Source organism: Paenibacillus sp. Y568, assembly GCF_059445545.1.
This window is the reverse complement of the sequence record NZ_JCAIUM010000012.1, coordinates 57,672-115,342: the sequence shown is the minus strand read 5'-3', so window position 1 is coordinate 115,342 and position 57,671 is coordinate 57,672. Positions and strand designations below refer to the sequence as shown.

49 protein-coding genes and 1 pseudogene (2 of these 50 cut by a window edge) are annotated in these 57,671 nt (G+C 41.3%); 38 read left to right on the top strand and 12 right to left on the bottom strand.

Translation table 11 applies throughout. From position 1 onward, the window contains the following. Positions 1 to 572, top strand: partial view of a Cof-type HAD-IIB family hydrolase gene (locus tag AC1D7X_RS17510; RefSeq protein WP_495475777.1) — the 3' portion only. Its footprint begins 250 nt before the window's first position; 572 of the gene's 822 nt are visible here — the last part of the coding sequence; its start codon lies beyond the left edge, outside the window; the stop codon is at positions 570 to 572. 134 nt (positions 573 to 706) lie between these two features. Here the strand turns inward: AC1D7X_RS17510 and AC1D7X_RS17505 are convergent, their stop codons facing one another. Both AC1D7X_RS17505 and AC1D7X_RS17500 read right to left on the bottom strand, forming a co-directional pair. Beyond that, positions 707 to 1,465: a class I SAM-dependent methyltransferase gene (locus AC1D7X_RS17505; RefSeq protein WP_495475776.1), complete on the bottom strand. Its 759-nt coding sequence runs from the start codon at positions 1,463 to 1,465 to the stop codon at positions 707 to 709. Between the two features lie 238 nt (positions 1,466 to 1,703). After that, positions 1,704 to 2,270, bottom strand: coding sequence for a dihydrofolate reductase family protein (locus tag AC1D7X_RS17500; protein ID WP_495475775.1), 567 nt, complete (start codon positions 2,268 to 2,270; stop codon positions 1,704 to 1,706). A gap of 83 nt (positions 2,271 to 2,353) precedes the next feature. Here AC1D7X_RS17500 and AC1D7X_RS17495 point away from each other — a divergent pair, with 83 nt between their 5' ends. The 9 genes from AC1D7X_RS17495 (at position 2,354) to AC1D7X_RS17455 (ending at position 13,030) form a co-directional block, all read left to right on the top strand. Next, complete coding sequence (locus tag AC1D7X_RS17495; RefSeq protein WP_495475774.1) at positions 2,354 to 3,307, top strand: helix-turn-helix transcriptional regulator; 954 nt, start codon at positions 2,354 to 2,356, stop codon at positions 3,305 to 3,307. Between the two features lie 30 nt (positions 3,308 to 3,337). Then, positions 3,338 to 4,150 (top strand): amino acid ABC transporter substrate-binding protein, encoded by an 813-nt coding sequence (locus AC1D7X_RS17490; RefSeq protein WP_495475773.1) that lies wholly within the window; start codon positions 3,338 to 3,340, stop codon positions 4,148 to 4,150. A gap of 53 nt (positions 4,151 to 4,203) precedes the next feature. Next, a complete protein-coding gene (locus tag AC1D7X_RS17485; RefSeq protein ID WP_495475772.1) occupies positions 4,204 to 4,872 on the top strand; it encodes an amino acid ABC transporter permease in 669 nt (222 codons plus the stop codon). A 14-nt stretch (positions 4,873 to 4,886) separates the two neighbouring features. Next, positions 4,887 to 5,639: an amino acid ABC transporter ATP-binding protein gene (locus AC1D7X_RS17480; protein WP_495475771.1), complete on the top strand. Its 753-nt coding sequence runs from the start codon at positions 4,887 to 4,889 to the stop codon at positions 5,637 to 5,639. Positions 5,640 to 5,910: 271 nt separating this feature from the next. After that, positions 5,911 to 7,746 carry a glycosyltransferase gene (locus tag AC1D7X_RS17475; RefSeq protein ID WP_495475770.1) on the top strand — a complete coding sequence of 612 codons (1,836 nt, stop codon included), beginning with the start codon at positions 5,911 to 5,913 and terminating at the stop codon, positions 7,744 to 7,746. 25 nt (positions 7,747 to 7,771) lie between these two features. Continuing rightward, the gene (locus AC1D7X_RS17470; protein ID WP_495475769.1) at positions 7,772 to 9,868 is read left to right on the top strand and encodes an exosporium glycoprotein BclB-related protein; all 2,097 of its coding nucleotides are present in this window, start codon (positions 7,772 to 7,774) and stop codon (positions 9,866 to 9,868) included. A 44-nt stretch (positions 9,869 to 9,912) separates the two neighbouring features. Next, positions 9,913 to 11,502 carry an RCC1 domain-containing protein gene (locus AC1D7X_RS17465; protein ID WP_495475768.1) on the top strand — a complete coding sequence of 530 codons (1,590 nt, stop codon included), beginning with the start codon at positions 9,913 to 9,915 and terminating at the stop codon, positions 11,500 to 11,502. Between the two features lie 187 nt (positions 11,503 to 11,689). Next, positions 11,690 to 12,082 carry a hypothetical protein gene (locus AC1D7X_RS17460; RefSeq protein ID WP_495457582.1) on the top strand — a complete coding sequence of 131 codons (393 nt, stop codon included), beginning with the start codon at positions 11,690 to 11,692 and terminating at the stop codon, positions 12,080 to 12,082. 321 nt (positions 12,083 to 12,403) lie between these two features. Continuing rightward, positions 12,404 to 13,030: a hypothetical protein gene (locus tag AC1D7X_RS17455; protein WP_495457583.1), complete on the top strand. Its 627-nt coding sequence runs from the start codon at positions 12,404 to 12,406 to the stop codon at positions 13,028 to 13,030. A gap of 54 nt (positions 13,031 to 13,084) precedes the next feature. Here AC1D7X_RS17455 and AC1D7X_RS17450 read toward each other — a convergent pair whose 3' ends face one another. Together AC1D7X_RS17450 and AC1D7X_RS17445 are read right to left on the bottom strand one after the other, a co-directional pair. Continuing rightward, on the bottom strand, positions 13,085 to 13,750 hold the full coding sequence (locus tag AC1D7X_RS17450) for a hypothetical protein (RefSeq protein WP_495475767.1): 666 nt from the start codon (positions 13,748 to 13,750) through the stop codon (positions 13,085 to 13,087). Between the two features lie 5 nt (positions 13,751 to 13,755). Next, positions 13,756 to 15,138: a cryptochrome/photolyase family protein gene (locus AC1D7X_RS17445; RefSeq protein ID WP_495475766.1), complete on the bottom strand. Its 1,383-nt coding sequence runs from the start codon at positions 15,136 to 15,138 to the stop codon at positions 13,756 to 13,758. A 239-nt stretch (positions 15,139 to 15,377) separates the two neighbouring features. On the opposite strand from AC1D7X_RS17445, the gene AC1D7X_RS17440 reads away from it, so the two are divergent. The 6 genes from AC1D7X_RS17440 to AC1D7X_RS17415 all read left to right on the top strand — a co-directional run bounded on the left by AC1D7X_RS17440 (position 15,378) and on the right by AC1D7X_RS17415 (position 21,838). Next, the gene (locus tag AC1D7X_RS17440; protein WP_495457665.1) at positions 15,378 to 15,977 is read left to right on the top strand and encodes a TetR/AcrR family transcriptional regulator; all 600 of its coding nucleotides are present in this window, start codon (positions 15,378 to 15,380) and stop codon (positions 15,975 to 15,977) included. A 108-nt stretch (positions 15,978 to 16,085) separates the two neighbouring features. Beyond that, positions 16,086 to 17,282 carry an MFS transporter gene (locus AC1D7X_RS17435; RefSeq protein WP_495457586.1) on the top strand — a complete coding sequence of 399 codons (1,197 nt, stop codon included), beginning with the start codon at positions 16,086 to 16,088 and terminating at the stop codon, positions 17,280 to 17,282. 46 nt (positions 17,283 to 17,328) lie between these two features. After that, on the top strand, positions 17,329 to 18,408 hold the full coding sequence (locus AC1D7X_RS17430) for an AI-2E family transporter (RefSeq protein ID WP_495457587.1): 1,080 nt from the start codon (positions 17,329 to 17,331) through the stop codon (positions 18,406 to 18,408). 295 nt (positions 18,409 to 18,703) lie between these two features. After that, positions 18,704 to 18,892, top strand: coding sequence for a hypothetical protein (locus AC1D7X_RS17425; protein WP_495457588.1), 189 nt, complete (start codon positions 18,704 to 18,706; stop codon positions 18,890 to 18,892). A 431-nt stretch (positions 18,893 to 19,323) separates the two neighbouring features. After that, positions 19,324 to 20,478, top strand: a complete 1,155-nt coding sequence (locus tag AC1D7X_RS17420) for a winged helix-turn-helix domain-containing protein (RefSeq protein ID WP_495475765.1) — start codon at positions 19,324 to 19,326, stop codon at positions 20,476 to 20,478. A gap of 76 nt (positions 20,479 to 20,554) precedes the next feature. Continuing rightward, on the top strand, positions 20,555 to 21,838 hold the full coding sequence (locus AC1D7X_RS17415) for an MFS transporter (protein WP_495457590.1): 1,284 nt from the start codon (positions 20,555 to 20,557) through the stop codon (positions 21,836 to 21,838). 79 nt (positions 21,839 to 21,917) lie between these two features. Here AC1D7X_RS17415 and AC1D7X_RS17410 read toward each other — a convergent pair whose 3' ends face one another. Next, a complete protein-coding gene (locus AC1D7X_RS17410) occupies positions 21,918 to 23,033 on the bottom strand; it encodes a copper amine oxidase N-terminal domain-containing protein (RefSeq protein WP_495457591.1) in 1,116 nt (371 codons plus the stop codon). 207 nt (positions 23,034 to 23,240) lie between these two features. Here AC1D7X_RS17410 and AC1D7X_RS17405 point away from each other — a divergent pair, with 207 nt between their 5' ends. Beyond that, positions 23,241 to 23,432, top strand: a complete 192-nt coding sequence (locus tag AC1D7X_RS17405) for a hypothetical protein (RefSeq protein WP_495457592.1) — start codon at positions 23,241 to 23,243, stop codon at positions 23,430 to 23,432. Between the two features lie 348 nt (positions 23,433 to 23,780). Here AC1D7X_RS17405 and AC1D7X_RS17400 read toward each other — a convergent pair whose 3' ends face one another. After that, positions 23,781 to 24,743, bottom strand: coding sequence for an SDR family NAD(P)-dependent oxidoreductase (locus AC1D7X_RS17400; protein WP_495457593.1), 963 nt, complete (start codon positions 24,741 to 24,743; stop codon positions 23,781 to 23,783). A 164-nt stretch (positions 24,744 to 24,907) separates the two neighbouring features. Between AC1D7X_RS17400 and AC1D7X_RS17395 the strand changes: the two genes are divergently transcribed. The 3 genes from AC1D7X_RS17395 to hemG all read left to right on the top strand — a co-directional run bounded on the left by AC1D7X_RS17395 (position 24,908) and on the right by hemG (position 28,642). Then, positions 24,908 to 25,477, top strand: a complete 570-nt coding sequence (locus AC1D7X_RS17395) for a TetR/AcrR family transcriptional regulator (RefSeq protein WP_495457594.1) — start codon at positions 24,908 to 24,910, stop codon at positions 25,475 to 25,477. Between the two features lie 361 nt (positions 25,478 to 25,838). After that, on the top strand, positions 25,839 to 26,981 hold the full coding sequence (locus tag AC1D7X_RS17390) for a TIGR04053 family radical SAM/SPASM domain-containing protein (protein WP_495475764.1): 1,143 nt from the start codon (positions 25,839 to 25,841) through the stop codon (positions 26,979 to 26,981). Positions 26,982 to 27,202: 221 nt separating this feature from the next. Then, on the top strand, positions 27,203 to 28,642 hold the full coding sequence (gene hemG / locus AC1D7X_RS17385) for a protoporphyrinogen oxidase (protein ID WP_495475763.1): 1,440 nt from the start codon (positions 27,203 to 27,205) through the stop codon (positions 28,640 to 28,642). Positions 28,643 to 29,433: 791 nt separating this feature from the next. On the opposite strand, the gene AC1D7X_RS17380 is transcribed toward hemG, so the two are convergent. Further along, a complete protein-coding gene (locus AC1D7X_RS17380) occupies positions 29,434 to 29,847 on the bottom strand; it encodes a VOC family protein (RefSeq protein WP_495457597.1) in 414 nt (137 codons plus the stop codon). Positions 29,848 to 30,334: 487 nt separating this feature from the next. Beyond that, positions 30,335 to 32,815: an S-layer homology domain-containing protein gene (locus tag AC1D7X_RS17375; RefSeq protein WP_495475762.1), complete on the bottom strand. Its 2,481-nt coding sequence runs from the start codon at positions 32,813 to 32,815 to the stop codon at positions 30,335 to 30,337. 996 nt (positions 32,816 to 33,811) lie between these two features. Here AC1D7X_RS17375 and AC1D7X_RS17370 point away from each other — a divergent pair. The 6 genes from AC1D7X_RS17370 to AC1D7X_RS17345 all read left to right on the top strand — a co-directional run bounded on the left by AC1D7X_RS17370 (position 33,812) and on the right by AC1D7X_RS17345 (position 40,384). Then, on the top strand, positions 33,812 to 33,997 hold the full coding sequence (locus AC1D7X_RS17370; RefSeq protein ID WP_495457599.1) for a hypothetical protein: 186 nt from the start codon (positions 33,812 to 33,814) through the stop codon (positions 33,995 to 33,997). Between the two features lie 365 nt (positions 33,998 to 34,362). Further along, positions 34,363 to 35,046 (top strand): hypothetical protein, encoded by a 684-nt coding sequence (locus AC1D7X_RS17365; protein ID WP_495457600.1) that lies wholly within the window; start codon positions 34,363 to 34,365, stop codon positions 35,044 to 35,046. Between the two features lie 946 nt (positions 35,047 to 35,992). Beyond that, positions 35,993 to 36,943, top strand: a complete 951-nt coding sequence (locus tag AC1D7X_RS17360) for an iron-hydroxamate ABC transporter substrate-binding protein (protein ID WP_495457601.1) — start codon at positions 35,993 to 35,995, stop codon at positions 36,941 to 36,943. A gap of 98 nt (positions 36,944 to 37,041) precedes the next feature. Continuing rightward, positions 37,042 to 38,070 (top strand): FecCD family ABC transporter permease, encoded by a 1,029-nt coding sequence (locus tag AC1D7X_RS17355; RefSeq protein WP_495475761.1) that lies wholly within the window; start codon positions 37,042 to 37,044, stop codon positions 38,068 to 38,070. Then, positions 38,070 to 39,080, top strand: coding sequence for a FecCD family ABC transporter permease (locus tag AC1D7X_RS17350; RefSeq protein ID WP_495457666.1), 1,011 nt, complete (start codon positions 38,070 to 38,072; stop codon positions 39,078 to 39,080). The genes AC1D7X_RS17355 and AC1D7X_RS17350 overlap by 1 nt, the downstream gene beginning before the upstream one ends. Before the next feature lie 167 nt (positions 39,081 to 39,247). After that, positions 39,248 to 40,384, top strand: coding sequence for a serine hydrolase domain-containing protein (locus tag AC1D7X_RS17345; protein ID WP_495457603.1), 1,137 nt, complete (start codon positions 39,248 to 39,250; stop codon positions 40,382 to 40,384). Between the two features lie 668 nt (positions 40,385 to 41,052). Here the strand turns inward: AC1D7X_RS17345 and AC1D7X_RS17340 are convergent. Together AC1D7X_RS17340 and AC1D7X_RS17335 are read right to left on the bottom strand one after the other, a co-directional pair. Then, entirely contained in the window at positions 41,053 to 41,808 is a 756-nt protein-coding gene (locus tag AC1D7X_RS17340) for a DUF975 family protein (protein ID WP_495457604.1), read from the bottom strand. 688 nt (positions 41,809 to 42,496) lie between these two features. Then, on the bottom strand, positions 42,497 to 43,339 hold the full coding sequence (locus AC1D7X_RS17335; RefSeq protein WP_495475760.1) for a sulfurtransferase: 843 nt from the start codon (positions 43,337 to 43,339) through the stop codon (positions 42,497 to 42,499). A gap of 293 nt (positions 43,340 to 43,632) precedes the next feature. On the opposite strand from AC1D7X_RS17335, the gene pgoN reads away from it, so the two are divergent. From pgoN to AC1D7X_RS17320, 3 genes and pseudogenes are all read left to right on the top strand, one after another. Next, positions 43,633 to 44,475, top strand: coding sequence for a glyoxal/methylglyoxal reductase (pgoN, locus tag AC1D7X_RS17330; protein WP_495457667.1), 843 nt, complete (start codon positions 43,633 to 43,635; stop codon positions 44,473 to 44,475). Positions 44,476 to 44,699: 224 nt separating this feature from the next. Further along, positions 44,700 to 45,530: a DUF2785 domain-containing protein gene (locus tag AC1D7X_RS17325; RefSeq protein WP_495475759.1), complete on the top strand. Its 831-nt coding sequence runs from the start codon at positions 44,700 to 44,702 to the stop codon at positions 45,528 to 45,530. Positions 45,531 to 45,574: 44 nt separating this feature from the next. After that, positions 45,575 to 45,703 (top strand): annotated as a pseudogene (locus AC1D7X_RS17320) (DinB family protein); the annotation flags it as partial. A gap of 2 nt (positions 45,704 to 45,705) precedes the next feature. Here the strand turns inward: AC1D7X_RS17320 and AC1D7X_RS17315 are convergent. Next, positions 45,706 to 46,524, bottom strand: a complete 819-nt coding sequence (locus AC1D7X_RS17315) for an AraC family transcriptional regulator (protein WP_495457610.1) — start codon at positions 46,522 to 46,524, stop codon at positions 45,706 to 45,708. Positions 46,525 to 46,701: 177 nt separating this feature from the next. On the opposite strand from AC1D7X_RS17315, the gene AC1D7X_RS17310 reads away from it, so the two are divergent. The 8 genes from AC1D7X_RS17310 (at position 46,702) to AC1D7X_RS17275 (ending at position 55,926) form a co-directional block, all read left to right on the top strand. Beyond that, complete coding sequence (locus AC1D7X_RS17310) at positions 46,702 to 48,858, top strand: alpha-galactosidase (RefSeq protein ID WP_495475758.1); 2,157 nt, start codon at positions 46,702 to 46,704, stop codon at positions 48,856 to 48,858. Between the two features lie 185 nt (positions 48,859 to 49,043). Continuing rightward, a complete protein-coding gene (locus tag AC1D7X_RS17305) occupies positions 49,044 to 49,613 on the top strand; it encodes a TetR/AcrR family transcriptional regulator (RefSeq protein WP_495457612.1) in 570 nt (189 codons plus the stop codon). 39 nt (positions 49,614 to 49,652) lie between these two features. Continuing rightward, positions 49,653 to 51,092 (top strand): DHA2 family efflux MFS transporter permease subunit, encoded by a 1,440-nt coding sequence (locus tag AC1D7X_RS17300; RefSeq protein WP_495457668.1) that lies wholly within the window; start codon positions 49,653 to 49,655, stop codon positions 51,090 to 51,092. A gap of 160 nt (positions 51,093 to 51,252) precedes the next feature. Then, the gene (locus tag AC1D7X_RS17295) at positions 51,253 to 52,017 is read left to right on the top strand and encodes an aminoglycoside adenylyltransferase domain-containing protein (protein WP_495457613.1); all 765 of its coding nucleotides are present in this window, start codon (positions 51,253 to 51,255) and stop codon (positions 52,015 to 52,017) included. Between the two features lie 166 nt (positions 52,018 to 52,183). Beyond that, positions 52,184 to 52,510: a PadR family transcriptional regulator gene (locus AC1D7X_RS17290; protein ID WP_495475757.1), complete on the top strand. Its 327-nt coding sequence runs from the start codon at positions 52,184 to 52,186 to the stop codon at positions 52,508 to 52,510. Between the two features lie 6 nt (positions 52,511 to 52,516). Continuing rightward, positions 52,517 to 53,485, top strand: coding sequence for a permease prefix domain 1-containing protein (locus AC1D7X_RS17285; RefSeq protein ID WP_495475756.1), 969 nt, complete (start codon positions 52,517 to 52,519; stop codon positions 53,483 to 53,485). Between the two features lie 390 nt (positions 53,486 to 53,875). Next, positions 53,876 to 54,544, top strand: a complete 669-nt coding sequence (gene fsa / locus AC1D7X_RS17280) for a fructose-6-phosphate aldolase (protein ID WP_495457616.1) — start codon at positions 53,876 to 53,878, stop codon at positions 54,542 to 54,544. Positions 54,545 to 54,789: 245 nt separating this feature from the next. Then, a complete protein-coding gene (locus AC1D7X_RS17275; protein WP_495475799.1) occupies positions 54,790 to 55,926 on the top strand; it encodes a rhamnogalacturonan acetylesterase in 1,137 nt (378 codons plus the stop codon). A 136-nt stretch (positions 55,927 to 56,062) separates the two neighbouring features. Here AC1D7X_RS17275 and AC1D7X_RS17270 read toward each other — a convergent pair whose 3' ends face one another. After that, positions 56,063 to 56,233 (bottom strand): hypothetical protein, encoded by a 171-nt coding sequence (locus AC1D7X_RS17270; protein WP_495457617.1) that lies wholly within the window; start codon positions 56,231 to 56,233, stop codon positions 56,063 to 56,065. A 329-nt stretch (positions 56,234 to 56,562) separates the two neighbouring features. Between AC1D7X_RS17270 and AC1D7X_RS17265 the strand changes: the two genes are divergently transcribed. Next, a protein-coding gene (locus AC1D7X_RS17265; RefSeq protein ID WP_495475798.1) for a chitinase N-terminal domain-containing protein crosses the window boundary here: on the top strand, positions 56,563 to 57,671 show its start. Its footprint extends 2,125 nt past the window's final position; 1,109 of the gene's 3,234 nt are visible here — the first part of the coding sequence; it begins with the start codon at positions 56,563 to 56,565; its stop codon lies beyond the right edge, outside the window.

Below are 57,671 nucleotides of genomic sequence, written 5' to 3'. Positions count from 1 at the left end.
TCAGTAGCACATTAACACCTGAAACGGTGCATGAGCTATACCATATTAGTAAAAAAGAAGAGGTTGGGATTCACACCTATATTGGGGACGATATCGTGACACCAGCAAACAATGAGTATACGGATATTGAAGGCCAAATCACAGGTATGCACATTATAGAAGCAGAAAATTTCATCGATGCCATTCAAGAACCTGTTGTAAAGGTGTTAATGGTAGGAGCACCAGAAAGATTGGTTAACTTGGAAAAGAAAATGCAACAACAACTCGAAGGTAAGTTGAATGTCGTACGTTCAAAACCCTATTTCTTAGAGTTCACCGAAGCGGGTGTAGATAAAGGAACAAGTTTGCATCATCTGATCAAGAAGCTAGATATTCAACAAGCAGAGGTTATTGCTATTGGAGACAGCTACAATGACCAAGCGATGATTGAATTCGCCGGACTAGGTGTCGCCATGGGAAATGCACCAGACGATATTAAAGCAATTGCGAATTATATCACCGATACGAACATGGAAGATGGCGTTGCAAAGGTCGTTGAGAAATTTATGTTGAACGAGATTGTACGCAATTAAAGCTATTCTTATTGTTGTCGAGCTAATAGAAAGGCTTTGCGACAATGAAATTAAAGAACCAGTCTACACGTTATTTTCGTGTAAAGACTGGTTCTTTTTAGTGATATTCAAGCTATAACTCGAAATGAGAAAACTTAAGATTTGACCGCTTTGATTAGGAATCGATGTTCATTTGTTTGAACGAAGCCATCTCGTTCGATTTTATCTTGTAGTAAATATAGTTGGTTAAAACATCTTTCCACTGAGAAATCAGGGAATTCCCATTCGATGATCTTCGCGTAATAGACTAACGCACCAATATCGTGAAATCGACGAGATAAGAAACATTCTCTTGCATCCAATATCGAAAATCCAGCAGTCACTAAATCATTCTTCGATTCTTCTAGATTGAACTCGGCATGAACATTGTTCGTATCATTTCCCAACAGAAATTTGGAAAGCTCACGGTTATTGCGCCCACCAACTTGCTGAGTAACAAACAACGCCCCAGGCTTCAGTATTCGGAATACTTCCTTGGCAGAAAACGACTCATGTCTATTAATAACTAGATCAAAGAAAGAATCCTCGAAGGGTAACTCCTCATCATGGAACACTTGCCTAACTTCAATCCCATAAGGTGGTAGTGTATTCTGGCATAACTCTACATTTGGAAGATATGTCTCAGTAGCATAGGTTGATCCTGCTGGCGGAGCGAGAGAGACCAGAAATTCACCACCCCCTGTACCCATATCTAACATCGTTGTGGATGGATTCATATAGGTGGTAACGATTTTTTTATAATCCCAAGGTGGATCTTGTGCTGTCGTCCGTTCTGAAATATAAGAGAAATCCCAGCCTTTAAAAGTCATTTGCTCTTCCGATTGCCACAATTTCTTTAATTCGTTAGTATTCATACTGTCATCCCCATTTCACAATGTTGTGGTAAATCCTGTGATGAGGCGCAGTTGACTGATAACTATTTCCTATAGCCCGGTACAATCTGTTATCAGATTATATCAACTGCACCGAGCAGTTACCGAATTTGAATCGCATCCTCTTGTTCACCATGCCTTTTAAACTAAAATATGACATAGTATTTAATTCGTCCTAGGGACTCATTTTCCTTTCGTGAAATCTATTAATATTTAAAATTTATCCGTTCCAATGGTAAGTAATTTGTACAACCCCAGAGGAGAATGTAGTTGTATTCACCATTTTTAAATTTATCTTTTGTTTTACATCAATAAACAATGGTTTGCCTTCTCCCAAAACAACAGGGTGAATAGATAATCTAAATTCATCAATAAGCCCCAAATGTATAAAAGTTGTAATGAGACTTGCTCCCCCATATAGCCAGATGTCTTTACCTGACTTGTTCTTCAATGAAGTTACTTCTTCAAGAATATGATCATTTATATATATTGCTTGATCATCAGTCGCTTGTTGTGTTTTGGAGAAAACATATTTCCTTTTACTATGAATCAAATTCCAAAGTTCCTTGTCAGTATTAGAGTCTTCCTCTTTGGGAGGATATTGTCCCCATAAATCATAGCTTTTTCTACCATAAAAAATGGTGTCAATTTGATTCAGAAATTCTCCGAACGCCATCTCCGTGTCCATAATGCACCAATCAATTTCTCCATTCGTCCCTTCAATAAACCCATCTAAAGTAACCGCTAGATCTAAAATTATTCTTCTCTGTCTTACGTTATTTTCCATAACTCTCTCACTCCTTGTTATTGTATTAAAATCATCATAAAATCTAATCACGACAATAATTGACGTTTAATATGGAGGTCTATATGAATAAATTTCAGCAATTAAATGCGGTGTGGCTATATATCAATCAAGCAAAAGTGTTTAATGCCAAGGACATCGCCGTGCAATTTAACATTTCAGAAAGAACGGTTCAACGGTACATTGCGGAGTTATCCGAACTGGGTTTACCCATTACCTCAGAAGCAGGAAGAGGTGGTGGTTATAGAGTCATGCCTAATAGATTATTACCTCCTATTTCTTTTACTCATGATGAAGTCTTTAGCATTTTTTTTGCTTATCAATCGATTGAACATATCCAAGGACTACCTTTTCAAGCCGATTACCATGCGGTCAGGAATAAACTAATGAATCAGACCGAAGTTAAGTTCAGAAGTGAATTAAGCGATCTAAGTGAATATATTGTATTTCTTACGCCACATCGACATTTCGAGAATCACTTTTTAAAAGAAATATTTATACATTCACGAAAAAAGGACACTATAATCATAGGTTATCAATCAAAGAATCAACAATCCGTGAAAAAGGTAATTCCCATCGGTTTGTATACATCAAAAGGTTTGTGGTATGCCCTAGCGTATGATGTTCCTAAAGATACAATCATTACTTTACGTGTAGATCGCATTAGTGACATGAAATTTGAACAATCGAACTTGGAGAGTCTACATTTACCAACGTTAAAAGAGTGGTTAAAGAATCAGGAGAATGAAAAAAGTTACGATTCTACAATTCAGTTTCATGTTGAATTAACGCGTGAAGGTGTAATGAAATGTCGGGATAATGAATTTTTAGAACAACATATTCATGAACATGATAACGGAACTGGATACGTAGAAATTGTTGTTCCGGAGACTGACCTTAACCATGTAACGGAATATTTTTTCACATTACATCAAGATGCCAAGATCATAAGACCTAAGGAAGCTGTCAACAGAACGTGTAAGATGGCAACAGCAATTTTGGCTCAATACAAAGGCTAAGCAGCTTATGAAGGAGAGAACATAATAACAATGAAGAGATGGACAATGATGCTTCTACTTTCAATAACGATGATCCTAGTTGTAGCATGTGGAAATAACACCAATAACGGTACCCCAAACACGGAAGAATCAGCTAAACAAAATAGTCTGGATGCCGTTAAAGCAAGCGGAAAGCTTAGTATCGGTACTGAGGGTACTTATGCCCCGTTTACATATCATGATTCGAATGGGGATCTAACAGGATTCGATGTAGAAATTGCGAGGGAAATAACGAGACGTATGGGCGTTACGCCTGAATTTATTGAGACGCAATGGGACGGGCTTATTGCGGGTATGGACGCTCAGCGGTTTCATGTGATTTTTAATGAGGTGTCTATTACAGATGAACGTAAAGTCAAATATGACTTCTCTGATCCTTATATTGTGTCTAGGGCATCGTTAATTGTCAGTACGAATAATACGGACATTAAGAGCTTTGCTGATTTAAAAGGTAAAAAGTCGGGACAATCCCTAACTAGTAACCTCTCCGAGATTGCTCGTGAGAATGGCGCAGAAATTGTGGCTGTTGATGGATTTAATCAAGCCGTTGATCTATTGAGCTCGGGACGTATTGATGCAACCGTTAATGACAGCTTATCCTATCTAGATTTAAAGAAACAAAAACCTGATGTGAAGATCAAGCAGGTCGATGAAGTTGCAAACGGATCTCAAAGCGCTGCCTTATTTCTCAAAGGGAATGATGAACTTGTCCAAGCAGTTAATCAAGCGCTAACGGAAATGAAAAAGGATGGGACGTATTTAAACATTTCTGAGAAGTATTTTGGAGAGGACGTTTCTAAATAATAGAGGGACTAAGGCTAACTTTATGCCAAAAGATCCAAGAAGGATGTCTGACAATGGATGAACGTCAAATTCAAATCATCATGGATTCATTGCTACCTCTGCTTAAAGCGGGGGTGGCTTTTACCACTCCCTTAACATTGATTTCATTTGTCATCGGGTTATTATTGGCCGTACTAACCGCGCTTGTTCGTATTTCCTCATGGACGATTCTTAAGTTAATCTTTCGGTTCTACGTATGGGTCATTCGTGGGACTCCACTCCTTGTACAGTTATTTATTATTTTTTACGGATTACCGGCCATTGGGATTACATTGGAACCATTAACAGCAGCTATTATTGGATTCTCGCTTAGCGTCGGTGCCTATTCCTCAGAGATCGTGCGTGCTGCTATTCAATCCATATCCAAAGGGCAATGGGAAGCTGCATTCTCTGTTGGTATGACAAGGGGACAGGCACTGCGGCGAGTTATATTACCACAAGCTACGAGGGTATCCGTTCCGCCTCTAGCTAACACGTTCATTGGGTTAGTTAAAGATACATCGCTTGCAGCAAGTATCACGTATATGGAATTATTCAGAACGTCACAACAGATCGTAGCTACAACGTACGAGCCACTTTTGTTGTATTGTGAAGTTGGTATCATCTATCTGTTATTCTGTACGGTTCTGTCTACACTACAGAACTACCTTGAGAGACGGTTGTCTAGATACTCTGCGAGTTAAAGGAGGAGAACCCATTGATTGAGATCCTTGATTTACATAAATATTTTGGCGAAATAAATGTACTAAAAGGGATTGATGTGAAGCTAGAAGATGGCAAAGTACTTGTCATTATAGGTCCCTCGGGTTCAGGGAAAACCACATTATTACGTTGCTTTAACTTACTAGAGATTCCCGATCGTGGGAGTATAGCGCTTGGTGATACGAAGCTGAGTTTTACAGAATCGAGGAAAATATCACAAAACAACATTGTAGCTTTTCGTAGAAAGACAGGCATGGTCTTTCAGTCGTACAACCTATTTCCACACATGACTGTGTTAGGTAACGTGATGGAAGGACAGATCACGGTACAGAAACGATCGAAAGAAGAAGCACGCAAACGTGCGTTGGTTCTTCTAGATAAGGTGGGGCTTGCTGATAGGTCGGACTACTATCCGCATCAGTTGTCCGGTGGGCAACAGCAACGCGTAGGGATTGCTCGAGCGATGGCAGTTGAACCAGAGGTACTGCTGTTCGATGAACCCACATCGGCACTTGACCCTGAATTAGTAGGAGAAGTGTTGAAGGTGATTAAACAATTGGCAGCGGAAGGGATGACGATGGTTATTGTTACCCATGAAATGAAGTTTGCGGCAGATGTCGCAGATCAGATTATATTATTGGAAGATGGTCATGTCGTAGAAGAAGGACCACCGCAGGACGTCCTTGTGCATCCGAAAAGCCAACGTGCAATGCAATTTCTCAACCGGCTGAGTGGTGAAGCGGATTAACTGCTAACATGAAATATCGAACTCCGATAACCACGATGAACTGTGGTTTTTTGAGTTTTTTGAGTTGCAAGTTTATGAGGTACAGTTAAATTCGTCAAAAAATAGAATTATAGTTATAAACAATAGAAATGTTCAGTCAAAAAACGTGTAAAAGAAACAATAATTACCAAAATAATACTCCAAAAATGACAAATAATGTGTTAGAGTATGATAAATATCATAGATACATATAGGACATGTGTGAGATTCGATGTCGTAATGGAGGGGAGACATGAAGGTAAGTATTGTTGTGTTAGCTCAACATATTGAGTTCTTAAAAGAATGCCTCAACCGCATTAAACGTTTTACTGACTGTTCTTATGAATTGATAGTCGTCAATGATGGTGGTGGACCTTTTATGGGAGAGTGGCTAGAACAGCAATGTACAATTCGAACGATAACAGCTCATAATCCTATCGGTGTAGCATCAGGATATAACGCTGGAGCAAGGGCGACAACTGGTGATATTATTGTCTTTCTTCGTGATTATGTTAGTGTGTCAGAACGCTGGTTAACCTGCTTGTTATCCTGTTTGGCTAAGCATAGTGATGCAGGTATGGTTGGACCGATGTCCAATGATGTTAGTGGCAGTCAAAGAGTTCCCTATACCTGTGAATCGTTACAACAATTTGATAGGGTAGCTCATGCTATGACTCTTACTAGAGCAGGAGAAACAAGAAAAGTGACGAGGATACTTAGTCAGCTCTTTGTAATACGTAAAGAAACGTTCACAGAACTGAGAGGATTCGATGAACGATTTGGTCTGGAGACCTATGAGGATGACGATATTTGTTATCGTGCACTTCAACAAGGTTATAGTCTCTATATTTCTGAAGATTGTTTCGTTCATACGGCTACACAACTAGAGGTACATAATGATCCACAAGGGTATGTTAAGCAGTTGCAGACGAATAAAAAGAGAGCATTCGAGAAATGGGGAATGGATCTTACAGACGCGTTGGATCAATGGGAATATCCAATAACGGTAAGCCTCTGTATGATCGTCAAGAACGAGGAACAAACGTTAGATCGTTGTCTCTTAAGCATATGTGATGTCGTTCATGAGATCATCATTATCGATACAGGCTCGGATGATCGTACGAAGGAAATTGCTACTCGTTATACCGATCAAGTATACGATTTCGAATGGGTCAATGATTTCGGCAAAGCACGCAATTATGCTTTTAGTCTGGCAACTAAAGAGTTCATTTTGTGGATGGATGCAGATGATATTATGCTGCCTGAGGATGCTACGAATTTCTACAAACTTGTTAACGCTTTAAAGTGGGATATAGACGCAGTATCTATGCATTACAATCTAGGTTTAGATACAGATAATAATGTAACTTCGAGTCTTCGGAGAAATCGCCTTGTGAAACGGGACAAAGGATTCCAGTGGATTGGAGCTGTTCACGAATATCTAGAGGTTCATGGTCAAATCCTTCATTCTGATATTTCGATAACACATAAGCGTGAACATACGAATGTTCAACGAAATCTATCCATTTATGAGCAACGAGAGAACGAGGGGGTCCGGTTCACTGCACGGGATCTGTATTACTATGGCAACGAATTGTCAGATCATAAATTATGGGAACGGGCAGTTAAAGTGTACGAGTTATTTCTAGAGAGTTCTACGGGCTGGGTCGAAGACAAGATTGTGGCTTGTGGGCGTGCGGCGGATGCTTTGCATGCTCTTGGACGCACAAGTGAAGCTAAGGATAAGATTCTATTATCTTTCGCATATTCTTATCCGAGGGCAGAGAATTGTTGTAGAATCGGCAGCTACTTTATATACGAAGAGGACTATGAGGCGGCAATTCCGTGGTACAGACAGGCAACAGAAATAGGTCGGCCTATTGATCAAGGGACGCTTCAGATGCATGACTATTGGACTTGGATACCTCATCTGCAATTATGTCTATGTTACGATCGGTTGGCTCAATATGAAGAGGCTAGTCGTCATAACGAAGTTGCAGCAGGATATGTTCCGACAAATAATATTGTTATGGCGAATCGACACTATTTTACAAGTATGAATGTTTATCGTGAAGAGATGAGTAACTAATATAAATTCATTGGAGGTTTCTATTTTGAACCATAAGAATGTAAAAAAACAAGAACGAGCTTTGAAGAAATATAGGAATTACATACATGCGAATGATAAGAAGCAACCTATTGCTAAAACCATGTTGGCATTTCTATTAGTAACTCAATTATCAGGTAGTCTTACGGGTCTACAGTCTTTTGGAGTAGGCGTTGCCAGCGCAGCAACCTCGAAGTTCTCAGATGTTAATCCGAGTTCATGGGCTTATAAAAATATAACAAAAGCGGCTGCTTTGGGAATTGTTGAAGGGGACAAAATGGGTCTTTTCAATCCCAACAGTCCCGTAAGTCAACAAGAAGCTGTAGTTATGATGATCCGTCTACTTGGTATAGAGGGCCCACCTACAAATACGACCAAGTTAAGTCTACAAGTGGATGATTGGGCTCAAGATTGGCTCTCACTGGCGATCGATAAGAAACTAGTAGTTATTGGTGAAGAGATCGGGACACCGGTTGCTTCATGGGGCAAGACAGCAGCAAGCCGCGAGTGGATTACAAAGATTCTTATTCGTACATTAGGTAAAGAGAACGAAGCTCTAACATTGAGCAATAGCAGTTCATCCTTCAGTGATAATGTGTTCATCTCACAATCCAATGTGGGGTATGTTAATGCTGCTGTTAAATTAGGCATCATTAGTGGGTATCCAGACAACAACTTTAAACCAAAAGATTCAATGACTCGATCTCAGATGGCAAGTATACTGGGAAATGCAGAACAATATGCTAGTAATCTAAAAGACCGGGTGGTACGCGGAACGGTCTTAAAGATTACCTCTGATAGTATTACCGTGTCAAACAACGGTGGAGAGACTAAACAACTTCAACTAAATTCCGATTCTTTTGTTTACGGTCAGAATGGGATTGGTACAGCTATAGAAATAGGACAAGCAGTCACTTTGGTATATTCTGGGGGCATTGCTTATTTCGTTGAAGTAACAGCAACTCCAATAAGTGAAATCGTAATTCCAGGTGTTAAAGGAGACAAAGGTGATTCAGGTTCAACAGGTGCTACAGGATCAACAGGTGCTTCTGGAGCCACAGGTGCCACAGGAGCAACGGGAGCAACTGGGCCAGCAGGTCCTGCTGGAGCAGGTTTAAATGGGATACTTACATTTGATCTTGTGGCCTCATCAGGCTATTTGGTGAATCAAGTTGTAACTTACAATAACAGCACATATGTAGTGAACAAAACATCGCCATCCGGTACGCCAGGTAGTTCCTCCGATTATACAGTTCTAGCAGCGGCTGGAGCGAATGGTGTTGATGGTGCAGTTGGAGCAACAGGAGCGCAAGGGATCCAAGGACTTCAAGGAGTCACGGGAGCTATAGGTCCTACAGGAGCAACAGGAGCACAGGGTATTCAGGGGAACTCGGGAGCTACGGGTGCAGTAGGACCACAAGGAACGCAAGGGATTCAAGGAATTCAAGGGGTCACAGGACCTTCTGGTGCTACAGGAGCGATAGGTGCAACAGGAGCGATAGGTGTTACAGGACCGCAAGGAATCCAAGGAATTCAAGGAGCTACAGGTCCAGTAGGCCCAGCAGGCCCAGCTGGAACTGGTGGAGGGGCAGGCAGTATTCTTCCGTTTTCTTCTGGGTCACCTATCACTATGACTACTATAATGGGAGGGTTACCTGGTAGTGTAGGTGTACTTGGTAATGGAAGCTCGAACAGTTCACTTACTGATGTTGGTGGAAGCATTGATATTACAGGGTCACCTTCAGCGGTTATTAATTATGCGTTTGTAGTTCCACGTAATGGGAGTATTACGGGCATTTCGGGCTTTTTTAGCAATACCACTGCTATGGCGATGATAGGGACAACTTTAACCATCCATGCGCAATTATATAAATCAACATCTAATTCCAATATATTTAATCCTATCTCAGGTGCATCTGTAGACTTGCCACCACTAACAGGGGTTCTATCAATTGGTTCTGTTACATCAGGGACATCGCCAATCTTAAACATACCTGTAGCAGCTGGTGACCGCCTAATGTTAGTTTTCTCATCAACGGCTACGGGTTTAACTCTGTTAAATACAGTAAGTGGCTACGCCAGTGCAGGCGTTACAATTGAGTAAAGTCATAAATTAAGATCTCAAATTTACGGAGGACTGTAACTATTATGAAGAAAAAATGGCTACTTGTTATATGTTTCACAACAATTCAATTATTCTCTCCCCTCCTGACAACTACTCAAGCACAAGGGAGTTCAGCTTTATTAGACACACTTATCGAATTAAACGATGAAGCATTGATCAATAGTGCGGACCAAGACAACCTAGAATTATCTGATCTGGAATCACCCAGCGCACCCACATTGTCATGGACTCGGAATATGACAGACAGTATACGCCTTGAATGGACACCAGCAACAGATAATATCGGAGTAAGCCGTTACCAAGTGTATGAGGAGATTCCGGTGATCACGAGTGTTACATCAGCAACGTACTCAAATTTAGTAACAACGGTATTCTCCGCGACGTATTCGGTGAACATGACGGAATTAACGGCTGGAAGATCTTATACTTTTTCTGTGAAAGCCGTAGATGCTGTAGGAAATGAATCAGAAGCGAGTAATTCGGTGACTGTATTCTTAAAAAAAGAGGATTCTCAGGTTGGAACAACAATCTCGATGGGAAGCTTTCATTCGATGCATACTTTAGCGATCAAGAGAGATGGTACGCTTTGGGCGTGGGGTAATAATAAGGAAGGGAATTTAGGAGATGGGAGTTCCGATTATAGCTTCGTTCCTGTACAAACGCTCCAAATGAGTTCGGTTATAGCTACTTCTGTGGGACAGAATCATTCTCTAGCCCTTAAAGAGAATGGCACAGTGTGGGCTTGGGGTGCAAATACGGAAGGGGAATTAGGTGACGGTACCGTTAAGAATTCGCTTGTTCCTACTCAAGTTGCAGAGTTAACCGATATTATAGCAATACAAGCAGGCAGACAACATTCCTTAGCTTTAAAAAGGGATGGAACGGTATGGGCATGGGGTTCAAATATCTATGGTCAACTTGGCGATGGAACGACTATCAATCGCTTAACTCCTGTACAAGTAGCGGGTCTGGACTCTATAACGTCTATTTCTGGTGGAGACTTTCACAGTATGGCAGTTAAAAGTGATGGATCGGCGTATGCGTGGGGATCTAATGGATATGCTCAATTAGGTGATGGCACGACAGAGAACCATGTGACACCATTACAGATTCTAGGATTAAATGACGTTAAGGCTCTATCAGGTGGAATCTTCCACAGTATTGCGCTAAAAAAGGATGGTACGGTATGGACATGGGGAGATAATAGTTATGGGGAACTTGGGAGTGGAACCTTGACGAATCATTCATCTCCTATACAGGTTCCCACGCTAAATGATATCACTCAGATCTCTGCTGGAGGTGTTCATAGTATGGCTCTTCAAAGTGATGGTACGGTATGGGCATGGGGGTTCAATGGGTATGGTCAAATCGGTGACGGTTCAACTACTACAAGATTACTCCCAACGAAGTCAGTTATACATGATTCAATCAGCTCCATCTCAGCTGGGTATATGAGCAATAGTGTGGTAAGTAGTAATGATACAATCTTTACTTGGGGATGGAATGGATTTGGGCTATTGGGAAATGGTACTGAACATGATTCTATCAATCCACAAGAAGTGAAGGTTGTACCTCAAGTCGGAGACTTGTCCTTAAAAAAAAAGACTGAATAATTTTAAAAGGACAGCGAGTAATCGCTGTCCTTTTTTTGATTTTTTAAATAACGAGGGATGATAACGATAATTCATGGTTTCATCAAACTATATACACTGGCAAGCGTTTTTAATATAGATCGCTTCTTAATCAAGGTGTCATGTCGTACATATTGGAGAAAACAGATGTCCGGAGGTATCACATTAAATGAGATTCTACACAGATCCCAAAGGGGAAGCCTACAAACTTCTCATAGATTTTGTGGTTGAACGTACAGATAAATTCGTCCTTTCAGAGATGGATCCCGCCACAGAAAATAGAAAACGATACGTTGAGTTGATGCGTAAATTAGAGCCTTTTTTAATAGAACAATGTACGATGGAGGAAATGCAGAGAAAGAGTGGGTCCAACTATTTCGAAGGTACTTACTATAAATATCGGTGCTGTAAGGATGCTGGAAGTGTGTTGAAGGAAGCAGTTAATGGCTTATACGACTGGTTACAACCGAATATGCTGGAGGATCTATGTTTTTGGGATTCAAATGGAGCGGACTATCTTTACACCATTGCTCATGAGGAAGTATGCGGTATGTATACCTAAAAGTACGATTTATTATTAAATCGCATTCCCCCTGAAATAGGTAGGTTGAAGCAATTAGAGTGTTTAAACATTAGTTACACGGGGATTGAAGAATTACCACTCGAGTTGGAACGGTTAACTAGGCTTCGATTTTTGAATGTAAGCAATAGCTTGATTAAGACTAAGCCAACATTTATATCCGTATGTCAAATTTAGAGTATGTTAATTTATCGGATCATCTAACCGGAGTGAATGAAATTAAACGTCATTAAAGATCAATTTTTGCGTGTTAGACATGGTTCTATTCTTGTTCATAAATATTAATGAAGTGAGGTTAATACGATGAAAATATCTATTCGCGTGAGTATCACAATAGTTATATTCTTAATGTGCTTCATGATGACAGGTTGTACCTCACAAAATGCATCTGATAATACTCAACCAGCAGAACCTGTAAATACCATAGCAATGGAGTCGCCTAAGGTAACAGAATCGAAAGAAGAGAGAGTATATTCTATCGTTAAAGAAATCAATATTGAAGAGAAAATGAAGGAAATACTACCACTAATCGCTAACATCAACTGGCATACATACAATGAGACGAGTGGTGAACAAACCATGGAACTAATAGAATTCCTTTACTTGAACCAAAAGTATATCGATGCTGCCAATTTCCCGAATCTTATTCTGGCTACGAAGGGATTGGATGGTGCATGGAGCGAATCTTTTGCAGCAATTGTTGGAGGGTTATTTACTAGAGACAGAGATGAGTTTATTAAAGCGTTAGCAGATACGGTTGATTTAAGTCAAAGGAAAAAGGTTATTGAATATATTGCCTACAATCTTCGTTATCAGGATGTGAAACCAATCATAGAGGAATTGAAACAGTTGAGTACTAATGATGAGGTTAGTTCTGGTGAAAGAGAAGTTATTAAGGCCTTAATACTGAATTTAGAAAGACCTTATTAAAAGAAAAGGGCAAAAGCGCGAAAAACGTGCTTCTGTCCTTATAGCTATCAAAGATTATTCTTTTAACCTTTTTATTTCCTTGATTAAAGCTTTGACTGTATGACCATTCATCCGCATAGCTAGACTATCAATATTAGCCATATCCTCCTGATATGCTGATAAAACATAGTTGTCATTAACAATGTAATAGGTTCCATATCTCGTAAAGAAATAATTTCCTTCAGGATATTTAGATGGCTTTTTTATCGCGGTGATTATTTTCATTCCAGGTTGTAAGTTGGGTTCCATATCTTTGAAATCAGCATTGTATATAAGATTAATATGATCAGGGACGGGTTCACCAAGAATAATTGTATCGACGATAACTTCATATGGTGTAAAAGAAGGTTGGTAAGTAGGTATACCCAAGTTTTGATCTTTCTCTCTTAATTGAGCTTCAGGTGTTCCAGAGTCAATGATATCTAACTTATAGTTTGGTAAAGCATCCACAACATCAGCTATAATAACGGTTTCTGTATTATTTAGGACTTCTTCAAAACTAAGAGGACGGGCATTAATATTCTCAGAATATTTATTCGTGACAGGATATTGAGTACGTAATTCATTTATTCGTTCTTGTGTAAGAGAATTGGAGCGACCATTTATTAGCACTGTAGTGATAATAACGATGAATAAAAGACAAGGTGCTATTAAGAATAACCTTTTCTTCCATTGTTTCATTATTATTAATTCTCTCCTTTTTTGTTGGAATTAAGAATTCGTTTGTAAGTCTCAATTGCAAGGGCACGGGAGCCTTTGAGGTCAACTAGAGCTTCAGGTTGAGGAAGATGAATATCTTTATTGGATAGGTGTGCTAGTTCAGGCATCCATCTTCGAATATAGGTTCCTTCTGGATCATGGGTTTGAGACTGAGTTACGGGATTCATGACTCGGAAGTATGGGGATGCATCAAATCCTAACGATGAACTCCAGAGCCATCCCCCACGGTTCAACACGTTATCGTAGTCACTTAATTTCAGACGGAAATAACGTTCACCGTAAATAAATGGGCATCCTAGATTCTTCGTTAAGAACATCGCAGTGATCATTCGCAGCCGGTTAGGCATCCATCCGGTTTCATTAAGTTGTCTCATCGCAGCATCAATGATTGGGACTCCTGTCTGTCCTTCAGCCCAAGCGGGGAAATGAACTGTACTAAGATCGGAGAAATCGAATATCTTCTCATATCTAAAGTAGTCTGGATTCAATTGAGCTTGGTATAAGTAGAAATCACGCCACGCCAGTTGTCGCAGCCATGCCTCGGCATGTGCATCTTCATCCACGCCTGTAAGGTTATAATAGATATCGCGTACTGATAAAGCCCCGATATTTAAATGACGGCTTATTTGACTAGTCCCATCCTTGGCATATTGGTCGCGGTTATTCGAATAGTCGTATATCCCTACATTGAAGAACTGTTCAAGCGTTTGAAACGGATGATCACGATCTGTTTCTATCGTTGATTGATTTTCTCCGCGCAAAAGATTTGCTATCTCTTCTGGTATAGGAAATGTGCTCTTCGTCTCGTCGGCCAGATCAGTAGTTTCTAGATCATTAAGCGTTGCGGAATAAGGGGGTCTTGACTGTTCACTGATAAAGACACGCCAGCGCCGATAGAATGGAGTGAACACTTTATAAGGTTCAGTTCGCCCGCTCCACTGTGTGAAGTCTTGTAGATCAGCCAGTGTCCCATCCTCATAGGAAGTTAACTTGACTCCTTGTGAAGATGCGGTCTCCCGAAGATCAAGGTCACGCTTCAGCGCATAGGGCGTATGATCAGCATGAATGATGATCTCATCTATGGGGTGGTTCTGTAAGAGTTGCCGAACGACCACAGAGGGCTCTCCGTATAAAATATGAAGGTGTTTGCCTAAGATATCATATTGTTGTTGCAGTAATTTAACATGATGAAGGAAATTAACACCACTATGTTCAAGTCCCCTGTGATTCCGCAATAGAAAAGAGTCAAGAATGAGTACATGCAGACTTGGACGCTGGGCATATCGTATAGCATCAAAAGCTGGAAGGTCGTTGATGCGCAGATCTTTACGATGGATGAAAAGGATCATGAATGCTATCTCCTTAGCGAAAGTATATTGAACAAGTATATGCGTAACATAAAGTATGTATTAAATAAGCGAAAATATCAAAGTGTTATGCCAGTGTTAACCCAATATAAGTGAATTGTAAATGTTGTTATTAGTTGAACTATTGATATAAATTTATTATTTGTGTTAACATACTGAATGAACGTTCAGTATAATTGATGGCGATCTATTCGTTAAGTAGCGGAATGGAGTGGAACTATGTGAATAAAAAGCAGTTGCAAAGTGAAGATACGAAGAGAAGAGTTGCGGATGCTGCAAGAAGCCTATTTGTACAAAAGGGTTATAAGGCAACTTCGATTGAAGATATCGTAGGAGCAACAGGTAGTAGTAAAGGAAATATCTATTATCATTTTAAAAGTAAGGAAGGGTTGTTTCTCTATTTAATCGATGAGTGGGATCAGGAATGGGAGCAACAATGGAAAGAAAAAGAATCACTCTATGAAACAACGACAGACAAGATGTATGGGGTTGCTGAACAAATGGTACTTCAAGATTTAAACCATCCCTTAACCAAAGCAGCAGATGAATTTTTCAATAGTGAAGAGAAGGCAAGTGATGTTGAAGAAAGAATAATGGAAATGGTGAATGGGCATCTTAACTTCTATCAAAAATTGATACAACAAGGAATAGATCGCGGTGAATTCAAGGCGAACAATGTTGAGAGTCTTTCGGTTATTTTTGAAAGTTTAACAATGGGGCTTAGTCAAATGTCTCGTAAGTTAAACCAAAAGGATGCACTCTCCCTATATCATTTAGCAGTTAAAGTCTTTCTATATGGGATTGCAAAAGAAACAGACTAGTTTTTAATTAGAATGATAGAATGTGTTCCTATTGTAGAACGAACATTCAGTATAAAAGGTTAAAGTATATCACATCAAGAGAAAACGATATTTCGGGGGATTATTTATATGACATTATTATTAAGAAATAGGGGCGCACTATTGCTCCTGATGGTTAACATTTTTCTAGTTTTTACAGGTATCGGTTTAGTTGTACCCATCATGCCTACTTATATGACGGAACTACATATTAGTGGAAGTATTATTGGAATGCTTGTTGCAGCATTTTCGTTAACACAATTATTGTTCTCGCCAATGGCTGGTAGAATATCAGATACATGGGGACGGAAAAAAATTATTGTGTTAGGGATGATTATCTTTGCATTATCCGAATGGTTATTTGGATCGGTTAGTTCGACTTATTTACTTTTTTTAGCTAGATTTCTTGGGGGAATCGGGGCAGCGTGCATTATGCCAGCAGTCATGGCATATACCGCCGATGTTACTTCAGATGAAGAACGGGCTAAAGGGATGGGCTTCATTACGGCAGCTATTACAACGGGGTTCATCATCGGTCCAGGGATCGGAGGAATTTTAGCCGAGTATGGTATACGAGTTCCTTTCTATGCAGCAGCTATAGCAGGTGCTGTAGCAGCATTAGTTACTGCACTTATTTTACCTGAATCCTTACCAGCAGACAAACGTAAGAAAGTCATAAAGACAGATAAAAGAGAAAGCCTTTCTGTTCAGTTGTTACATTCCTATAAAGAACCTTACTTTTTAAGTTTAATCATTGTATTTGTTGCATCTTTCGGGTTAGCGAACTATGAGACTGTTTTTGGTCTGTTTGTTGATCACAAGTTCGGTTTCACACCCAAAGATATCGCCTATATTATTACGTTTGGGTCCATATCTGGTGCTGTTGTACAAGCGACCGTATTCGGATGGATATTGAATCGATTTGGAGAGAAGAATGTAATCTCCTTTAGCTTGATTATGTCAAGCATATTCGTACTCTTAACTCTTTTTGTACACAAGTATTGGTTGATTGTTGTAGTTACGTTTATTGTCTTCTTAGCAATGGATGTATTACGTCCAGCTATAAGCACACAAATGTCTAAAGTTGCCCCTGAACAACAAGGGTATGTAGCGGGTCTGAACTCGGCTTATACAAGTCTTGGGAATATTGCTGGACCTATCGTTGCAGGATTTTTATTCGACTTAGATATTAATTTTCCTTATGTATCAGCCGCGATTGTCTTAATGTTATGTTTCGTATTATCGTTGAAAGGAAGAAGAGGTAGAGTATCTGAATCCACTAGTTAACTTTCGTAATCTTTAGTGGTCAACGTTATGAAATGGAGGAGAATAATTGAGATCATTGAATAAATTCATCAAATTATGCATTGCGGTTGTCTTGATATTCATCATTATATATCTGGGATCGCTTGTGGATTTCATCTTTACACCTTTGCTCTCGTTGATGAGTATTATTATGATTCCATTAATGTTAGCCACCTTTTGTTATTACCTATTACGCCCGCTAGTGAATAAGTTGGAACGTCCAAAACTAAATAGGTCATTGGTTATTCTAATTATTTATTTAGTGTTTGCTATCCTAATCACCATATTTATTATTGTAGTGTTTCCATTATTACGTACTCAATTTTACAATTTAGTAAATAATGCTCCGAATTTGCTAATTTCTTTTGGTAATAAGTTAGAAGAATTAGAACAGAATGGATTTCTAGCATCGATACTTCCAAAGGATACAAGTCCTTTAACTCAGTTGACTGAATATCTGAACAAAGGATTCTCGCTATTGTCTAATTACGTGGCAGGCATGTTTTCTTTCGTTTCCAATTTCGCAGTCATTATATTGACCTTTCCGATTCTTCTGTTCTACATGTTGAAAGAGGGAGACAAGTTTGGACGGAAAATAGTAAGTTTCATGCCCAAGCGTTTTCGTGATGAAGGTCGTAAAGTTATGAAAGATATTGATCATGCCCTTAGTGGATTCATCGTGGGTAGGGTTGTCGTCAATGTAGCGCTTGGTGTTCTAATGTATATTGGATTCCTTATTATTGGTCTACCGTATGCGCTTCTGTTGACAGTGATATCTGTTATTATGAACTTCATACCATTCATTGGAGCAATTCTCTCTGCGATCCCGATTGTCATTATTGGCTTGATTGAATCACCTTCAGTTGCGATCTGGTCGTTAGTGGTGATCTTAGTTGCACAACAAGTTCAGGATAATTTAATATCACCGTATATTTTTGGTAAACAGTTAGATATTCATCCTCTGACGACGATTATCCTAGTCATGGTTGCTAGTGATGCTTTCGGTATTATTGGTATGATCGTCATTATTCCCGTATATATGATTGTCAAAATCATCGTTGTGAAGTTGTATGAGCTTTTCGTTAAACAGAAGTGGGAAGATGCTTAAACCAGTTGATAGGATATTTAGGTTGTTCGAGTAATAACTTTAATATTAGAGAGGGGAAGTCGCATAAGCGGCTTCTCTTCTTTGGTGTTGGGATAATTAACGGCTAAAATGTGAAATGAACAAGATCATAAGTCTTCTATAGGCTACATATAAATAGATAGAAAACATAAGTTGTGTGACGGACACGACGGACTGTTCGATCGATAAAGTGATAGCAATAGACTAATGCATCATTCTATATCGTTCGTTGTTCTATCATTTAGAAATTGAAATTACTGAAATGGGGAATTTATTCATGGCAAAGACAAAACGTGGACATGCACTTTGGACTCTACCATCACGAGGACGTGGCACATGCCCAATCTGCCATAGTACGCGAATTAAGCTGCTTTATCCAAGAGTAACAACAGCGGGAACATCGATTAAGGTGTGTAAGCGTTGCGACAAGGTGTCACAAGCGAAAGTAGATGCATCAACAAAGTGAAATCCTGCTGTAGGATACCCGTTGTGCTAAATGGTTCATGCATTTAGTGCAACGAGGTATCTTTTTTTTTGAGTATTTTCGTAAAAAATTGAGATTAATAATCCATTAACCACGTTAATCAGATATACTAAACATAAGCTTGGTGCAGCAACGATTGCTTCCACAGGTATAACAAGACGTTTTTATAAAGACTCCACGCACATACACATGAGGGTCCATTGAGGGTTCCCATCCGATAATTAATACATCTTCTGACCCAAGGCATCGCTCATGCGATGTCTTATTGTGCCCCGTACACGACCACGTTTCCCAATAACCTTACTACTATCTACTGGTCACATCGCTGTTCCTAGCAAATTTAGTTCCTTTCATAGATATGGTTGGCTGTTATAATGTGTGTAGGATGAAACGGTTAGGAAGAAGGTTACTACATGTATCTGGAATTTCACGAAAATGAATATAAGTTGATTGCAGAGAGCCTAGAGATAGAATTGTTACCTAAGGAATTTGCTCTCCTTCAGTTTCTACATCGAAATAGGGGACTTGTGTTTAGCCGAGACCAACTTTTAGAGAAAGTGTGGCCACTAGAATATCCCGTAGAGCGAACGGTCGATGATCATGTTTATCGTCTGCGCAAAAAGCTAGGAGCTCTGAAAAGATTGGAACTTAAGACAGTTCGAGGCATCGGGTATAGTCTGTGCGTACAAGATTATACCGCAATGAAGTTAGCCAATCCAACAATAAAGGATACAGAACTGCACGAGACAATGATGGAAGTGTTAGGGAAATACCATCGATATGGTCAAGGGTATTCGATGCTGACTCTTGCCCGCCAGCAGGACATACTGGGCTATGAGATGGACCCATTCTATTCAATATGTATTCATTTTGTACAAGGTGATTTGGAGTGGCTGTTGAATACGGATGAGGTGGGATTTGATGAAAGATTGTACTGGTTACTGCTGTTTTATATGTACAGCGGTGATCCCAAGACAAAGCTATCTTTCTGTGAACATATACTTAAGAGCAATCTATTATCTGCTTCCCAGCACAAGGAGTTGGAGATTCTTAATATACTAGATTTATATACGCTTACAGGAGAAACGAACAAGGCCTTGGAACGTTTAAAGTTGACACATGAAGTTATCGTCGAACCAGGATATGAGTATTTCATCCCAGTAACAGCCATCACAGAGATGTTTGTTCATATCGTGGATGGAGCTCCGAACGAAGAATTAGAACAGATAGCAAAGCGAATTGATGCGCTGTTGCTGGTTAATCCCTTTTTACGAGAAATCGGTAGTTACAATGTGGTGAAGGGATTGTGGAATTTGCGGAGCAAGGCATGGAAAGAAGCAGAGAGCCTGTTAGACGAGGGTCTTCAGGTACTGGTTATGTCTGGGTTCGTACCTATGCTTCTGTGTGCGTTGCACCGTATTGTATACTATTGCAATAGGATCCCTTGCAAGGAATCCTTAAACCGTAAGTACATAAGGATGTTGGAAGAAGAACAAGAGAGATTAGGGTTGAATCGACTGGCACAACCCTTGGAAAGGACACTGCAAAAGGTTCTGACTACCCTCTGACAATCCTCTGACAATCCTCCGTTATAGTACAAATATGAGCTGTATACGCTTATAATTCGTAACTTTAGAGGAATGAATGATGAATGCTTCAAGAGAGGTAGGAACAAGCCTGCTTCATAACAAAATGTACATGCGCATATATAGCGCATTCGCCACAGCTACCTTTGGAGATTGGTTCGACGTGTTGGCCATTCAAGTGCTTGTTGGGTATCGCTGGCAAGTTAGTCCGCTAATGCTGGCACTGATTCCGGTATCCATGGCGCTACCTGGCATTTTACTTGGTTCTGTTGCAGGCGTGGCTGCTGACAGACTAAATAAGTTGAATCTCATGCGCATTTACGATCTACTCACCGCGATCCTGACCTTATTGGTATTGTTTGCTCCCAATATGCAATGGCTGCTTCCGTTGCTAATGCTACGAGCGGCTATTTCGACCTTAAATATACCGGCTCAGCAATCATTAACCCGTAGCATTGTTCATGAAGATCAATTACTTCAAGCAACCTCGCTGAACGGACTCGTTAATCAAGGATCTAAGATCGCTGGACCATTACTGGGTGGCTTCGCACTATCTATGCTTACGCCGCAGTGGTGTATTCTGCTAAATAGTGGCTTGCGCGTATGTTCTTTTTTGTTGTTACTTACCGTTAAGAATATGCAGTCTGGGAACGAGGCTCATGCAGCCGGAGCACAAGAGGAGCGGGTTCCACTGGGCACAATGTGGAGAGAGGGCTGGAGTTTTATATTTCGTAGTAAGCTATTACTGAACATGATGCTCTATGGACTCATTAGCATACTTGCTATTCAGATGATTGATTTTCAATTCACCAGTCTTTTTCGGCTAATTGCTCCGAATAATGAATCCCTACTGGGCTGGATGGTGGCAGCATCCGGTATTGGAGCTGTGATCACGATTATGGCTATGAATAAGACGAATCGAGAAACGGGTTATGGTCGGCGTATGGGTAGTGCGGATATACTAATCGGCATAGCTGTTGGAGGACTAGGGCTACTTCAGTTGGGAGTTACGGTGATCCCTGTACTTCTGTTGGGATTTATATTGGGTGCAGGCAACGGGATCTCTATCATTACTTTTAATTATTGTCTACAAAAAGAAACACCTCCACATATGACGGGACGCGTGTTTGGGATTCAGAGTACGATGATGAGTGCTGTGATGATAGGAGCGCCACTAGTGGGAGGCCTGTTCGTTCAGCATTCCGGTCCTGCCCGTATCTTTTTGATTCTTGGCTTGGTGATTACCCTGATCGGCGTGGGAGGGATCCTGTTTCGTCGAGCGTTATGGCCTGAGTCCAAGAAACTTAGTGTAACTAGTACGGAACTGCCAGCAGTAGAGTAAGTAGTGGAGGAAATTGGAGCAAAACAAAGGGGCGCACATCATGTATACGTGATGTGCGCCCCTTTTATCTGTTTATTCGTTATTTCTCTGTCGCCGTTAACTTGATATCGTCGTAATATAACGTTGTAAGACCTTCAAATCCAGAATCGGTTCCTATAAGTAGGAATAACTCACCATTGGCATTGGTCGTGACCGTAGCGGTGTGACTGAAATTCTTGCGTTGGTAACCTTCTTTATCGGAGTCTGGCTTTGTGATGTTTCCCAATACTTTTGCATCTGCGCCACCCATGGATTGATTGCCTTTGTCGATGTTCATACGGTAGTATAGCCCACTGCCATCATCCAATTGAACTGCCATAGGCTCCTTGTTGAGCACTGCTGCCTTCACATACACGGACTCGCTTGGGGCACCCCCGATACCAAATGAACCACCAGCTACGCTAGTATACATACTGAAATCAAGCTTGACATGATACTCGGTATTCGGAGTAAGGTTCTCGACCTTTTTAATGAGGAACATGAATAGATCATCACTTCGATTAGATCCTTTGAGTTTAAGACCATAATTCGTTTTATTGTCGCCATCAATGGGCAGAAGCTCTCTGGTGTGTTGTAATTCGTAAATATCTTTGTTGTAATCGACCGGAAGGTCCGCAAAATCTCCTTCCCAGCCTTCTGTTTCAGTATTGAAGTCATAGTTGAAATGAAGGCTATCGCTGTTTTCGATATTTTTAGAAATGGTAATGGTGTTTGGCGAGGGGATCCACTCCACCGTTGCTCCCATAAGAGAGGCAATACTTTTGGCGGGAACCAACAGATTTCCTTGTACCAACCTAATGCTTGCTGGAAGTTCAACCTGTTCACCATTTTCATTCACCGCAAACGTCGTGTTAACTCTCATTTTCAACTGCCCGAAAGGTTGTCCTGTTAATGTTACCGTTTGGTTAGCTTGATCCCAGTTGACGGCTGCACCAAGTGATTGGGCCAAAGCTCGAAGAGGAACCATGGAGTTGCCTTGAAGAATATAGGGAGTAATAGGCAAGGAATGTTGTCCCGATCCATTCGTATATGCATGTTGGTTAATTTGAAACTGTACGGTGTCTAACGCGGGCGCCGCTTGTGTTTGTGGAACATGTACGGTAGAAGATAATACGACAACCATTAAACTGACTATTCCTATTTTCTTGTTGAACACAGATTTGCACCACCTTTAGTTAATATACATTTAAGACGGTAATGGTTACAAAAAGGTTGCAAACGCTTTCCTGATGGAAGTCAGAGTCAGACCTGATTCTTACCCTTGGAAAGATTTATTTAACATATTCTCTACCTTGAATGGTATGGATTATTTATCCATAATTGAAATAAGAAACAAGTTCATAGTTTAGGGAGGAACATATTTATGGCGAAAACAAAACGTGGACATGCGCTATGGAACTTACCATCTCGTGGTCGCGGTACATGCCCAGTCTGTAAGAGCACACGAATTAAGCTACTCTATCCAAGAACCACAAGTGATGGGACGGGTGTAAAGGTATGTAAACGCTGCGACAAGGCGCCGCAAGCAAAAGTGGATGCTATTATTCATTCGTAGTAAATAGACTGTCCGAGTATATCATTCTACAATAAACCACTTAATCAGCAGAATATTCTGTTGGTTAAGTGGTTTTTTACATTTACTATTATCGTTAATCAATACAAATTACGCGCGTCTGACGATAACTTCTAACTGAAATTCGGCAGCCCCATTCCTCGAGCCCTGGGAAGAAGCCGTAATGGCCTTGCATCGAAGGGTGAAATTACAAGAGCTACGCGGGCTCTTTGTATTTTCTGTTCTCCAGTGGCGATAGGATTTCCTCATAACGAATCCCATCACTCCATCTTCTTACATAGCGCACCTTTTACCAACCGACCTTTTCCAGATTCATCAACTCTTATATTATCAGACTTTCAGAATGGTCTCAGCCTGTGTTAATTTAGACATTTCTACACTAGCCTTCCATAGAGAACTACAATTATCATTGTTATACGAAAGATTGGAAGATTTAATTTGTTTCTTGCCTTCGCAATATTTTGCTGTAGTCTGGTCAAGTTGACTATCGGTTACCAAATTGGCTAATGCATTTCCTGACTTGCGTACGGTATTCACATTCGGATAAAACAAAGTTAAAACAGGCAAAACATAGTTCCAAACCAACTTCATAATAGGAGTATAACTTTGAGCGAGGCCCGTTCCTGGCATCATTCCCGGATCGAAAGCATTGACGGTGATTTTTTTATCCGTGTCGTGTTTTATTCTGCGGGATAGCTCGTAGGTGAAATATAAGTTACATAGCTTGGAAGTTGTGTAGCGTCGTCGGCCAATAAGAGTGATTACTTCGTTTGCATTAGTTGGGTTAGGAAAGGCCAATGTTTGAGGATTTAAGAATATAGGTTCTGGCATACCTGTTTTTTTCAATGGATCATGGGTTCCGCTGCTGACAATCACGATTCGGCCTTCAGGTATCATTTGTTCAAGTAATAAATTAGCCAGGAGAAAATGTCCAAGGTGATTTACGCCAAAGGTGCTTTCAAACCCGTCCTTCGTGTAATGTGTATCATCAATAAATTGTACACCTGCATTGTATACAAGTGCATATAAGGGCGGGAGATCCATTTTGGACAAATTTCCAATGAAATTTCTAACGGATTCCAAAGATGAAAGATCCAATTCCATGGAGGTTATGTTGTTGTTTTGGGTTTCTTGTATAAGGGAATTTACAGCTTGTTTGGCTTTAGCCGCATTGCGGCAAGGTAGAACAACATAATAGTTGTTGTCAGATTTAGCAATCTGTTTAGCACATTCATAGCCTAATCCCGTATTTCCGCCTGTTATAATAACCGTTTGATGTTGTTCTGAACTCAATTCATACACTCTCCTTAGGATCTTGGTTATGGTTAGTAAAAGGATGTTTAGTTTGTTGACACTGTCAACATGAATTGAGTATAACCTCATTACGTTGACTTTGTCAACATAGTGGGGTAGAATTTTTATGTAAGGAAAATGAATCTATTTCACAAGAGGGATATATGAAAAATAATAACGATACCAAACAAAAGCTGATTCAGGTCACAAGGGAAATCATTGACCAGCAAGGAATCGATGCCATCAATATGCGTGATCTCGGCCAAAAAATAAACTTGTCCCGAAGTGCATTGTACAGACATTTCAAAAATAAGGATGACTTGCTGGCGGCCATTGTAGCCGAAAATTTCGAATTACTGAATAGTAGTATTCGCCAATTAAGCGACAACACGAACGAACCACGATCGTTTTTGAATGCAATTTTGCTTACTTATTATGATTTTGGCATTAACAATCCAGAGCATTATCAATTGATGTTCCGTAAGCAATGGGATAAAGAAATGTATCCGGAAATTGCTCAATCCGCTTTTGTTATATTTACGGTAGTAGAGAAGTGTCTGGAAAAGGCAGGGAATATCCGAAAATCCTCAAATCAGTCCACTGCAATCATGTACGCGTTTATTCATGGTCTGGTGGAACTGAATATATCAGAGCACTCTGAATCTGAGAAAGGATTGGATAGTTCCACCCAGCTGATCGATTCTTTTCTAGATCTGATATTTATGAATGAATGATAAAGGCCGCAAGCATATTTCACATATGCTTGCGGCCTTTTGATTGTGTCAGCTGCTTAGTTATCGGATTAGATGGGTGGAAGATGGAGGTGAAAGTGTAGATTAGTTTTTCAACATATGAAAATTTCACAATAGATTACAGAATTTATCTATCTAGTCACAACAATATTAGCAACATAACCGCTGTGTCTATATTAATAAAGATCAAATCATATCTGTATTTCGTATACGTATGTTGGGGAACTTCTTTTTTTGACGTTATTTGGTTTGCAAACGGAATGTGACATTGTGACGAGAAACACAATTGGGTTGAGAGGGCTATGGTATTTTTGGTACATGAAAAAAGAAAGGGATGGGGAGAATGCTCGTTCGGCAAGATCGAGATTATAATCAGTCACCGTTCATTGTGATCTGGGAAGTAACGCGGGCGTGTGCCCTGAAATGTTTACACTGCCGAGCAGAAGCTCAATATAGAGCAGACCCGCACCAGCTTTCTTTGACGGAAGGCAAACGCCTGATCGACGATATAGCAAATTTGGATAGTCCGCTGTTGGTTTTTACTGGTGGGGATCCGCTCATGAGACCGGATCTGTTTGAATTGATCCAATATGCAACGGAAGAGAAAAAGCTTACAGTATCCATGACACCTAGCGCCACGCCACGGGTAACGGAAGTTGCGATCCGCAAGGCGAAAGAAGCGGGCTTGTCCCGGTGGGCTTTTAGTTTAGACGGCTCAACGGCGGAAATTCACGATCATTTCCGGGGAACAAAAGGTTCCTACGAAATGACGATGAGAGGGATCGAATATCTAAAGGATTTGCAGCTGCCAATCCAAATCAATACGACTGTTTCCAAGTACAATATCGACGATTTGGCAAATATCGCGGAAAAGGCGAGGGAAATGAACGCGGTGCTGTGGAGCGTTTTCTTTCTGGTGCCTACAGGCCGAGGGATGGAGAAAGATATGATTTCGCCTGCAGAGCATGAGCAGGTGATGAAATGGATGGCGGAGTTGCAAGGCCAGATGCCGTACGGCGTAAAAGCAACGGAAGCTCCACACTACCGAAGAGTCTTTCTCCAGCAGAAGAAAGCTATGATGGGAGCAAGTAGAAACGCGGGAATGCCTATAGCGGGAGCGGGAGAAAAACCCCTGAAACGGGAGGATCTGCTGGGACGGGCGCCCAAAGGGGTTAATGATGGAGACGGCTTTGTGTTTATCAGTCACATTGGCGAAGTTTATCCTAGCGGCTTTTTGCCTATTGTCTGCGGTAATGTACGGGAGCAATCCTTGGTGGATATTTACCGTAATTCGCTGGTTATGCGGGAATTGCGCAACAAATCTCTGCTTAAGGGCAAATGTGGCGTGTGCGATTTCAAAGAACTTTGCGGAGGTTCACGGTCGCGAGCTTATGCCCTTACGGGGGACTATCTGGAAAGTGATTCGTATTGCGAATACATCCCGCAGGCGATGGCTAGTGATTTGACAGGTGCCGAGTCCCAATAGAAGCATGAATAACCGAAAAACAAGCTGTCGAATGACATTCCGGAGTGATTCTGGGCCATGTTCATTACGCAGCTTGTTCCTGTTATTCGATATTTCGAGCTTTCTCATTCGGCGGCATAGGGTCTGGGAGAGCATCCTCAATTGTATGAATCATGACGAGGTTCGCATCTTCTTCCATGTTTAATGATATTTAACGTACAAGAAAACGGGGGTTGTTCGTTTTGGAAAAACGAATTGTGATAGCCGGCGGCGGTATTAGTGGTTTGAGCGCTGCGTATTATGTGAATAAATGGTGTCAATCAATGGATATTCATGCCAACATTATTTTGGTGGAAAAAAGCAATGCCTTGGGCGGAAAAATTCGCACATCACGTAAAGATGGCTATGTCATTGAACAGGGACCGGATTCATTCTTAGGTAGGAAACTTCCGATTATTCGGCTTATCCATGAACTGGGGATGGAAAGCGAATTAGTGGGAACCGACCCGGCGGCAAAAAGTAATTACATTCTGCATGACGGGAAACTGGCGAAAATGCCAAAGGGACTCTCTTACGGCATTCCGACTGAAGTCGGGCCGTTTATCAAAACCGGACTGATTTCCATGAAAGGGAAGATCAGGGCGGCAGGGGATCTGTTCCTTCCCCGCAAGCGGGAAGCCGGAGACGAAGCGTTGGGTTCTTTTATTAGCAGAAGATTGGGCAGCGAGGTGCTGGACCGGTTGGTGGAGCCTCTTCTGGCCGGAATATACGCAGGAGATACCGAGTCTTTAAGCTTGCTGTCAACGTTTCCGCAGTTTTCCGAAATGGAGCAAAAGTACCGCAGCCTGATACTCGGGATGCTCGCCCAGAAAAAGGTACCCCGGAAAACGCATGCTGCTCCACTCCCCTTTGAACTTCCGCCCATCGTACAAAAAAGTTTCTTCCTTTCTTTTCGCAACGGGCTTTCTTCCTTAGTAGAACGTTTGGAGCAGGAGCTGGTAGCATCCAGTGTGCAAATTCAGAAAGGGTGTGGGGTACGAAAAATTTTGCGAGAAGCGGATGAATACCGCATCACGCTAGAGGACGGCCAATCCTTAGTGGCAGACGGCGTTATTCTTGCGTTGCCTGCTTATGAAAGTTACAAACTACTTGGGGGATTGCCCGAGGCCGACGGGCTGGAGAAGACCCCCTATGTGACGGTAGCCAATGTCGTATTCGGATATCAGAAAGATGCGCTTGATATAGATTTGAAAGGCTCTGGTTTCGTTGTTCCGCGAAGCGAAGGTCGTTTCATTACCGCATCCACCTGGGTATCCTCCAAATGGCCCCATACCGCACCGCAGGACAAGGTGCTTCTAAGGGGATATATTGGACGTTTAGGTGCTGAAGCTCCGGTGGATTGGAGCGATAGCCAATTGGCGGACGGCGTTCAACAGGAGTTGAAAGCCATCATGGGCATTGAAGCCCAACCTGAATTTGCACTTACGACTCGATGGAATAGTGCCATGCCGCAATATACGGTTGGGCATTTGGAACGGGTCCACAATCTGCGGGTGGCGCTAGAAAAGCAGTATCCGCAACTTTTGGTTTGTGGATCGGGGTATGACGGCGTTGGCATTCCCGATTGTATCGGCCAGGGGGAAAAAGTTGCTCGGCAATTGGCGACAAGCTTTCACCATTAAGGGTAAAAGGAACTGAAACACACCAAACCTTGTATTCCTCCTTTGAAGGATCATGAACACGAATTCAGGTGAAATGTAATTCTCAACTATATTTAAACATCACAAGACTCGTTAAACTTTTTGTTGATTCAAATTAGTAGGAGATTCAGAGTGTTGATATTTGAATGAACAAGTTAATTGAGTCAACTACTATAATCCAATTGAATATTTGTTGCTATTCCTTGGACACAACAAAAAAAGGGCCGGATTCCTCAATCTAGAGGAATTCCGGCCTTTTGATTGTGTCAGTTACTTAGTAGAGGAGGGGCATTGAATCGATTATTTCGAAATTACTTGTATATTTAATTGCTTCGTGATAATAATCAACGCCAATTTTAGTGGTTCAAAATAATAGTTATTCTGACATGAGTGTTATAATAGAGGATTACATAACATGAGGGCTTTCTAAACAAACATGATAGGATGAGATGAAGATAGAGTTGCGAAATAATATTTCAACATATGAAAAATTCACAATAGAAAATAAAATGAATCTAGCCACACACAAAATTAGCATCATAATGCTGTACTTATACAGAAAAAGGATCAAAACATAAACCATATTCAAGAGAAATACAACATAAAAAAGAGTAGACCTACCCAAAAGCAAAGGGCGTCTACTCTGATGTTTTGCTAACGTATATCTCAAATGATTCTGAGAGAAATCGAGTATTTAAGGATTACTTCGGCGGGTGATGCAATGATATTTTTGAAAGTACACTTAGGTTTTAGAGAGGTGGTATAACCTGTTCCTATGCTAGCTCTTCAACAATAGAGTTAATCGCAAAAAGGGAATGAATGTTGCCGTCAGGATCTGCAAAGAATCCCGTGGTTTGCCCCCAATCCATTGACTTCGGCTCTGTAATCGATGTGGCTCCCTTTGAGATAATTTCCTGGTATATTCTATAGACATCATCTGGCGTTTCACATTGAAAATTAAGTTCAAAGGCTTGACCGTTACTTTGTTCAATAAAGGAATAATGACTGTTCGTATTATCTGCCATTAATGGCTTGGAGCAAATCGCAAAACGAACCCCGTTATTTTCAAATTCAACATAATGTCCTTCATCAGTAATGATATTAAAACCCAGAACGTCACGATAAAAACTAGCCAACCGCGAGACATCATTCGACAATATGGTAATACCCTCTAATTGAACTCTCATCTTTACAACTCTCCTTTACTATCGTTAGAATCGACGCCTTAAAAGTATTACTTATAACATCACGATCTTCCAAACCTCATCCGCTAAAGTGGTTGAATTGAAACCTGTTAGCAGCACCGCTTAATTTCGAGAATACCACGAATGGATGCCACTTTATAGTACCTTTCCAGGCTACAAATAAATAATGAATGGGGGATATATGAATAGGTGAGTATTTGTGCAAAAAAAGAGATTCAACATTCGAGATTTGACAGATGAATTTTAAATCTCTAAAAAAGAACCGTACTAAGTGATTTGCTCGTCTCGCCCGTGATAACCTGCCATAGCCATTAAACCTGCTTGCACTTGTGATCGAAGTTGTATCTACGATATTCATTCATAACACTGTGCAAGAGGAAATCATATGTGCGACCCGGGCGTTCACGACGCCAGCCATTAAACCTACTTGCGATTGTGATCGAAGTTGTAGTGATCGTCAAATTAGGAATTACACCGTTTGGTTTGGATTTGGGTTAGGATTCGGTTCCAGGACTGGGCCTGATTCCGGATCCGGATCCGGATTTGGTGTTGGGTTTGGACTTGGTGTTGGGTTTGGACTTGGTGTTGGATTTGGATTTGGTGTTGGATTTGGACTTGGTGTTGGATTTGGTGTTGGACTTGGTGTCGGATTTGGTGTTGGATTTGGTGTTGGATTTGGTGTTGGATTTGGTGTTGGTGTTGGTGTTGGTGTTGGATTTGGTGTTGGTGTTGGTGTTGGGTTTGGTGTTGGGTTTGGTGTCGTTGATTGTCCGTTAACAGCCTTCACTTTAGAATAGTCATTGCCATTCACGAAAAACGATGTAGGGGTTACTCCCGATGGAACGATCAGATTAGTGATAGAAGTGGAGGCTCCCAGAACAAGCTGAGAATTGACTCCAGTTGTCTGAAGTGTTCCGAGCAACCCCTGTACATTCAGGTTAACAACCCCTGCATTATCGTTTACGATCGTTCGCCCTATGTTCACCAAGCCGGAAAAGGCTGTGTTGTTTAGGTTAATTAGCGAAGGGGCAAGGGTATCTTTATTATCGATGATCAGCGTACCGATTGGCGTTTGACTTGAATATTCCACGGCAACGCCACGTTGAATGGTGAGTGTATCAAGCGTAGTGGACGTATCGGCGCTGAGTTCGGTATTCACCGCCGCCGTAACTGTGCCAGTTATGTTTTCAACAGTAAGTTGCAAAGGGCTCGAATCTGTAGCTGAATTGCCAACGGTTGTGGAGTTTGTACCAGTGCCTGCGGCGGCAATCGATGCTGTCCAAAATGCAAGACCTGCCGAATCTGGTTGTCTTCCAAATAGATTCTGGTACATGGTGTCAACGATTTGGGCGGTACTATCTTCGAATTGAGCTTCATATTCCAGACTAGCTGGGAAAGCCTGAAAGCTGTTTAAAACCGCAATATCGACAGGATGATCAATAGTGAGACCTTTCCAAAATTCAAGGCCTTCGATATCGGCGGGACGACCAAAGTATGCAATATAAAGTTGTTGGGCGACGGATATGTAATCTGTCGCTGCTACGGTGCTGACTGCTACCATTGATTTGAAGTTCGATTGGGACGTTATGTCTGCACTGATATCAACCGTTTTCAAGGATGTGTTATCAGCCACAGTGCTGACTGCTACCATTGACTTGAAGCCTGATTGGGACATCTTGTTCGTACTGGTAGTAATTTTTTTATAGGATGTGTTATCTGCCACGGTGCGAACTTCTCCCGTTGACTTGGAGTTTGATTGGGACGTTATGTCCGCACTGATATCAACTTTTTTCACTAGAGCGCTGTTAAATAAATTTAGTTGGCCGAGATTGCTATGCTCGAACCATATATTTGTAACCTGTGATTTGGGACGATCGTTATCTTTTAGGAAAACTGTTTTGCCTTGAACGAGCACATTGAAGGCAAAGAAATCCGACTGAACGGCCGGGGTCAAATTTAAATCCTCTTTAACTTCCAAGTGGGCCAACGCAACCTGATTGGAGCTCACGATTACGGTTCCGTTGACGGTGTTGCCTTTGGCATCAAATATGATAGGTGCATTCATTCCAGTTAATGCGTCTTTGTATCCGATAATCAGCCCTTCAACAGACGTTATCGTATCTCCAACATAGGTGAACTGGATCGCCGCATTGTGCAAAGCAACGTTATTCGATGCTTGAAAAATACCTTGAACCGATGCGCCCGCGCGATAGGTCTGCCCGTCAATTTTAATTGTGCCGTCAGTGCCAATGTCTTGAATGATGGACGGACTGAAGAAGGAGCGATAAAGCAGAGTTATCCCTTCGGCCAGCACAATGTTTGCGTTTGGAGCGAAATTATCCTTCGATTTCCCAGACGCAATACCCGCTTTTGTCAAGGCGCCTACTGCGCCAGCATACCAGATTTTCTGCGGTACATCACGAAATTGGCTGCTGACTTGCGGCTCTGGCTTCAGCTTCTTGGCCGTAGCAATCAAGCTCGCCACTTCAGCTCTTGTAATTTTAGAGTTCGGACGGAACGTACCGTCTTTGTAACCCTTTGTTAGCCCAGCATCATAGAGGGCGGTAACATACCCGGTTAATGTGGTTCCAGCAGGCATATCCTTAAACTTTGAGGCGCTTTTGGAGGGGGACATATCTAGTGAGATCGCAAGATACTTAGCGAAATCACCGCGTGTCATAACAAGCTGGGGACTCAGCTTATCTCCTTGCTTTGGATTGAGGATTTCCAGCATAACCCAAGTGTTAACCGCCTCTGCGTACCATGCTGTAGCTGGAACATCTGAATAGCGTTGTTGGTTCAAAGATTGGGTAGAAGTAGCAGATCCCGTTTGGTTTACCTGCGGTTGCGGAGATTCGGCCGCCACGCTAAATGGAGAGCAGGTGGTCAACAATAGCAACGCAACGAGTGCAATATACAGCCATTTTGTACGTTTAATAGTAAATAACATGAGTAATCTCCTTTTTGGTCGTCCAATTAATGAAAATACAATTATCTGTTTGCAAGAACATTGATAGCTCCTCATCTGATCACGGTATTATATAAATGAAGGAGACTATTGCGATAGACCTGATAAGCTAAGCTAATTCTTGTTCATGATCGTTAATCAACCTACCTTTTAGTTATTTTTTGTGTTACTTACCAAGTATCCTTTATCATCCTATCATTATTTAAATCCTCATATCTTAATGAAATCTTAATAAAATTCTTATGGAATTTATATGGATATCCATAATTCACAGCAACACATGGATGGATCTAACAATGGTGTGGTTTCCCTTTAAATGTTCATACGGATATATAGCGGGTGTTGACTTTTGGACATAAAAAAACATCGCACCGAGGTTTGCCAGAAGTAACAGCATCCTCCGATTAAAATGGACATTGCACAAATCGCTGATGTCTTACTCCAACCAAAACTCTGGCAATATGCGGTGCCTTTAGGCCGATAAACGCACGCGATGCTTCGGATTTTGCCGTGGATTTTACTAAGGTTGATATGGGATCATGTTTTTCAATGGCATTGAGGTAGGGATTTCCTCATTAATTTTTACCGTTGTCATGTTTGTGGTATCTTATTTCCTATCGGTGTATGTGCATAAGAATAAGGGATTTTAATACTCTAAGCGCTGGGCGAAAATTTAAACAGGAAGTCACTCTTGATCTTTTTTAGGAGAAGTAAGAGAATTAGTTAGATTCCAGAGGTGGCATCACTTTATTTGGATATACGGGGAATGTTGAGGAGTAGCGCGTTGTTGTCTGCAGAAAGGGAGATTCTCCCGGAGTGGTGTGGTGCTTGAGTAATGTCTATTTTGATCGCAATAAATGAAAATCAGCTTGGCTTGAATAGAATCGTAAGTGGTAACCTGTGTGTAGACAAAAAAAGAAGCTCCTGAAGCTCTAATGAACCTTTTGGAAATATACGTTAACAAGAAAGAGGTTAGAAATGACTTATTCTCAGATCTGGAACAATTCAGGAACTGAAGCTGATATTCACTATTTGGAACAACAGATTCAGACTGTCAAAAAAGAAATGAAACGAGCAGAAGCCGCTGGGCTTCAAGAAGTATTGGATCAAGAGAATCGTAAGTTGGCTGAACTGGAAGCAAAACTTGATGAGCTTGAGGATTAGGGTTAGCCACCCCTTCGTAATCAATTACAAGCTCACTGGGTATTATAGAATTTGTTCTCTATGTGTAACGGATGGAGATATTATGTTGATTGGCAGAAAGTATAACGAGGCTGAGAATCAATACGTAATATGATTGTAATCGACAGCGAGATTCCGCTATCGATTAGGTATCAATTTCGTATTGTTTTTGCCAATGAAAATATGGCACAATATGTATAGACATAGGCAAATGCGGCAAAAAATGTGGCACACTATATAGACATAAGTAAGCGTGGCAAAGAATGCCCCGTCTTCTTCCCCCTAGGGGAGGAGACGGGGTTTTGTGCGATTTTTAACATATTTCGTTGTAGAGCGAGGGGAAGGAAATGGGGTTTAAGAGTGAACATGAGCGATGGTTGAGCAGTCATATTAAACGTAGGAAGGGGGAACGGCTCGATGCATTAAAACGCGGTCATGGTTACGGAAATCGCTTATTTGTAGAGCAGGTATGGTGGCCGCTTACTGGGCATTTTCACGGACTACATCCGGAATACGAAGTTAAGGATTGGCGTGGAAGATCCTATTTTGTGGATATTCTTTGGGAAGTCGGAGCCTCGCGTATTGCATTTGAAATTATGGACTTTGGCTCGCATGGCACAGACCGGAGCAAGTACAGGATGGATCTGAACCGCGGGCTTTTTTTACAGTCACAGGACTGCACAGTGCTCTATATTTCATTGGATGAACTGAAAGAAAATCCGTCTTTCATCCTCTCTGCGCTGCGGAACATCCTGTTTCCTTATTTGTCCGCGGGAAAGTCTGCGAAAAACACAGCAGAGAGAGCCTATTCCAAAATCGAGCGTGATTTGATGCGAGCATCCATTCGTCACCAACGTGTTCTCCGCCCGGCTGATGCCGCGAGAGAGCTGGAGTTGCATACGATGACAGTCATCAAATACTGCCGCATGTTGGTGGATAAAGGTAAATTTCGTCCGGTGGCTAGAGGGGCATCTCAGCGGATAATTTACTATGAGTATATAGGTACACTCCAAAGTCCAGATTTGGTTTAATGGTGAATGCTGACACACGAATGAATGAATGTATACGAAGAATCGAACACATGATGGGGGCTGGAAGGTAAATGTACTCAATGTATGCGAAATATCGAATACATGGTGGGGGTGGTGGGGAAAACGGGCCCAATGTGTGTGAAAAATCGAATACATGGTGGGGGCAGGAAGGTAAATGTGCTCAATGTATGCGAAAAGTCGAGTACATGGTGGGGGTGGGAAGGTAAATGTGCTCAATGTATGCGAAATATCGAATACATGGTGGGGACTGGGGTGTAATCGGACCCAATGTGTGTGAAAAATCGAATACATGGTGGGGGCAGGAAGGTAAATTGGCCCAATGTGTGTGAAAAATCGAGTACATGGTGGGGGCTGGGGCGTAATCGGACCAAATGTATGCGAAAAATCATATACATGGTGGGAGCAGGAAGGTAAATGTGCTCAATGTATGCGGAAAATCGTATACAAAATGATACTGCGAAGGTAAATCAAACCCCAGATTTGCCAGGAAAGTACAAGGACCCGCGTCCAACGCGGGTCCTTGTACTTTCTTCCAAGCTCCTTCGTTGCAATTGGGCCTAACCTGTTGACGAAAGGGTGGCTACAATTATGGGTTCACAGCCAGAACGAGTCAACACAAAATAGATAGTGCAAGGTACAGGGAACACGAGACAGAAGACAGGGGAAAAATATGATAAAAAGATACGATTGACATATAAACGGCAAGAAGTTAGAATTTGATATTAGTACAATGATAATGATTATCATTATTAATTTAATCATAATCATCAGTATCATCAGTATCATCAGTATCATCAGTATCATCAGTATCATCAGTATCATCAGTATCATCATTCTTTATCTTTATTTCTTTATCTCTTTATCTTTATTTCTTTATCTTTAAATCTTTATCAAGCTGAATTCATTCAAAAGGAGATTGCAATTAATGAAGAGATGGTTTATGCCCCTTATCTTATTGGTAGTTCTAGTAGTTAGTGGTTGCGGTAGCAATGCGAACAATAACGCCAATGCCGACAACTCAACAAGTCCAAATGCAAGCAAATCTGTGGAGGACAATGGTTCCGACACTATTACTTATCAATCGGAGAACGGTCCGATCGATGTTCCAGCGAACCCGCAGCGTGTCGTCATCCTGTCTGGATATGCGGGCAATCTATTGGCATTAGACGTTCCTATCGTTGGAGTAGATTCCTGGACTAAAGCAAACCCTAAATTTCAGGATCAATTGAAAGACGTCGCCGAAGTATCCGATGAGAATGAGGAAAGTATTCTGAACGTTAAGCCGGACTTGATCATCGCTATGTCGGATGTTAAGAATGCGGATAAACTAAAGCAAATTGCTCCACTCATTACATACACCTACAACAAGGTTGATTATCTAACGCAGATTCTGGAGATCGGCAAAGCTGTTAACCAGGAACAGAAGGCGGCTGAATGGATCGCCGATTTCAAGGAACGAACTCAGAAGGCCGGTGAGGAAATCAAAGCCAAGATCGGCGCCGACAGTACCGTCACCATCATCGAAGGGGATTCGAAATCGCTGTACACCTTCGGAAATGGCTGGGGACGCGGCACGGAAATCGTCTATCAGGCCATGGGATTGAAGATGCCAGACAAGGTCAAAGAAATGACGGCCAAAGAAGGCTATTATGATTTGTCTCTGGAGATTCTGCCGCAATTCATGGGGGATTACGTTATCTATAGTAAAGACTCAGCAGGTGATGCTTCCTTCCAGCAGACTTCGACTTACAAGAATATCCCAGCCGTTGCGAATAATCATGTCTATGAAGTAGACGCAACTACGTTCTATTTCAACGACGCTCTGTCGCTCGACTATCAGCTTAATTTCATCACCAAGTCGTTGTTGGGGAACTAACCGTCAGCTTAAAAATTAAATGAATAATTAAACCATGTGCCAGAGATAAGAAGGAGCGCTCTATGCGTTCCTTTTTTCTGCAGGCGAAGAAGGAATAGATGATAGAGATGATAATGAAGCCTCCACTCAAGCTATCAAGCTCTGTTGCGTTCAAGATGCTCCTTAGCTTAGTTATACTTGTTGTTATGTTCGCCCTGGCCGTCATGCTTGGGGCGAAGAATGTTTCGCTCGCCGACATCTGGAGCGCCATAAGCAATCCGCAAGCGACGGGTGAAGATATCTCCATCATTCGCGAGCTTCGGCTTCCCCGCGAAGTCGGCGGCGTACTGGTCGGAGCGGCTCTGGCCGTTGCCGGTGCGATCATGCAGGGCTTGACCCGCAACCCGCTCGCCGACCCTGGATTGCTTGGCCTGACATCTGGCGCCAATGCTGCGTTGGCCGTTACATTTGCATTTTTACCCGGTGTTGGTTATTTCGGAACGATGGTGGCTTGTTTTATCGGTGCCGCATTCAGCGTGATGCTGGTGTTCGGCATTACCTCCCTGCGGAAACGGAATTTGTCCCCGCTCCGAATGGTGTTGGCTGGTTCGGCCGTCTCGGCGCTACTCGCGGCGGTGGCAGACAGTATTAGCCTCCGCTATAAAATTTCCAAGAGCGTGGCCATGTGGACTTCCGGCGGACTGATCGGCACGACTTGGGAACAGATCCAGACGATCGCTCCCGTTATCGTGATTTGTATCGTAGTTGCTATTCTGTTATCAAAGCAATTGACAATTCTTAGCATGAATGAAGGGACCGCGATTGGACTTGGCCTGAAAACGACGCAAGTCAGGATTGCGCTTTACGTTCTGATTACGTTATTGGCAGGTGCCGCTGTCTCACTCGTCGGCAATCTAGCGTTTATAGGTCTGATGATTCCGCATCTTGTACGTGTCTTCGTTGGTACCCAATACCGTATTGTTCTACCTTTATCCGCGATTGTCGGTAGTGCCTTTATGGTATTCGCCGATACATTAGGCCGGATGATCAATGTCCCATTCGAGACGCCTGTTGCTTCTATTGTGGCTATTCTAGGATTGCCGTTCTTTCTGTTCATTGTTCGGAAAGGAGTGCGCTCGTTCTCATGATTAATTCAAGGTTTCTTCGTAAACAAAAGGTCATCATTACGTTCATAGCTTTTCTTATTCTGGCAACTATTTTGATAGGCTTGGGCATCGGGTCCTCCCCTGTATCGTATGATAGGCTTATCCCGACGATTATGGGTCATGGAACCTTCGAAGACCATTTCGTGCTGTTCTCAATCCGTCTACCCCGGATGTTGATTACGTTGCTCGCGGGCATGGCACTTGCGTTATCCGGCGTCATCTTACAGGGGATTACCCGTAATGAGCTGGCCGATCCTGGAATTATCGGTATTAATGCGGGTGCAGGAGTCGGCGTTACAGTCTTCTTTTTGTTTGCCCCGATTAACGTCGATTCGTTCATATACGCGATTCCACTTATGGCCTTTATCGGAGGTCTAAGCACCGCGATTCTTATTTATGCTTTCTCTTACGTCCGGGGCCAAGGTATTCAACCGATTCGAATGGTCATAACCGGAGTCGGGTTCTCCTTGGCTCTCTCCGGAATAATGGTCGTTCTCATGTCTTCGGTTGATCGACTCAAAGTGGATTTCATCTCCAAGTGGCTAGCGGGCAACGTTTGGGGAACAGACTGGCCGTTTGTGGTGGCCTTGCTGCCTTGGCTGATCATTCTGATTCCCTACGCATTGTACAAATCAAGAGCGCTGGATCTGCTTTCGTTAAACGATTTAACGGCAGTCGGGGTCGGTGTAGCGATCCGCAGAGACCGAATCCTCCTGATGCTGACAGCGGTCGCGCTGGCGGCTTCAGCCGTCTCGGTTACCGGAGGTATCTCGTTTATTGGCTTGATGGCGCCGCATATTGCTAGAGCGCTGGTCGGACCAAGACATCAGCGGTTAATACCTGTGTCACTACTGATCGGAGGTTGGCTACTGCTGTTAGCGGATACGATAGGCCGGAATCTATGGGAGCCGAACGGAATCGCAGCCGGAATCGTCGTTGCGTTTATCGGCGCTCCATATTTCCTTTATCTTTTATTATTTAAGGAAGGGTAGTACCTTGCTTGAGGGTCAAATAATATGAACTATTTGCCCCTCACGAATTATCCAATTGATGCAGGCATACCAATCGTTCTAGTTGTAAATATGTATAGTCAGTAGTTTGCAAGAATGGCAGTCCTGTAAAATAATGAAATGAAGACTTTCAGTAGAGGAGGGGTATTATGGACTTCACATCGTTGTCCCGGTTTATTGATCACATCACTGCCTGGCGTATTCCATGGGCGGAGGTACTTGTTATGCATCGAAATGAAATAGTATTCCGTTACCGCGCCGGCTATTCTGATCTGGAAGCGAAGACGCCGATCGATGAGGACCGGATCATCTATTTGTATTCACTTACGAAAATATTGACGTGTACGGCCGCGCTTCAGCTGGTTGAAAGGGGAACGATGCTACTTAGCGATCCGATCTCCTCCTATCTGCCGGAGTTCGCCGAAATGCAAGTGCGGAGTACGCAGACGGACGAAGGAACTGAAACGAAGTTGGCGGAGAAGCAGATCACAGTACACGACCTGTTCACAATGACGGCCGGCTTCTCTTACGACTTCAATGGGCCAGTCATCCGGGAAGCTGCGGAACGCACAAATGGTCGGTTGCCGACCCGAGAATATGCGGCTGCCCTCGCAAAGCAACCGTTGCTATTCGAGCCGGGAACCCGGTGGAACTATAGCTTGTGCCATGACGTTCTTGCGGCGCTTGTTGAAGAGGTGGACGGCAGACGCTTCGGCACGTATGTGCGCGAAGAAATTACCGGGCCGCTCGGTATGCGCGACACCGGCTTCTTCCTGTCCGAAGCGCAGAAGAGCCGCCTTGTACCGCAATACGAATACAATGATGCACTCGGCAAGGCCGTACTTATGGATGGAGATTGGTATCGTAGCGGCACGGAATTCGAGAGCGGTGGGGCCGGCCTGCTATCGACCGTAAGCGACTATACGCTTTTCTTGAACACGCTGACCAATCGCGGTACAAGCCCAGGCGGCGTGCGCCTCTTGTCAGCTGCCAGTGTCGATCTGATGCGGACGGACCACCTAACCGATCTTACGCGGGGCGATTACAACTGGGATTATCAAGCAGGTTACGGCTATGGGCTTGGTGTCAGAACCCATATTTCCAAAGTGGGCAGCGGATGCCTGTCCCCACTCGGGGAATTCGGCTGGAGCGGCGCGGCTGGCTGCCTCGCGGTCATCGATCCCGAGTCTCAGCTGACCGTCATGTATGCGCAACATTTGGTGAACAGTCAAGAGCCTTACATACATCCGCGATTAAAAAATATCATATATGCCTGCCTGAAATAGGGTATCCGGATAGAAAAAACGGCGGTTCGGGACAATGCCATGTGTCCTTACCGCCGTTCTTTTTGATAACATAGCGCAATGAAGCAGCTAAGTTTACTTTCGTCTGTTTCATGGTTGCAAGGTATTGCAGAGAAATGCCAAAAGGGATGTGACAGGTTACGTACTCACAACCTGTTACATCCCACAAACCCCCGTCCCACAAGACTTATCCGTCTTTAGACTCCCCCCGGTCACAATCTCATTTCCCTCATAACTGATCCAATCACTCCAAATGGTAGGTCTGGATCCTGAGGAGTTTACTATTTTGCCAGCGATTGAGGGTAACCAGACTCTTTCTATCCCAGGGGATCTACTCAAGAATATGATCAAACAAACGTAGGGTTGCAAGAGGGCAATGAGCATGAGAGCTGTAATATCTGTACTTTGTATTGAGCAAGATCTGTTCTTTCTTTTATTGCCTAATATTCAGTAGCGTACTGGGTAAACAACCAACTGGTTAAGCCGGTTGCGGATTACAATGCTGATTTAAGTTAACTGTTGCGCATGTAATCATACATCCATTTATCGGTAGGTCATAACTACATGTAAAGACAGTGGAGCTACTGCAACACTTGATGCCTACCGCTCTCAGCGACACCATCATGGTATTAATGAATAGCAATACGATTCTAAAATGGTGTCTGTGCTAGCCGGAGTTCATGTTCTGTTGTCAAATTATACTCAAGCGCATTCTGGCGTAATTCCAAGTAAAGCTCGGCCTTCGTGGCATTGATATAGGGTTGAACAAATAAGACGCCGATGCCGAGTGCCAGCAGTCCAAGCAGAATCCAGCCAAGAAAACTCAAATCAAGCACAAACATATGGCCCTTATTGCCGTGTGTCATTTGCTTGCTTAATTCTACTGCACGTTTATACCCGATGTTCGGATTGTCCGCAAGGATGTAGGGTACCTGACTGTACGCATAGGATTTTACTATTCCTGGAATGATCAGTAGCAGGAACCATAAGAAATTCAAAAAACCTCTCCAGAGCATGGTTAGAACTATAGCCCAATACCGGTCCTTGTTAAACGCATAGCCGATATTGCCCATACGGATTTCACCCTCGGCAGATTGCTTGAAGTAACGCAATGAACCTACGGTAAGTGGAGAACCGATAAGGATATGAAATGCAATTCCAATTACTACGATGATGATACCTATGATTAATGCGATTAAAAGATAAGGACCTAACACTTCCCAATCGAAATACAGACCCGAGCTAGACATTTCTGAACGGGCTGATGATCCCGTGTTATTATTTAAGCTTGGGATACCAGAGCCTTCTCCGATAAAGACTAGAATTAAACTCACCACAAAAGCCTTCCAATACGATGTGCGGAGTACAGCCTTAGCCCTTTGCTTTATTTCTTTACGATCCCACATAAAGACCTCTCTTCTTATTTTCGTTTTATTCTTTAAATTACAATATACACCATAGTTTATGTCATAAGACAAACAATTAGTTACTATAACTTGTGGTCGTATACTGAAGATTGCAGAGATGATAATGGATCCTACGTTTATGGCAGGTTGAGTATGTCTATATACCCGCCTTTTGCTCTCACACATGTACTTGTTGTGGGATCGAAAGGTATTGAAGTTACTGTCATTCCTCATACAAGCCATGGACTTCCTTTAGAGAAACCGAGAATAGTCAACACATTTAATGCTTAAATAATGCTTGAATTTCTGAAGCGTAATCATAATTTATCTATATAAACCGCACTTAAGAATACAATTAAACAAGCAACCGCTCAATCGCTGGTGGGGTAGAAGGTTTTTCCAAGAGCAAGAATTTCCTTGCCTCCTCGACTATTAGAGAAACTGAAATTTTAGGCAATCATTTGCCTTCTAAAGAAAACATGTTATCCGTTTGCAAGGACATAGAGACTTATTTAAGGTGAAAAATAATTTTAGCCGTTTACTAATGATCCGGATACAGACAATGCTACGAATCTCATGTGGTTACATACGAAATGTGCTCAAATTAACTTCAGATGGGGTTGCATGCAAAATGCGCCCAAAATAACTTCAGCAAAAAGAGCCCGCATCTAACGGGAGCTCTTCACCTTTACTCTTCCCCAATAGCCACCGGATTTCCCTCGTAACTAATCCAATCACTCCAGCTTCCTGCATACAACTTCACATTTGTATATCCAGCTTCATGGAGGCCGAGGATGTTGGGGCAGGCGGTAACGCCTGAGCCACAGTAGACGATAACATCTTGGTCTTTCGGGATATCATTGAAATGCTCATGAATATCTTCCGTTGACTTCCAAGTACCATTCTCCATCTTTAGTTCTTTCCAGAATCTATTAATAGCTCCCGGTATATGACCAGCGATAGCATCAATAGGTTCTTCTAAACCTAAATAGCGGTTAGGTTCTCTGGAATCGATAAGGAAAGAGGTGTGATTGTTACTAGATTTTCTGACATCTTCCATAGAAACCACCATGTCATGTTGCAAATGTGCGGTAAAGGACTGGAGAATTCGTACAGGTTGTTTATTCGTCAAAGGATATCCTGCTTGCTTCCAATTCGTAAATCCTTCATTCATGACGTATGTATTGGTGTGACCTATATATTGTAAGAGCCACCAGAAACGAGATGCCATAGCACCACCTTGATCATCATAGGCTACAATACGTGAGTCATTATTAATTCCTGCGCGCTCAAGAGTTCTGATGAACTTATCCATATCAGGCAAGGGATGTCTACCTCCATGTTGTGATACGGGGCTGGAGAGATCCATCTCTAGATCAAAGTATACTGCTCCAGGAATGTGTTCTTCTTCATACGCAATACGTCCCGCCTGAGCGTCAGCCATACCCATAATAAATCGGCAATCTATAATCACGAGATCTGTTTCATATAGTCGAGCGAGTAACCATTGTTTTGATATGATTGTAGTCATGATTTGACACCACCTTTTAATATTATTAATATAAATATTAGTAAAGCTTGGGTCTATTCCTCTTTTTAAGTGTAATATAAAGAGGAGTACAAATACTAGTTAATGCTTTCGAATTAGCGTTGACTCGTATATTAATTGAAGTATCACTACATAAGTGAGTTAATGCTTTCGAAGTAGTTTTTTCGAGGTATTAGCTGGAGTAACGCTCAAAACTTAGTTAATGCTTTCGATTCACTTTTTTCGAAGTGTTTCTAAGTAGTAAGAATCAAAAACTTTTAGGAGGTTCACACATGATGCCAAACAATTTACAAGATACAACAACGCTTCACAACGGAGTGAAAATGCCATGGTTCGGTCTAGGTGTGTTTAAAGCTCAAGATGGACAAGAAGTGATTCAAGCAGTAAAAACGGCGATTAAACATGGCTATCGTAGTATTGATACAGCCGCTGCATACAAGAATGAAGAAGGTGTAGGTCAAGCGGTGCGTGAAGGGTTGGAAGAATCAGGTCTAACACGTGATGATCTATTTATTACTTCTAAAGTTTGGAATGCGGACCAAGGATATGAATCAACATTAAGAGCTTTTGAGGATACGATGACTAAGTTAGGATTAGAAACATTAGATCTATACCTGGTGCATTGGCCGGTAAAAGAGAAATATAAAGACACTTGGAGAGCTCTGGAGAAACTATATAAAGATGGACGTGTACGTGCCATTGGTGTAAGTAACTTCCAAGTTCATCATCTACAAGATTTACTACAAGATGCTGAGATCAAACCGATGATCAATCAAGTGGAATACCATCCTCGTCTAGCTCAGCTCGAATTACGTGCATTCTGTGAGGAACAGGGTATTCAATTAGAAGCATGGTCACCACTGATGCAAGGTAAACTATTGGACAACGCTACGCTACAAGAGATTGCAGATCAACACGGTAAAACGGTTGCTCAAGTGATCCTGCGTTGGGATCTACAGAATGGTTTTGTTACGATTCCTAAATCGACTACGGAACACCGGATTATCGAGAATGCAGATGTGTTCAACTTTGAACTTTCTTCGGAAGATATGGACAAAATCAACGGACTTAACCAGAATATCCGTGTAGGTTCGGACCCAGATAATTTCAATTTCTAAGCCCTTCACATTCTAACGAATGGTTACACACAAAGGTAATCCTAAATTTATGATATGAGTCTAGTAGAAGAATGAAAAAGCCGTCCTCATTAGAAGGACGGCTTTTCTCTTATGTAGACTTATTTCACTGCTAGAAAAAGGGTTTTATGGTAATGTCTTTAAAGGGAACATATTGTTGAAGTAAAGGGTAACTCATCCTAAACATGATTCACAGGGGGATATAGATGATGAACAATGTTCAGTTAAAAGAAAGATTGATTCAAATTGAGAAAGATGAATATAAAGTATCAGGGTCCATGAATGCATTTGAGATAGCACTAGAAATGATGAAATATATTGGTGATATTGATTCTGAATTGCGTGATAATCTAATCTATTCAACATTCGCAACGTGGATAGATCATGGTGAATTTACAAATGAACAAATAAGTGAACTGCTACATATCTGCTTGGATGAACAACACTTATTCTACGGAATAGGAGAGAAAGATACCGATTCTGTATTCACGCGAGCGTTCTCTGTACTAATCATACCGTTAATTATGGGGAAGGACAGAGAACAATCTTTTTTATCAAAAGAAGAGGTTATGTTAATCAAGAACAAGTTGATAGAATACATAGGTCTTGAGCAAGATCTCAGAGGATATGTGGAAGGGAAGGGGTGGGCACATTCAACCGCGCATGCATCCGATGCATTTGAAGATATCGTTCAATCTCAGTATATGGAAAGTGCAGACCTAATGGAGATGCTAGATGCCATTCAACCGAAAATTTGTGTGAATAACTATGTTTATATTAATAAAGAAGATGAGCGAATGGTTAGTGCTATTGTAAGTATTCTTAATCGAGAGTTAATTCAAGATCATGATATTCAAGGTTGGATTCAAAAATTTGGTGAAAAGAAGAAGATAAGACAACTTCCAGAAGATGATATTCTATACATGAATAAGAAGTGTTTGTTGAGAAGTTTATATTTTAGATTAGTAGATCAACCCCAATTGCTTAGATTCACCCCTACCGTTGTTGAAACACTTCAGAGACTAGACAAGAAATAAGGAGAAAAATCAATCATGTATGAAGGGAAAATGTTGAACCCCATTGGGGAGTATCCTATACGAGATATGAATGGTTATTAGAGATTGTATCCCATGTGTATCATCATAGAGGTCAATTACATAGTCTGTTATCACAAAACATAAGAGATCCATTAGTATCCTTATTCGAGTAGAGTCACATCGTATTCCGATACGATTTCGGCGATGATCCTTTTAATTTCTTGAACATTTTGGAGAATAATAAAGGATCATCATACCCTACTGAACGCGATATATCTCCGATAGATAATTGTGTATTATTCATGAGTTCACATGCTATGTTCATGCGATAATGAATGAGATATTCCTGGATGCTTGAATGAATATACTCTTTAAAAATAGAACAAAGATAACTACGATCAAGTCCAATGAAATCAGCTATTTGCGTGATCGTGAATTTACTAGAGTAGTTCATCTCGATGAAATCGATCACTTTACGAACGTAGACCTCTTTGCGGTTCTCCTTATTGTCTATTCTGGATTCCACTTGTGCACATTCAACAAGAAGAGAAAGGATGAGGTAGAGTAGACCCGTCAACTTCATATCCCGCGCGGTATTTAGTTCTTTTGTATTCGTCATTAATTCTAAGTATTCAACTAATACTTGATCTCGATCATATCGAAATGTTGGATGTATCGCATTTAGTCCTGCCTGTGTTAAATAGAATTCAGCTTGAAGCCCATGAAATCCCACCCAACTATATTCCCAAGGGTCCTCTTTATCTGCCTGATAGTACGTAACGACGCCAGGACATATTAGGAAACCCTCCCCTTTATGAAGATGATACGTTTGATCGCCAACCACGAATCTTCCTGAACCCTTTAGTATGTAATGAACTAAATAATGATCTCGGACTGCTGGCCCATGCGCATGTTCTGGAAAACATTGCTCCATGCCATATTGGTTTAAATGTAAATCAGTATGTTGCAAGTTTCTAGAAAGGTATTCTATCATGCGATTAGGTCTCCCTTTTTCGTTATTAAATGCCTATTCTATAGTAACATATGGATCTAGCATAATGCCATAATGATATAGTGTGATTCCATTTACGGGAAGTGGTGGACAGAGGTATGATGAACCCATTGGTTTCGCTTACAACTATTCAGTGATCTAGGAAAGGGTGTTCCTTACATGACAATTACTTATACAGAACAAGACCGAATTTTCCATCTACAATCCAAAGATATGAGTTACATCATTCAATTAAATAACGACGGTTATCCACTTCACGTGTACTGGGGAAAGAAGCTTCGAAATGAAGGGAACTTAAACCGCTTACTTCATTACCCTGACAATGCTTCGACAGATCGTCTCCCACAAGAGTATCCGCAATATGGAACTGGTGATTTCAGAAATCCAGCCTATCAAGTGAAACTTGAAGATGGTAGTCGAATTACAGAATTGGTATATCAATCGCATAAAATTACCGGTGGTAAGCCGAAGTTAGCTGGATTACCCGCTGTATATGTAGAGTCGGATCAGGAATCGCAGACACTGGAGATCGAATTGGTGGATAAATACTCTGGGATGACTGTCTACTTAAGCTACACGGTGTTTGAAGATCATAATGCCATAAGTCGTTCTGTACAATTTGTGAATAATGGAAGTCAATCTGTTTCTCTAGAGAGAGCCTTAAGTGCAAGTGTTGATTTTGTCGATAGCGACTATGACATGGTCTATTTGTCAGGTGGTTGGTCGAGAGAGACACATGTAAAGAGAAGAAAACTAGAAGCAGGCGTGACAACGATTGAAAGTCGCAGAGGTGCGAGTAGTCCACAGTTCAATCCATTTATGGCGTTAACTTCTCCACATGCCGATGAAGATCAGGGAGATGTTTTTGGATTTAGCTTGGTTTACAGTGGTAATTTTGTAGCGGAAGCAGAAGTCGATTATTTATTTTCTACCCGCGTATCTATTGGGATTAACCCCTTTGACTTCGGATGGTTACTTGAACCTGGAGAGTCCTTTCAGACCCCAGAAGCGATCATGGTATATTCCTCAGAAGGGTTAGGTGGCATGTCAAGAACCTTCCATCGGTTGTATCGGAAACGTCTCTGTCGAGGGATTCATCGAGATCAGGAAAGACCTATTCTAGTGAACAATTGGGAAGCCACTTATTTCGATTTCAATGCGGAGAAGATTGTATCGATTGCTAAATCAGGAGCAGAGCTTGGTATAGAGCTATTCGTTCTAGATGATGGATGGTTTGGCAAAAGAAACGCGGACACGACTTCTCTTGGAGATTGGGTAGAAGATCGTAATAAACTACCAGAAGGCCTTACTAATTTAGCGGAAAGAGTGAAGTCATTAGGCCTATTGTTCGGATTGTGGTTCGAACCAGAGATGGTATCTCCAGATAGTGATCTTTACCGTAAACATCCGGATTGGTGCCTTCATGTAGAAGGTAGACGCCGGACAGAAGCTCGGACACAATTGATCTTAGATCTATCTAGACAAGAGGTATGTGATTATCTGTTTGAATCTTTGAGCAAAATATTCTCAACCGTTCCGATCTCCTATGTGAAATGGGATATGAATCGTAACATGACGGAGATTGGATCGGCAACGAGAATCGCTCTTAGACAAAAGGAAACAGCTCATCGTTATATGTTGGGGCTTTACGGTCTATTAGAGAAATTGCAACAACAATTTCCACATATTTTGTTTGAGAGTTGTGCGAGTGGCGGAGGACGATTTGATCCAGGAATGCTATATTACATGCCACAGACGTGGACGAGTGATAATACGGATGCCATTGAACGTTTAAAAATCCAATACGGCACAAGCTTCGTATATCCCGTGAGTACCATGGGTGCCCATGTATCTGATGTACCTAATCATCAAGTGGGACGGATTACTTCTCTTGTGACACGTGGTGATGTAGCGATGTCTGGGAACTTCGGATATGAGATGGATCTAACCTCCTTCTCAGATGAAGAGAAAGTGATCGTGAAGCAGCAAGTTGCACAATATAAGAAGATACGTTCTTTGGTTCAACAAGGAGACTTATATCGCTTGAAGAGTCCTTTTGAAGGAAATAACACGTCTTGGATGTTCGTGTCTGAGGATAAGAGCGAAGCGCTAGTCTATTACTTCCAAGTGTTGGCTGAACCGAATGGACCATTGAAGAAAGTCAGATTAAAAGGACTTGACCCTGAATTTGAATACACCATCGGTGAGGAAGAAGTATCGTTCGGGGGAGATCGATTGATGCAAAGTGGGCTACATATCCCATCTTTGCATGGAGATTTCGTGAGCACATGGTTTCATTTGAAAGCTAACGTGTGATCATAGAATCTTACTAGCATTTTGAAAAAATAGAGCATTACAAATAACACCCCACCTTTGGAACCATCCATGAGGTGGGGTGTTTATATCTAAAATTTTAATTAAAAAAGGATTGACTCCAATTATCTTATCCTGTATAAATTATATAGACCGATTGTTATATACAAAAAAAGGGGGGCAGGTATGTGTTAGAGAAGTCCAATTCACGCGATGCGATTGTTAACATTGCTACAAGACTTTTTTCCACACAAGGTTATCATGCCACTGGCTTAAATCAGATTGTTAAGGAGAGTCATTCTCCTAAGGGATCATTATATTATTATTTCCCCAACGGGAAAGAAGAGCTAGCTTCGGAATGTATTGCACGTACACGTGTAGTGGTGTTACAAAAGTTGAATCAGTGCTTTATAGATACGAGTAGTGCTGAAGAGGCATTACAATTATTCATTCGTAATGTCGGTGAGGAAGCGGTTGAATCGCAGTTCGAGGGGTGTATTCCTTTTTCCTTTTGGACAGCTGTTGAGACTTCATGTGTTAGTGAGCAACTAAGAGTAGACTCTCAGGCTGTTTTTAAAGATTGGCAAGATCTTATTGCTATGAAACTTGAACAAGAGGGAATGGAAACAGTGAAATCCACGGAGGTAGCTTCTATCGTGTTATCTCTGCTTGAAGGAGCTCTTATACTTACCCTTACTAACCGAGATGAGAAACCACTCATAACCGCATCAAAGTATGTTTCATATTTACTTAAATAGAGAGAGATTACTAGGAGGATGGACAGATTGGAAGGAACCATGCAAGGTACACCACAGATTGACGCTAAAAAAATTAGGGCACTACCGATCCTGATTGCATTACTATTAAGTGGATTTATCGGTATGTTTAGTGAAACAGCTTTAAATGTTGCGCTAAGCGATTTAATGACAATGCTTAGCATCACACCGGCAACAGCACAATGGTTAACAACAGGATATTTGCTAACGTTAGGAATTCTAGTTCCAGTATCAGGTATGTTACTTCAATGGTTTACAACAAGACAATTATTTATAACATCACTATGTTTCTCTATTCTAGGTACATTATTGGCAGCACTAGCTCCATCGTTTGAAGTCTTGCTTACAGCAAGAGTTGTCCAAGCTGTTGGAACTGGATTGTTATTGCCACTTATGTTTAATACGATATTAATTATCTTTCCGGCAGAGAAACGTGGCGCTGCCATGGGGATGATTGGTCTAGTGATTATGGTTGCACCCGCTATAGGACCAACGATTGCAGGACTTCTTATTGAGAATCTAAGCTGGCACTGGATATTCTGGTTGGCTTTGCCAGTTCTTATTATTGCTCTAATATGTGGAATTCTATATATGCAGAATGTAACCAAGATTACGAAGCCTAAAATTGACGCATTATCCATTATCCTATCATCGATTGGTTTTGGAGGCATCGTATTCGGTTTCAGTAGTGCAGGTGAGAGTGAAGGATGGGGTAGTCCTAAAGTTATTATTGCTATCATTATAGGTGTAATTTCTCTTGTACTCTTTGGAATTCGTCAAATGTCTATGAAGCAACCAATGATTAACCTACGAGCATTTAAATTTCCAATGTTCTCTATGGGAGTTCTTATGGTATTCCTATGTATGATGGTTATCTTATCTAGTATGTTGGTTCTTCCAATGTATTTGATCATGGGTCAAGGTTATACGGCTTTCAAAGCCGGGTTATTACTTCTCCCTGGTGGTATTATTAACGGAATTATGTCACCCATTATGGGTCGGTTGTTCGATAAATATGGTCCGAAGTGGTTGGTTATTCCGGGACTTGTAATTATTAGTGTCTCGCTGTGGTTCTTCTCAAGTATCTCAGCTACGTCTACAATCGTCTTCGTTATCGTGCTTCATAGCACATTAATGATTGGGATTTCCATGATTATGATGCCTGCTCAGACGAATGGAATTAATCAGCTTCCTCGTGATTTGTATCCAGATGGTACGGCTATCATGAATACGTTGCAACAGGTAGCGGGTGCCATTGGTACAGCTCTTGCCGTAAGTATCATGGCTGCTGGTCAAAAGAGTTATTTGAGTGGTGTATCCAATCCTGAAGATCCATCCAATATACTCCCTGCATTTACGCAAGGCGTACAAAGTGCTTTCATATTTGCCATGGTGATCGCGATCGTGGGTCTGATTGTTTCATTCTTTATCAAACGTGTAATCGTTGCACATCAGAAATAAATATTATAGGTATCCATAGGGTTCGCGTGTAAATCACGCGAGCTTTTTTTGTATGAGCTTATGAATATGGTACTGCTATAATTATTCTTTATCTACCAAAAATGGATGATTAGCCCTATAATAAATATTTAAATTAGAGAGATAGGTAGGAGGATGAAGGGTGATCACAGCACAAACTCAAGTACATTTATCGCGATTGGTAGATTTGTTTACTGATGATTTAAGTGACAATTTATTAGGCGTTTACTTACATGGTTCATTGGCCATGGGATGTTTCAATCCATTAAAGAGTGACATCGACTTATTAGTGGTAATCAAAGAAAATTGCTCAGATGAGCATAAGAAGAGGCTTGCACGTAAAGTTGTCGTATTTCATGATACCATCGGACATGGTCTTGAGTTAAGTGTAGTTCTAGAATCTTCACTACAATCAATCGTGTACCCAACACCCTGTGTGTTCCACTATTCGGATTATCATCGTGAACATTATCGGAGAGAAGAAGACTATCTGTGTAGTGATTATGAAGATGCAGATCTAGCTTCTCAAATTGCTGTTGCTTATCACAGAGGAATAACATTATACGGGAAACCGCTTAAAGAACTTTACCCTCCAGTTCCAAGACAATACTATCTAGCTTCCATACATTACGATGTGAAGAACGCCGACGAGGAAATTGTGAATAATCCAATGTATACCACATTAAACTTGTGTAGAGTACTTCTTTACATAAGAGAGGGACGTATCTCTTCCAAAAGAGAAGGAGGAGAATGGGGTGTACATAACTTACCTAGCGAATATCAAGAATTGGTTCAGATGTATTTGAATGAATATAACGGAGTGAAGGATGAGAATCAGCATGATCAGGTGCTGTTAGCAGACTTTGCTGATTTCATGTTACTTGAAATTAATAAACAATTGATTTAACGTCGACCCATACTACTCCAACTACATACAGGTGAACAAAAAAAATCCGAACCAAGTGGGGTTTGGGATTTTTTTTCCTATTTATGGAATTACTACTTCACCTGTCGTAGTAATTATGATATACTTCAACTACTACGACAGATGAAGTAATCAGGGGGGTATCATTTTGATCGGCAGTGATGTTATTCGTGGCTACAATGATACGCTGATTCTCTACATGCTGCTTGATGGGGAATCCTACGGTTACGAGATTTCAAAGAATATCAGGCAGCTGACGCAGGAGAAGTATGTCATGAAGGAAACAACGTTATATTCTGCCTTCACCCGGCTAGAGAAGAACGGGTATATTGAATCCTTTTATCAGGATGAGAGTCTCGGTAAGCGGCGCACATATTACCGAATTTCCCCTCTGGGTCTAGCCTATTACAAGGAGAAATGCGAAGAATGGAAGGTTACACAGGAGGTAGTAAACCAATTTATCAGAGAGTGGTGATAGCGTATGGAGACGATCACAGTATATCTGGATAATATGTTCGCAGGGCTGCCAAAGACGTCAGAACTAAAGCATTTGAAGCAGGAGTTATTGTTAGGGATGGAAGAGAAGTATTTCGAGCTTAAGCGGGAGGGTAAATCGGAGAATGAGGCGATTGGCATCGTCATTTCGGAATTCGGTAATATTGAGGAGCTGACTGCTGAGCTTGGCATCCAAACATCAGGACCTGATCAGGTCCTGCCTGTGCTGACAGAAGAAGAAGTTCACGCCTATGTGTCTACTAGACGTAGCTACGGTTTATGGACCGGAATCGGCGTTGTTCTCTGCGCATGGGGAGTAGCGCTACTGATTACGCTTAGTACAATCTTTGAAAATAATGCGGATATGGCTGATAAAGGATCAATGTTAGGGCTGATCGGAATGTTCGTGATGGTCGCTGTAGCGGTTGGGATGTTCATTTATAGCGGAATGAAACTTGAACGTTTTAAAGGTCTGGAGCAAGGATTTCAGCTACCTTATTCTCTCAAAATGGAACTTCAGCGTAACCAAACCCTTTACGCTCCAACTTACCGCCTTTCTTTGATTACGGGGGTATGCTTGTGCATATTATCCCCGGTATCTATCTTTGCGACTTCCTATATCAACGATGATTTATCTTCTTATGGAGTTGCTGCCTTTCTATTCATTGCAGCAGTAGCGGTGTTCCTGTTCGTCTATTATGGAACTATCCAGGGAACTTATAGGAAGCTGCTAGAAGATCCGCACATCGCTGCAGAGAAGAAGGAGGAAGAACGGATTGTTGGAGCTGTAAACGCTGTGGTATGGTCTTTGGCGACGGCAGTGTTCCTATTTACAGGATTTGTCTATCAGCGCTGGGACGTTAACTGGGCGATATTCCCGATTACAGGTATCCTGTCCGGCATGTTCGGCAATATCTATCATATGATGAAGAAGAAAAATGTCTCCCGAATGTGATGTGACTACGATCGTAATCACAAGAAAAAGACCCTTTAGACCCATAGGAGTCTTCACAAACCTCCCACTGATGAGTCTAAAGGGTTATTTGTGTAAAAAGAGTATATGGAAATATTATACTTAATAACTATCTACCAACAAACAAAATATTCCATTTTACGAGCGTGCATATAGATTGAAGTGAAGTCATGTTAAATTGATAAAAGCATTGGGAGAGTAAGGGAAGGGGAAAATTTATCGTGAACTAAGCAAGATTTATACGTCAAAATTATGAATAAAATTACAGGGAAATGAGAAAGCTTTAGTGAGTTGAATTGTCGTACAAAGTAGAAATTAAAGATAATTAATATTATAATATAATAGTTATTAAAAACTAGGAGGTAATTGTTCATGAAGTTCTTTATCGATACTGCAAATGTTGAGGATATTAAAAAGGCATATAAAATCGGTGTACTTTCAGGCGTTACAACCAACCCGTCTTTAGTTGCTAAAGAAGGCGTGAAGTTTGAAGATCGTATTGAAGAAATATTGAAATTAGTTCCTGATGTTGAATCTGTATCTGCGGAAGTAACCCCAGATGCACTTACGGCTGAAGATATGATTGCGGAAGCAAATGAACTTATTAAGATTAATGGTGGGGACAAGAATATTACAATCAAAGTTCCTATGAATATAGCAGGTCTTGAAACTTGTCGTTATTTAAATAAAAAAGGTGTTAAGACGAACGTTACTTTAGTGTTCACTGTGAACCAAGCGCTTCTAGCTGCTCGTGCTGGTGCAACTTATGTATCTCCATTCTTAGGTCGTTTGGATGATATTTCAGAAGATGGCGTATTGTTAGTATCCAAAATTGCTGAATTATTCCGTATTCACAACTTGGATGCACAAATTATCGCTGCATCTGTTCGTCATCCAGATCATGTGACTCGCGTCGCTATGGCAGGAGCTCATATTGCAACAGTTCCATATAGTGTTATTGAGCAACTAACAAAACATCCGTTGACAGATCAAGGTTTAGAGAAATTTGCTGCTGACTGGGTTAAAGCTCCGAAAAACTAAGTTTAGGTTACGAAGAAGCCTTCGTTAAAAACTGATATACAAATCTAGCCGTTAAACATAGGACCTGACGGTCATCGAATCGTCAGGTCCTTTTTAATTCAAGTTAAATTTTTGTATTCTGTTATATTGTGGTATTCTTAAGAAATTGAAATCATTCTATATTTTGATATTAAGTGAGCGGGAATGACAAGAATCGTCATTCATGAGGAGGACTACTAGTGGAAAAAGGCAGAATACTGAAGTTAATGTGTGCGATCTTATTATCTACGACAGCAGTAGTAGGAACGATGCCTGATGAACATGTTAGTGCAGAAGCAAGCTCGTCGTATAAGTTTGACTTCGGTGGAGGTAGTGTAACATCGGGTTACATAGGCGTTAAAGCAACGGATCGATATACGAGAATCAAAGGATATGGATTTAATGCAACAAGAAACTTGAAAAATGTGTTGTCATCTGCGAAAGGTCTTCACAGCGATGCTGTTCAAATTATGACAGAGGGAACGAAGAGTACAGACACTTTTAACATGGACCTACCCAATGGACTTTATGAGGTGACGGTTACCTTAGGAGATACCGTGAAATCAAATGTCGTAGCCGAAGAAGTATATCAAATCATGGATATGACGGGCACAAATCCGAAAGATAAATTTCAAATTCCAATTACGGATGGACAATTAAACTTAGTTGTTACTGCAAGTGCAAAAGGTACAGCCTCTACAATAAGTTCTCTAGAGATTGTTCAATTGTCAGAAGATCTGGTTACGAATAGAACGATCTATGTAGGTGGAGATTCAACTGTATCTAACTACTATCCATTAATGACCAGTGAACGTGGTGGATGGGGACAAATGTTATTTCGCTATCTTGAAAAAGATAAATTTCAAATTAGAAATATGGCATCTGGAGGACAAGCCTCAAGAGGCTTTCGAAATGATGGTCAGTTAGAAGCTATTGTAAAATATATAAAACCAGATGATTATTTCATACTGCAATTAGGGATTAATGATAATCATCGCAAGAGTACGATTACAGAAGAAGAATTCAAGCAAAATATGCAAGATATGATTCAACAAATAAAAGCAACGGGTGCAACAGTTATTTTATCCACTCCGCAAGGGTTGGCTACTGATTTCAATGAATACGGCGTTCATTCAGCTGAGAACAAGTGGTATAGGAATACGATTCTAGCTTTAGCGGCTGAAGAAGATACACTACTTGTTGACTTGAATATCCTCAGTTCGGCGTATTACACAGCCATTGGGCCTGAGGCAACAAGTGCTCTTTTTCTAGCTGATGGACTACATCCGACACGTGCGGGAGCGAAGGAACTTGCTAGACTTGTCGTAGAGGACTTAAGAAATCAAGGGGTAGATGGTTTTTAGATAATAATGGTTAGTTGCTAGGATACACATAAATAGACATATTCCAGAAATTTGGAATATGTCTATTTCGTTATTTTAAATGGAATGATTGTAAGGTGATAAGGTTGGTTATTCAAGTCAATGATACTCAGCTAGTTCATCTCCTAAGTAAATGCAGTTGATTCCTTAAACCTAAATGAAAGCGAATACTCTCCATGGTTTCCATATCGTTGGACTCTATCACGCTAGCAATACTATTTTTTTTCTCCTGATCTGGACTACGAAGAAAACATGTCATCCACATCGATCCTTGTAATTCATTCATCATGATGTATTCCTCCTCTACTCATGTAATAAGTTCATACTAGAATATAATAAAAATGTTAATAGAATATGACTCTTTCATTAAATTTTGATAAAAAAGAGTGGAAATATATTCTACTAACGGAATGTTTAAAGGTTAGTTTAAAAAAGTAGAATAATTCACTACAAATTATGCAAAAATTAACCTTTTAATTTACAAATATATTAACTTCTAGAAATAAATTCATGATAGACTGAAATTGAAATACTAGTCTTTTAACACATGGGAGGAATAAAATGAGAAAGTTTACTAGTTTTCAAGCTAAGCTAGCGAAGTCGGCAATTGTGTTGTCTATGGCACTATCGTTTCATGTGGGTTTAAGTGGTGGTATGACAACTGTATTGGCGGAGGGTCCAGCAGATCCGGCACCGTTCATCCAAGCTAAAGTTGTTAATGACAATGCAGGGAAGAAGGTACTCTTCGATAATTCTCATGCGCAGACAGCCGGTGCAGCAGACTGGGTTATCGATGGAGCTTTCTCAGATTTCGGAAATGCACTCGCAAATGATGGTTATTATGTGAAAGAACTTCGCAAGTCAACTCCTATTACCTATGCTGATTTGAAAGACTATGATGTATTCGTTATTGCTGAAGCAAATGTTCCCTTCAAACAAAGTGAGCAAGTAGCTATGGAACAATATGTACGAGAAGGTAACAGTATCTTCTTTATCGGAGATCATTATAATGCAGATCGTAACAAGAATCGTTGGGATGGATCTGAGGCGATGAATGGCTATCGTCGCGGAGCCTGGAACGATCCTGCTTCAGGAATGAGTACAGAAGAACGTAACTCTGCGGCTATGCAGGATGTCGTGAGTTCTGACTGGTTAGGATCGAAGTTCGGTATTCGATTCCGATATAATGCCTTAGGGGATATCACTGCGAATCAAATCGTAGCACCAGACCAAGCTTTCGGTATTACTTCGGGTGTATCCACAGTTGCAATGCACGCAGGATCCACACTCGCGATTATTGATCCAACGAAATCAAAAGGTATTGTATATCTTCCTACTACTAACCTATCTTGGGGTAACGCTGTAGATCAAGGGGTATATAAGGGTGGTGGAGTAGCTGAAGGTCCATATGTAGCTGTATCCAAATTGGGTGCAGGAAAGGCAGGCTTTATTGGTGATTCATCGCCAGTTGAAGATGCAACTCCTAAGTATTTACGTGAAGAAACAGGTGCGAAGAAAACAACCTATGATGGATTTAAAGAACAAGATGACGGCACATTGCTAGTTAACATGGTTAACTGGTTGTCTGAAAAAGAAGATTATACAAGTCTAAGTGAAGTAAGCAACTTACAACTTGATCAGCCAACACCGTTATTAGCAATGGAGACTCCTGAGACTTCAACAGAACCTCAAGCGGAACCATGGGCTGCTCCTTCAGCTGGGTACAA

Bases quoted from the DNA above. Each gene is read 5' to 3' on its own strand.
- AC1D7X_RS17505 (WP_495475776.1), bottom strand. From the start codon at position 1,465: ATGAATACTAACGAATTAAAGAAATTGTGGCAATCGGAAGAGCAAATG.
- AC1D7X_RS17500 (WP_495475775.1), bottom strand. From the start codon at position 2,270: ATGGAAAATAACGTAAGACAGAGAAGAATAATTTTAGATCTAGCGGTT.
- AC1D7X_RS17495 (WP_495475774.1), top strand. From the start codon at position 2,354: ATGAATAAATTTCAGCAATTAAATGCGGTGTGGCTATATATCAATCAA.
- AC1D7X_RS17490 (WP_495475773.1), top strand. From the start codon at position 3,338: ATGAAGAGATGGACAATGATGCTTCTACTTTCAATAACGATGATCCTA.
- AC1D7X_RS17485 (WP_495475772.1), top strand. From the start codon at position 4,204: ATGGATGAACGTCAAATTCAAATCATCATGGATTCATTGCTACCTCTG.
- AC1D7X_RS17475 (WP_495475770.1), top strand. From the start codon at position 5,911: ATGAAGGTAAGTATTGTTGTGTTAGCTCAACATATTGAGTTCTTAAAA.
- AC1D7X_RS17465 (WP_495475768.1), top strand. From the start codon at position 9,913: ATGAAGAAAAAATGGCTACTTGTTATATGTTTCACAACAATTCAATTA.
- AC1D7X_RS17460 (WP_495457582.1), top strand. From the start codon at position 11,690: ATGAGATTCTACACAGATCCCAAAGGGGAAGCCTACAAACTTCTCATA.
- AC1D7X_RS17455 (WP_495457583.1), top strand. From the start codon at position 12,404: ATGAAAATATCTATTCGCGTGAGTATCACAATAGTTATATTCTTAATG.
- AC1D7X_RS17450 (WP_495475767.1), bottom strand. From the start codon at position 13,750: ATGAAACAATGGAAGAAAAGGTTATTCTTAATAGCACCTTGTCTTTTA.
- AC1D7X_RS17445 (WP_495475766.1), bottom strand. From the start codon at position 15,138: ATGATCCTTTTCATCCATCGTAAAGATCTGCGCATCAACGACCTTCCA.
- AC1D7X_RS17435 (WP_495457586.1), top strand. From the start codon at position 16,086: ATGACATTATTATTAAGAAATAGGGGCGCACTATTGCTCCTGATGGTT.
- AC1D7X_RS17425 (WP_495457588.1), top strand. From the start codon at position 18,704: ATGGCAAAGACAAAACGTGGACATGCACTTTGGACTCTACCATCACGA.
- AC1D7X_RS17420 (WP_495475765.1), top strand. From the start codon at position 19,324: ATGTATCTGGAATTTCACGAAAATGAATATAAGTTGATTGCAGAGAGC.
- AC1D7X_RS17415 (WP_495457590.1), top strand. From the start codon at position 20,555: ATGATGAATGCTTCAAGAGAGGTAGGAACAAGCCTGCTTCATAACAAA.
- AC1D7X_RS17405 (WP_495457592.1), top strand. From the start codon at position 23,241: ATGGCGAAAACAAAACGTGGACATGCGCTATGGAACTTACCATCTCGT.
- AC1D7X_RS17395 (WP_495457594.1), top strand. From the start codon at position 24,908: ATGAAAAATAATAACGATACCAAACAAAAGCTGATTCAGGTCACAAGG.
- AC1D7X_RS17390 (WP_495475764.1), top strand. From the start codon at position 25,839: ATGCTCGTTCGGCAAGATCGAGATTATAATCAGTCACCGTTCATTGTG.
- AC1D7X_RS17380 (WP_495457597.1), bottom strand. From the start codon at position 29,847: ATGAGAGTTCAATTAGAGGGTATTACCATATTGTCGAATGATGTCTCG.
- AC1D7X_RS17375 (WP_495475762.1), bottom strand. From the start codon at position 32,815: ATGTTATTTACTATTAAACGTACAAAATGGCTGTATATTGCACTCGTT.
- AC1D7X_RS17370 (WP_495457599.1), top strand. From the start codon at position 33,812: ATGACTTATTCTCAGATCTGGAACAATTCAGGAACTGAAGCTGATATT.
- AC1D7X_RS17365 (WP_495457600.1), top strand. From the start codon at position 34,363: ATGGGGTTTAAGAGTGAACATGAGCGATGGTTGAGCAGTCATATTAAA.
- AC1D7X_RS17360 (WP_495457601.1), top strand. From the start codon at position 35,993: ATGAAGAGATGGTTTATGCCCCTTATCTTATTGGTAGTTCTAGTAGTT.
- AC1D7X_RS17355 (WP_495475761.1), top strand. From the start codon at position 37,042: ATGATAGAGATGATAATGAAGCCTCCACTCAAGCTATCAAGCTCTGTT.
- AC1D7X_RS17345 (WP_495457603.1), top strand. From the start codon at position 39,248: ATGGACTTCACATCGTTGTCCCGGTTTATTGATCACATCACTGCCTGG.
- AC1D7X_RS17340 (WP_495457604.1), bottom strand. From the start codon at position 41,808: ATGTGGGATCGTAAAGAAATAAAGCAAAGGGCTAAGGCTGTACTCCGC.
- AC1D7X_RS17335 (WP_495475760.1), bottom strand. From the start codon at position 43,339: ATGACTACAATCATATCAAAACAATGGTTACTCGCTCGACTATATGAA.
- pgoN (WP_495457667.1), top strand. From the start codon at position 43,633: ATGCCAAACAATTTACAAGATACAACAACGCTTCACAACGGAGTGAAA.
- AC1D7X_RS17325 (WP_495475759.1), top strand. From the start codon at position 44,700: ATGATGAACAATGTTCAGTTAAAAGAAAGATTGATTCAAATTGAGAAA.
- AC1D7X_RS17315 (WP_495457610.1), bottom strand. From the start codon at position 46,524: ATGATAGAATACCTTTCTAGAAACTTGCAACATACTGATTTACATTTA.
- AC1D7X_RS17310 (WP_495475758.1), top strand. From the start codon at position 46,702: ATGACAATTACTTATACAGAACAAGACCGAATTTTCCATCTACAATCC.
- AC1D7X_RS17300 (WP_495457668.1), top strand. From the start codon at position 49,653: ATGCAAGGTACACCACAGATTGACGCTAAAAAAATTAGGGCACTACCG.
- AC1D7X_RS17285 (WP_495475756.1), top strand. From the start codon at position 52,517: ATGGAGACGATCACAGTATATCTGGATAATATGTTCGCAGGGCTGCCA.
- fsa (WP_495457616.1), top strand. From the start codon at position 53,876: ATGAAGTTCTTTATCGATACTGCAAATGTTGAGGATATTAAAAAGGCA.
- AC1D7X_RS17275 (WP_495475799.1), top strand. From the start codon at position 54,790: ATGTGTGCGATCTTATTATCTACGACAGCAGTAGTAGGAACGATGCCT.
- AC1D7X_RS17270 (WP_495457617.1), bottom strand. From the start codon at position 56,233: ATGATGAATGAATTACAAGGATCGATGTGGATGACATGTTTTCTTCGT.